The organism is Flavobacterium ginsenosidimutans (genome assembly GCF_003254625.1).
Lineage (GTDB): Bacteria > Bacteroidota > Bacteroidia > Flavobacteriales > Flavobacteriaceae > Flavobacterium > Flavobacterium ginsenosidimutans.
The window spans coordinates 1-57,671 of the sequence record NZ_QJRJ01000068.1; the positions used below are offsets into that span (position 1 = coordinate 1).

The window sequence follows — 57,671 nt, forward strand, 5'->3', positions numbered from 1 at the left end:
GCCTTTCTTTTAAGAATCCTCATCATGTATTTGATGGGGATTTTTTGGTTTTAATAGTCTGCTGAAATTTGGACTATTCCAATCATACTTGAATCTCTAAAATATCATTTAAAGAATAAAATCTATACTTCTTTTCTATTCTCTATTTGTTTAGCTACTTTTTTAAAATGTTATATTAAAACTGGATTATTTTGCAGTCTTGCAAAAAATATTTTTGTAAGATTCTGACTTGTAAAATTTACATCTTATTTGTAGCTCGACGATGTCTATCATTATTGATAACCCACTTTGATTATTGTTTTTTTAGTTAACGTAAAATTTATGTTTGAATAAACTCAGGATAGTATACTTGCGTGTTAAATAACATACAATGAACAGAATATTTATAATGTTTTTACTTTTGACAGTAAATTCATTCGCGCAACAGATAAAATTTGAAAATTTTACAACGAATCAAGGATTATCTAACAATTCTGTAGTGGATATAGAAAGCGATAGAGATGGAGGCTTATGGATCGCTACTTGGGACGGTCTAAATTATTTTGATGGGTATAATTTTAAGGTTTTTAAAAACGATTTTAATAACCCAAAAACAATTTCCAGTAATTATATTACTAAACTTAAAAAAGATATATCTGGGAAAATCTGGGTCATGACAAAAGAAGGTAATGTAAACAGCTATCTTGGAAATAATGAATTTGAAGAATTTAAGTTTAAAACTACTCCAAAAAACCTTTATTTATCTCAAAAAGGAAATATTGTAATAGAAACAAATACCGCATATTACGAATACAAAAACAAATATTTTGTTGAAATAGCCCCAAATAATGTAAAGAAAACGGATATCAGTAATCTAAAAAGGATTTTACTTCAAAAGTATCCTAAACTTATTATTAATGATGTTCTAAAAGATAAATTGGGAAATATATGGTTTGCTACTCGCGAAAACGGATTGTTTATTATTACAAACGAAAATAAAATAGAACATCTTACAGCAGATTTATATGCGCCATATTCTTTTAAAAATAACGAAATAGAAACACTCCACAATGACGACTTTGGGAATATTTGGTTGGGTCAGAAAGACGGAGGTTTGAGTATGGCATTTACTGGTTCAGAGAAAATAAACTCAATTGTACCGCATCCTTTAAAACAACCGAATCTTCCAGACGAAACAATTAGGGCAATTACCAAAGATACTAAAGGAAAAATCTGGCTGGGTTATTATACACGAGGGCTTTACTGTTATAACGACAGAAATCATTTTTTTGAGAAATTTAAAATAGATAAAGCAAGTTCTAATCCAGACTGGGAACGAATTCGAAGCTTATTTACTTCGAGCGATGGAAGTATTTGGGCGGGAACTTATAAAGGAATTCTCCGTATTTCAGACAATAAAGTTATTAGCTATGAAACTTCCAATATAGAAGAAGTTTCTATCAATAGATGCTATTCTATAATTGAGGATCAAAATAAACAGCTTTGGATGGGATGCTGGGGAGGTTTGGCCAAATTTAATCTGATAACTGGAAAGTTTGAAAATTTTAAAGGACAGGAGTCATTAAGTAAGTATCATATCAGAAACGTTAAAAAAGAGAATCAAAATCTTATTATTTCTACTGAGAATAATGGTGTTATTGTGTTTAATTTATCTACTCATTCTTTAAAAAGAATTACTACAAAAGAAGGAATTTTAGGAAATAGTATTTATTCTGTTTTTGTAGACAATGAATCTGATAATTATTGGATTGCTTCTTTGGGAGGCGTGAGCATTTTTAATAAAAAAACAGGAATAGTAAAAAACATTACTGAATTAGAAGGGTTGCCAAGTCACATGGTTTATGGACTTATTGATACCGGCGATAAGGTTTGGATTAGTACAACAAAGGGAATTGCTTCTATTGATAAAAAAAAGTTTACTGTTACGGCTTATAATCCAGATCACGGATGGCAGGCAACTGAATTTTCTGAAGGAGCATATTATCAAGATTCTAAAGGAAATTTGTTTTTTGGAGGAGTAGAAGGACTTAATTATTTTAATCCAAGTACGATTCATACCAATAATTCGAAAGCAAAAATTAAATTGAAAATCGATGGCGTTGAAAATTCGATGGCTTCAATTGAAAAAAGTTTTAGTAATAATGCATTAGATATTGAAGTTATACCAATAATTTTCCCAAGAAACAGCAAATATGAGATCTATTATAAAATGGAAGGGAAAGATGAAAATTGGATTCTTTTACCTGCCAACAATAAAATAGAATATTCTAATCTTTCTTCTGGCGATTACAATTTTGTGATTAAGCAAGGACGAAAAGGAAAACCGGAACCGGTATTTTTTTCACTTCATATAGGAAAAGCATTTTACGAATCGATAATGTTTTATATGCTCTTGTCAGGGTTTATACTGCTTATGTCTATTATTGTGGTTTACGTCAAAAACAAAGCGGCTCTTGCTCAGCAAAAGTATCTCGAAGAACTTGTTGCCGCTAGAACAGCTGTGATTGAAAACCAGAAAAAAGAAATGGAGCAGGTAAATGAAGAATTGGATGAAAAAAATAGAAAGATTTTAGAACAGAAAGAAAAACTTCTTATTCTTCACAGCAATTTAAAAAAAGAAAATTTTGAAATAGAAAAGTTTAAAACTTTTATGCTGGCAGAATTCCAGGAACCAATATCAAAAATTATCAAAATATCGAGCGCATTTAAAAAAGATACAGAAACGCATCGGGATTTAATAGTACAATCGGGGAAATTGGTGAAACTAATCTCGGAATGGAATTATTTAGAACATGTAAAAGATCTTGGCCCAATAAAAAAATCGCCTGTAGGTTTGTTTCCTGTTTTTAAGAACAATGTCGAAAAATTAAAGAAAGACTTGCAGCTAAATGAAGTCAATTTTAATTGCGAAATAGATAATTCGAATTGTTTTGCTTCAGTAGATGTTTTGCGTTTAAAACTTTCTATGCAATATTTTTTTAATGATTTAAGTAAATATTCAGACAGAGACAGTACTTTAAATATTTCAATTACTCACAAAAATAATTTTGTAGAGATTAAAGCATTTTCAGATAGTGTAATTCTAAAAGAGAACTGGTATAATATTTCACATTACAGTCCATATTTTAAAGCCTTACAGGTTTTACTGCAAGATTTGGAAGGAGAATTAATTTCATCTGAAGAAGAAGATTTTGAAATCACTTTGCAAATTCCAATAGAAGTTATTGATCCGGATGTTAATTTTAAGGAAACTATTTCTTGGAAAAATTTTAATTCGACAGATCAATTTTCTGATGATAAAAAATGTCTTCTAGTTTTTGGAGATTCTTATAACAATCAAGCTGCGAGTCAGGTTTTGGAAAGTGAAAATTTCAATTTGATTTTTGAAAATTCTATTTTCAATCTGAATTCAATAATGAAACAAATTGATATTTCAGCTTTGGTTTTATATCAAACAGAATTCTCTAAAAAGCTAATTGATTTTTTAAAATTGAATAAAGAAAGTTCGAATATTAAAATTCCGATGATTTATATCTCAGAAGACATTAATTACGAACTGAACGAACAATTATTAGAAATTGGCATCGAAACCCACATTCAGCTTCCTGCCAGTGCATCATTCGTCAGAAAAAAAATTGACAGTTTGATTAATCAAAGTACAGAACCTCTTCGAGAGCATAAAATTCAGGAGAAAATTTTTGAAATTCTCACAGGAGATAACGAACACGTTACTGCCAATGACAGACTTTTAAGAAGAGCCTTAGAAATAATAAAAGGACAATTGCATAATCCGTCATTTAATGTAGAAGTGCTTGTAGAAGAATTGGGAATTTCTAGAGTAAAATGCTATCGCGTATTCAAGGAAACTTTAAATCAATCTCCTTCAGATATTTTAATGTCACTTCGATTACAAAAGGCAGAAGTTTTATTAAAAACAAAGAGATTGAACATATCTGAAATAAGTTTTGAATGCGGTTATAATGATCCAAAATACTTTGGACGTTCTTTTAAAAAGTATTTTGGGAAAACTCCTAAAGAATTTAAAGAGTTTAAAGAGTACTCGGTTTAGAATTTTTGTTAGCCCTGTATTTGCGCAAAGTTAGGTCAATGTTAATGTGCAAAATTCACCTTTTTTGCTGTTAATTCTATCCTAATTTGAATTAAAAGTCCTCTTTTGAATAACAAAAATCCTCTCTTTGGAGGTGTCGTTAAGATACTTTTGGCAAAACAAAAAAAGTATTTTAAATGAAAAAAAATTATGCATTATTACTTCTTGCCTTTGGATGTATGTCGTACTCCTATGGGCAGATAAATGTATCAGGAGTCGTGGTTTCTGATGTTGAAAAAGTGCCTGTACCAGGAGTTTCTGTTTATATTAAAGGAGAACCTAAAGGCGCAGTAACAACTGATTTTGATGGGAATTTTAAAATTAAATCTCAACAAAATGACGGTATTTTAGTTTTTTCTTATGTAGGATTTAAAACTAAAGAGGTTTCTTTCTCAGGTACTCAAAAATTAACTGTTTCTCTAGCAGAAGAAGTTAGTACTTTGAATGAAGTAGTAGTTGTTGGTTACGGTTCTCAAAAGAGATCTGATGTAACTGGAGCAATTTCTTCTGTAAAAAGTGAAAGTTTTAACAAAGGAGTAGTGGCCAATGCAGGACAATTGATTCAAGGTAAAGTTGCCGGGGTTAATGTTGTCGCTTCTAGCGGTGAGCCTGGAGCTACTCAAGATATTATTATTCGTGGAGTTGGAAGTTTACGTTCTGGAACAACACCTCTTTATGTAGTAGATGGATTTGCTTTAGATAACAGTAATACTGGTGTTGCTTCAAATCCTTTAAACTTTATCAACCCACAAGACATTGAAAGTATTGATGTACTTAAAGATGCATCTGCTTCTGCAATTTACGGTTCTAGAGCTGCAAATGGAGTTGTGGTAATTACAACTAAAAAAGGTTCAAAAGGAAGAAGTCAAATCAATCTTTCTATGTCAACTGGTTTTTCTTCATTAGCGAACAAAGTTGATGTTTTTAGTGCTGACGAATTTAGAAAAGCAGTTGCGTCGGTAAATGGAAATTTACAAGATGGAGGAGCAAATACAGATTGGCAAGATGAATTAACAAGAACTGGAGTTTCTCAAAACGTTAATTTATCGATGAGTGGAGGAACAGAAAAATCTACTTATTCTGCATCTGTTGGTATGGATGATCAAGAAGGAGTTCTAAAAAATAGTGATTTAAAGCGTTATTCTGGACGTTTGAATTTAACTCAAAAAGCATTAAATGATAAATTTAATGTGGCTTTCAATTTGACTGGAACAAAATTAGAAAACTCTAGACCAGACGCTAGAACGGTAGTTGGAAATATGCTGACAATGAACCCAACTGATGCTGTGTACGTTAATGGGCAACCAAATACCAATTTGAGCAACGATGTTTTGAATCCATTGATCAGTCAAAACATTTACTCAGATATTACGAACAACAATCGTATTTTAGCGAATATCGCACCATCTTATGAATTTATCAAAGGATTAACTTATAAGTTTAATCTTGGTGTAGATTATTCTATGTCTGAAAGAGATATTCAGGTATTACCTTATTCATCGGCAACAAATACAACTTTGGGTTCTTTGAATAATATCATTACTACAAACAACAATACTTTATACGAGAATACTTTAACGTATAATTTTAATGTAAAAGCACATAGTTTTACGGTTCTAGCTGGTCAATCTTACCAAAAAATTCAAGTAAATCAAAAAAGCTATAATTTATCTGGATTCCCTGATAATGGTGTAGAACCAAAAAATCAGATCGAAACAGCAAGTGAGCGTACAACGCAATCTTCTTCTGCAGTAGAAAATGAACTTCAGTCTTTCTTTGGAAGATTAAATTATGCTTTCGACAACAAATATTTAGTAACAGCAGCAATGCGTGCTGACGGTTCTTCTAAATTTGGTAAAAACAATAGATACGGATATTTCCCATCTGTAGCATTAGGTTGGAATATTACAAAAGAAGATTTTTTAAAGGAATCAGAAACACTTAATAATCTTAAATTAAGAGCAAGCTGGGGACAAACTGGTTCTCAAGAGATTCCTTCAAAAATTACAAAAGCAAGTTATACTGAAAGTAACACAGGAAACGATACTTACCCATTAGATCCTTCTGCTACAGATTTGAGCGGATATCCTTATGGTTCAATCTATACACGTTTGGCTAACCCAAATATTCAATGGGAAGTTTCAACACAAGCAAATATTGGATTAGATTTTAGTTTATTCAATAATAGATTATCAGGTACTGTTGATTACTTTAACAAAGTTTCAGAAAATATTTTATTAGAAGTTGCGCCTACAGATCCAATTCAGCCAACATCAAAATATTGGACAAATATTCCTAATATGCAGATCAAAAACAATGGTATTGAGGTGGCTTTAGATTACAGCAGTGATAAAAGCAAAGATTTCTCATATAACATTGGTGGAAATATTTCTTTCACAAACAATAAAGTAGAAAATTCTCCATATAAAATTTTAACTACAGGTGGTGCACAAGGAGGAGGACAATCTGGAGCTACTATCAACGGTGTACTTAACGGACAGCCTATTGGTTCTTTCTACATGCTTGATTTTATAGGAATTGGTCCTGATGGTTTAAACCAATTTGCTGATACAAATGGAGATGGACAAATTCTTGATGATGACCGTATCGTTGCAGGAAGCGCTTTACCAGATTACATCTATGCTTTCTATTTAAACTTTAAATACAAGAATTTAGATTTAGGATTTAATTTCAATGGTGCTGGTGGAAACAAAATCTACAACCACGTTGCAATGACTTCATTCAACAGAGGAAGTTTAGCAAACTCTTTTAATACTACTGATAGAGCTACTCAATATTTAAATGAATCATCGACTAACTCGAATACAGTTTCTACAAGATATTTAGAAGATGGTAGTTTCTTAAGATTAAACAATGCTACTCTAGGATATAATTTAAGCCCAAAATTAGTTGGACTTGGTGATGTGATGGATAATATTCGTCTTTCAGTTACAGGACAAAACTTATTTGTAATTACAAAATACAGCGGTTATGATCCTGAAATTAATACAGGAACATCTGTTGGTGATATTCAATCTTTCGGAATTGATTATTTCAGTTACCCAAGAAGCAGAACGATTGTATTTGGCTTAAACGTAGCATTCTAACAAAAAAAACATAACATGAAAAATAAAATAATAGTAGCAGCTCTTGCAATTGGTTTATTATTTACTTGGAGCTGTACAGATTTAGAAGAAAAAGTCCTGGACGAATCCTTGAATGGAGGAGGACAGGCAGACGCGATAAGTGGTGCAATTGCTCCAGCTTACGGTCAGTTAAAAGCAACTTGGATCCATACTAACAATTTTGGTTTACAGTTAATTGCGAGTGATGAAGGAATTTTACCTTACAGAGGAGGAACAGACTGGTACGATGGAGGTAAATATTTAGCAGTTCACGCACATACTACTACACCTACAAATGACTTGGTTACAAGTACTTGGAATGAGCTTACTAAAAATATTTCAAGAACATTATCTGCTATTGAAGTTTTAACTCCGCTTGCAGAAGATGGAAATACTGAAGCACAAGGAGCGCTTTATGAAATGAAAGCTTTAAGAGCATATTTAAATATGATGACTTTAGACAGCTGGGGACTTGTATTCAAAAAAGAATCATCGGCTGCAACTTCAGAAATCCTAAGAGGACAAGACGCTGTTACATACATTGAGAATGAATTATTGTCTGTTGCTGATGTAATTAACACAGATAAAGGACCAGGTAGAATGACTCAATCTGCTGTTTGGGGACTTCTTGCAAGATTGAATCTAAATGCTGCTGTTTACCGTGATCCTTACGGAACACCAAATTTCACATCAGCTGATATGGATAAAGTTATTAAGTACACAGATAACATTATAAACTCAGGAAAATTTACTTTATCTCCTGAATATTTTGACTTATTTGATGATGATAATAACTCTAACAAAGAGTTGATTTTTGCAATTGATCAGCGTGGAGTTTTAAAAGACGAAAACAACCGTTGGGCTTATTGGTCTATTCCAGGATCAATGTTTCCAAGACCTGAATCTATTAATGCTGACGGAACTGACGGACCAGCTATTACTTCAGATTTCTATCAAACTTGGGTTGACGCTTACGGATCTGTAGATCCTGCTGATGCTGATTCAAGATTTTATAAAAACAATGCAAAAGTGCCAGATAACTTAAAAGATCTTACTGGACTTTCTCCTTTAAATGATGAGAATCACTACTACTGTGTAAAAGCAGAAGAGTTTGAAATTGATAGAGGAATTTTGAGAGGTATTCCGTGGGCTGCTAGAAAAGATGCTAATGGAGCATTTTATAAATGTGATACTGGATACAGAATTTACCCAGTTAAACAAATTAAAGGAAACGGACCAGACAAAAATGTGGGTTATGTTAACCTTACTTTGAAAGTTGATTTTACAAACGAAGGAAGTACACACGCTTCTGGATATAGAGTTTCTAAATACCAATTTAGCCATACTTCACCTGACGGAAATTACTACAGTAGTGTAGACATGGTTTTATTGAGATATGCTGAAATTTTCATGATGCGTGCTGAAGCTAAGTTGAGAAAAGGAGATAACGCTGGTGCACTTGCTGATATGAATACAGTAAGAACTTCAAGAACGGCACGAGCTCCAATTCCTGCTGCGCTTGCATCTATCAACTTGAATATTTTATACAGAGAATATGGATTCGAATTTTACTGGGAAGGTTTAAGAAGAAACACTCAAATTCGTTTCAGTCACTTCGAAGATAAATGGACTGAAAAATCAGATACAGATGTAAACAAAAGACTGTTCCCAATTCCTCAAGTAGCAATTGATGGAGCGTCTAACACACCAGGATATTTAGTTCAAAATAAAGGATATTAAGTAGTTGTTTTGTGTTTTATAGGAAGGCTGCCTATTGCTTAAGGCAGTCTCCTTTCGCTTAGTTGTTAAAACAGGGAGATTTTAAAGCTTATAAAACCCCCTGTTTTTAATTTTTTTCTTCAAAAATCCCAAATTCGTTTATAAAAATTTTAAGTTTTAATCTGATTGCCCTTCAGGGAAACGAATTCTTTTTATAATAAATCACCTTTTTTGCCCCTCAAACCTACCGCATTTTTTTACCCAATATTCATTAATTTATTTCAAAATGAAAACATCATTTTTATTCATAAGTTTATTTCTTTCTCTTTTTGGAGCAGGAAATCGACTATATTCTCAGGAGCAAGTTAAAATACATTCGCATAATGATTATAACCAAACCGTTCCTTTTTGGAATGCTTATGCAAATGGGGCATCATCTATCGAAGCTGATATTTTTCTAAAGGACAACAATTTATATGTATCACATGATGAGAAGGGAATTACCTCTTCTAGAACTTTAGAGGATTTGTATTTAAAGCCTTTAGAATCTGCTTTAAAAATGAATTTCAAAAAAGAGAATAAATTAACTCTACTAATAGACATTAAAACAGATGCTGAACCTACTTTGAACAAATTAGTTTCTGTTTTAAGCAAATATGAATCAATTATTACTAATAAGGATATTAAAATAATTGTATCAGGAAACAGACCTGATGCAGAAACGTATGTAAAGTATCCAAATTTTATCTACTTTGATTTTCAAGAATTAGGAAAATCAATTTCAAAAGAAAACTGGTCAAAAGTTGCCATGGTTAGTGCAGATTTTAAAAAGTATTCTGTTTGGAACGGATTAGGAAGACTAACTCATGACGATTATAACCGCATAAGCTCAGTTATTGCTAAAGCTAAAGAAACGAATAAACCATTCCGTTTTTGGGGCGCACCAGATTCAAAAAGTGCATGGAAAGCATTTTTAGAATTAGGAGTAGATATCATCAACACTGATTCTCCATACAATTGTGTTCAATATATTCAAACGCTTCCTAAAAGATTGGTTACAGTAACTAATTCTTCAAAAGTTTATAAACCTACTTATAAAACAGATAAAAAAGAAGAGCCAGTTAAAAACGTAATCCTTTTAATTGGAGATGGAAATGGTTTGTCACAAATATCATCGGCTGTTTTGGCTAATAATGGAGTATTATCTGTTACACAATTGAAAAGTATTGGTTTTATAAAAACACAATCTGCAGATGATTTCACAACAGATTCAGCGGCTGCTGGAACTGCATTGGCAACAGGCCAAAAAACAAATAATAGAGCAATTGGAACAGATAGTTTAAGAAAACCAATTGCAAATATTATGGAAGTTTTGCAAAAAAGAAAATACAGTACAGGTGTTATTACAACTGATGAAATTACTGGCGCAACTCCAGCAGCTTTTTACGCACACACAGAAGAGAGATCTAATACAGAGCAAATTGCTAAAGATTTATTAAAAAGTAAATTGAACTTGTTTATTGGAGGAGGAGCTTCTACTTTTAATAATACTTCTTTGAGTTCTAAATTTAAATTATTGAATTCTGTTAAAGAATTAGAAACAGTAATAAACGATACAGTTGGTGTTTTTATTGCTAACGGAAGAGTTCCATCGGTTATGGAAGGAAGAGGAGAATTACTGGCAGATGCTACAAAATATAGCCTTGATTTTTTAAACAAAAAGAAAAAGCCTTTTTTCTTAATGATTGAAGGAGCACAGATTGATAGTTTTGGGCATGTTAATAATGCTAGCGGAATTGTATCTGAAACCATTGATTTCGATACAGCGATAACTCAAGCATTAATTTTTGCAGATAATAATAAAGGAACTTTAGTAATTATTACGGCAGATCATGAAACTTCTGGATTTGCTATTCCGCAAGGAAATGTAAAAAAACATAAAATCGAAGGAGACTTTATAACAAACGATCATACTGCAACGATGGTTCCTATCTTTTCTTATGGACCTCATTCGCAAGATTTTCAAGGAGTTTACGAAAATAATGAAGTGTTCAATAAAATACTTTCATTATTGAAATAAAATCGAATCATCTCAAATTGAATAAATAACAAAAGGCCGTCTCAACGCTTGGAGACGGTCTTTTTTGTTTAACTTTTTAGACTAATATATTGTTTTGGGACATTAAACTTAATTGTTGATCGTTTAGCGTAAGTAGTTAAACTCTAAGTTATTTCTTTTTTATACTAAATGTAGATACCCAATATTTAGTGTTGGCTTTGAGAAATAAAAATCTCAGTTAAAACCAGCGCGAAACTCCAAAGGCGAAAGATCTGTTTTAATTTTAAACAATTTACTGAAGGATTGGGGATGTTCAAATCCCATTTCATAAGCAATTTCACTTACCGATAAATTTGTTGTAGATAATTTTTCTTTAGCTACAGCTATTAGCTTGGCGTGTATATGCTGCTGCGTGTTCAGCCCTGTAAGCACTTTTAGTAGAGTGCTCAAATATTTTTTAGAAACATTTAGTTCTTCTGCTAGAAATTGGACAGAAGGTAATCCGTGTTGAGAAATTCGGTGTTCAAAATAGTCATCAAGCAAATCTTCCAGCCGTTCCAGAATTTGATGATTGGCTTTTTCCCTTGTGAGAAACTGACGGTTGTAAAATCGGTCTGAATAGCTTAGCAGGCTTTCTATCTGCGAAATGATAATCTGTTTGCTGAACCGGTCAATATTAGTATGGTATTCCTGTATAATGTTCTCAATAATACCGCTGATTGTTCTCTGTTCTTTTTCGGAAAGAAATAGCGCTTCGTTTACTGAGTAATCGAAAAAATCATATCGTTTAATAGTTTTGACAAGTGATGTATTCCACAGAAAATCGGGATGTATTAATAGCATCCAACCAGAACGTTTTTCGGCTGGGTCATGAGCTGGCTGGATTCTGAAAACCTGATTTGGTTCCATAAACGCCATAACTCCTTCGTCAAAATCAAATTCTTGCTGTCCATAATGCATTTTTCCAATCATTCCCTTTTTAAGTGAAATCATGTAGAAATCAAGAATCCAGTTTATTTCGCCAATGTCAACAGCCTGTTTAATACTGCTGTAATCCACTACGCTAATAAGCGGATGCTCGGGTTTAGGCAGACCGCGAAGCTTGTGAAATTCGCTGATTGTTTTGATTCTCTGTGTCTGCCTCTGTTCCATAAATGCAAATTTAGTGATGTTTTTACTGTTCCTGTCTCTTTAGAAATAGTTTTGTTTCATATCGTCCAGTAATCCAATATGTTCAGGTTTCCAGTTTAGAAGTTCCTGCGTTTTTAAGTTTTCTGCTGGACTGTCAAAAGAAATAAAACGGCTCATCCATTCAAAATGCGAAGCAAGATCATCGCCCGAGAGAGAAGCAGACGGCAGATTTAACTGTTCGCTGATTAAGGTTGCAATACTTTTTATTTCGATGCTGTATTCGCCCACAACATTATACAGTGCGCCTTTTATACCTTTTTCTGCTGCAAGACGGAAAGCTTTTGCCGCATCTAAACGGTGTACTGCAGTCCAGCGGTTTGAGCCATTTTCAGGATAAGCTGAAATGCCATTTTTGCGCGCCTGTGCAATAATAAACGGAACAAAGCCCTTGTCGCCTTTGTCATGAACCGAAGGTGCAAGACGGATTACAGAAGCATTAATACCTTTTTCTGCCAGTGCGAGAGCAGTAGTTTCAGAAGAACGAGGAATACCCGATGATCTGCTTTCTTCCGTAATGATTCCATTGATGAGCGGTAACCCCAAAGTGCCTGCTGTTACTACCAACGGTTTGTCTGTACCAAGTAATGCTTCACCCATTGCGTTAATAGCCTCTTTGTCCATTTCTGCGGCTTTTGCAAATTGTGTAAAATCATGAAAAAAAGCAGCATGGATGATAGCATCAGCCTGCAGAGCTCCATGTTTTAATATTTCCAAATCTTCAAGATCTCCTATTAATGCTTCTGCGCCTAAATCTCTTATGATCTGTGCAGATTTTTCTGAACGCGCCAGACCAATTACTTGATGTCCAGCACTGATTAATTCTCTTACTACCGCAGAGCCAATGAAGCCCGAAGCTCCAGTTACAAATATTTTCATTTTAATACTTTTTTTATTTAGGCAAAGATCGGCACAACATGAAGAGTAAATGTTTCCAAAAGTCAGATTCTTGTAGCCAGAATGGAAATGGTATTTTAGTAAGATGAAGTTATTAGGAATGTATTGAACGATTTAAAGTAACAGAATAAATCTACAATGCATGCTATGAAGGAATCGTATAAAACGTGCAATAGCAAAAAACTTTTAGCTTATTAGCTATTTTTAAGAAGTCTTAGTTTGGTATTCAATCAATTATTTACCATCCGCCTTTTAATCCTTCTTTTAGAGCACTGTTATATTTCTCCAAATCAAAACTATACAAATCTGGTGCTTTATGCGCGCCGCCTTTTCGTGATTCATCTAATTTCGTGAGAATATCATAGCGAAGAATTTTGCGGTAAAAATTTCCTCTATTTAATTTTTTTCCTAAAATACCTTCATATAGTTTTTGAAGTTCTGGCATTGTAAATTTCTCAGGAAGAAGATTATAGCCAATCGGATGATTGTTTAATTGTTCACGAAGTGTTAGCAAGGCTTTATCATAAATACTTCTGTGATCCATCATAAACTCGGGAAGATTTTCTATTAAATGCCATTCAACAGCACTAGAAAATTCATCAATAACCAAATTTACCTGCGAATATTCAGCCAAAGCATAATATCCAATTGAGATAAAACGCTGTTTGTACCAAATGTCATCATCATAGTCAGCAAAAGCATCTTCAGAACGATTGCGGTCTCCAAAAGTATGAAACTGATGCAGATAAATATTTTCAGTTCCAGTCCTGTCTTTTAAGATGCGAACCGCAGCTTCATCAACATTTTCAGTCTTTTTTACATATCCGCCAGGCAGTCCCCAAGATTCCATGTCTTTCATTTTTAAAAGTAAAACATGAAGAGAATTTTGATGAAAACTAAAGATCACACTATCAATAGAAAGTGTCGGAATATATTTTTTCCAAGCCTCTTTAGACTCGATTTCGAGAAACTTTTTGAAATCCATGACGGTATAATTAGCTTCAAATTTAAACTTTTTAATAGTTACAAGTCAAATTAGCGCAATTTTTTCTGACAACTTTTTAAACGTCACAAAAAGATGACAAAAGGTGATAATCTATTTTCTAATGCTCATTTTCGAATTTGATAAATCAATTATAAATCAAGTCTTTTTTTCAATAATTACAGGACTTTACGCAAACGAGATAGTAAAATTTAAGTGTGAGTTTGACAATTCAGACATATCTTCTTGTTTGTTGTTTTTATGCAATTTAAGGATAGGTTTTAATGCGATATTAAAAATTATAACATCAATTATTTGTTGATATGAAAAATAGTATTTAATATTGCTTCATTATGAAGCAATGAAAAGTTCATAATGAAAAACCTAACTTAACTACTCATGAAAAGATTAATTATTGCCACGATTTGTCTAGCATTTTATCCTGCTTCCGAAGCTTTTTCGCAAGAAGATAAAAAACAGCAAGCAACAGATTCGATTAAGAAAAACACCAAAATCGTAGAGACAGATACGAAAGAAGAAAAGAATAGAAACGTAATGCTTAATGCGGCCAACAATACGGGACCACGTGAAGTAAATATTGGTCTTCCTTCATCAGTTGGAGGAATTACGATTCAAGAAAATGATTTGCCAGTGGTTTATTATTTCTGGCCAGAACTTCCAAATCGTACTTGGAGACAAAGTACAAGCTTAGGAAGAACAGGATTATTAAAAGTTGGTGAAGCAGCGATTACTACTGGAGATCTTGGTTTTGCTGTAAACTCATACACAAAACTGGGAACAGATAAATTAGAAATAGTTGGAAATCTTTCTGGTTCAAGTTTCGGATGGATGAAAGGAGACTTAAATGTTTCAGGTCCGTTGGCAAAAGGCTGGTCTTACACAATGGGAGCTTATGCCAATTTTGATCCGAATTCTTTTGATTTGAAATTTGCTAAATATTCAGACCGAACTCAAATTTATAGAGCAGGTTTGACTAAGAAGTTCAATAACGGAAAAGGTCAGATTAGCTTTTTATATAAATATGCAAACTCAGCTTCCTTAACCAATTACGCAGTTTTTAAATATAAAGAAGGCGGAAAAGTTGAAGAATATAACGATTTTAAAATCGGACGTGATTCGTACATCGTAAATGATGGAATCATGAAATTCAAAGACATCTTGACAGGCGAAACTAAATTTGCTGATATGGGCGGAAGTGATGCTGCATCAACTTCACACACTTTTGATATCTTAGGAAATTACGATTTGGCAAATGACTGGAAATTTAATTTTTCTACGCGTTTTCGTTATGCTGAAGCTTCTCAGTTAATAGCCATTCCGCTTGGGATTTTTGAAGCAACTGCTGCAGATAATTTCACTTACAAATCGACTGGAAATGCATATGTTGGAAATGTAAACTCGATGTTGGGATTATACACTGACGGAACTCCGACAAAAACGGCTATGTCAAGATTTGAGCTTACAAAAAATATAGAAAAACACAAATGGAGATTTGGTTTAACCGAATACTACTATCAAGTTGATGACTTTACTTCAAGTAGATCTTTCTTTAATCAAACAGTTAGCGCAAATCCAGATAAATTGGTTCGTAACACGCCTGGAGGAACTTCAAATACAGACTCAGACGGATTTTACAATTACAATGTTGGAGGTGAATATCACAACGGTTTTGAAAACAAATTATCAGGTTATTTCTCAGATAACTGGACGATTTCAGATCGTTTCAGTTTAGCTTATGGTGTGAATTTGAGATACCACAAACTAAAAGGAGATTATTACCTGACGCCAAGAACTCCAGATTTGGTGTTTGATCCTAGCCAGAAAACATATTTTGATAACAACTGGTTTCATTTAGGAGGTTCTGTAAATGCTGTTTATAAAGTAACAAGAAGTGCAGGAATACTTGCGGATTTTACTTATACAGAAAAAAATGGACAGTTAGAAAGCTACTCTGGAGCTGTAGCGCCAAATAATGCCAAATCAAAAAGTCCAATGGCAGCATTTGGATTGTATTTCAATCAGAAAAATTTCAGCATTGTTTCTCAAGCGACTTATTTAACTCGAAATAATTATCTGGCGAGATTAAATTTAGTGAATCCTTCAGATGCAACGCAGTCAGAAGTAGCAACTGTTTTCTATGATATTCAAACTTTAGGATGGACAACAGATATTGTGGCTTCTCCATTCAAAGGATTTGATCTTCATTATTTAATTACGTTCCAAGATCCAGTTTATAAGAATTATGATTTTACTGCTTTTGGAAATAATTATTCATATAACGACAAAAACGTTTTGGAAATCTCTAAAGTATTGATGGAAATTGATCCAAGCTACACATACAAAGATTTCAAGGTTTGGGCAAGTTTCCGTTATTTCAGTAAGCAGTATGCTAACCAGACAAACGCTTTATATTTTGCACCAAGATGGGAAACTTTCGGAGGGGTAAATTACAAAATCAACGATCATTTTGATATTGGTTTAACTGCTGTAAACTTCTTAAACCAAACGGGAGCAAAAGGAACAATCAACGGAGCAGAATTAATTACAGATGCTTCAGCATATTACGATCAGCTTTTGGTTGGGTCTTACATTCGTCCATTTACTTTGGAAGCTTCTCTTAATTTCAGATTCTAAATTTTATTTCGATGAAAAAAATAATTATAACTGCTGGTTTCGCTTTTTTTCTGAGCGCGACAATGCAGGCACAACAAGCCAATTTTACAATTGTTAAAAATAATAAAGGTGCAGATTTGGGATATTCTCCTGAATCTGGCATCAAAATTTTGACTGTAAATGGTAAAAAGTTTAAAGATTTAAACAAAAACGGAAAGCTTGATAAATATGAAGATTGGCGACTTTCGGCAGATGAACGAGCGAAAGACTTGGCTTCAAAAATGTCTGTTGAACAAATTGCTGGTTTAATGCTTTACAGCCGTCATCAAGCTTTGCCAGCAGGAGTTTCAGGATATAATGCTGGAACTTACAACGGAAAAGTATTTCCAGAAAGTAATGCTAAAGCATATAATTTAACAGACCAGCAGAAAGCATTTTTAAAAGAAGATAATCTGCGTCATGTTTTAATTACAAGTGTTCAATCACCAGAAGTTGCCGCTTTATGGAACAATGAAATGCAAGCTTTTGTAGAAGGAATTGGATTGGGAATTCCAAGTAACACGAGTACAGATCCACGTCATACAGCAAATGTAACGTCTGAGTTTAACGCAGGAGCAGGAGGAACAATCTCGATGTGGCCTGATGGTTTAGGAATGGCCTCGACTTTTGACCCAAAAATTGTTGAGCAATTCGGGCAGATTGCCGCAAAAGAATATCGAGCGTTAGGAATTGCAACGGCTTTATCTCCGCAAATCGATTTAGGTTCTGAGCCAAGATGGTATAGAATTTCGATGACTTTTGGCGAAAGCCCAGCTTTAACCAGAGATATGGGAAGAGCTTATATTGATGGTTTTCAAACTTCATACGGAAAAGACGAAATCAAAGATGGCTGGGGTTACAAAAGTGTCAATGCAATGGTGAAACACTGGCCAAGTGGTGGTGCTGAAGAAGGCGGACGCGACGGTCACTGGGCTTACGGAAAATTTGCGGTTTACCCTGGAAATAATTTACAGCAGCACATTGATCCGTTTATTAATGGTGCTTTCAAATTAAAAGGAAAAACGAGTAAAGCTTCGGCGGTAATGCCTTATTACACGATCACTTTTGATCAAGATAAAAAATACAACGAAAATGTAGCCAACGGTTACAGCAAATATATTATTACCGATTTATTAAGAGACAAATACGGTTACGATGGAGTTGTATGTACAGATTGGCTGGTAACTGCAGAGGAAGGAAAAACACCAAATGTTTTTGCTGGAAAACCTTGGGGAGTTGAGAATCTTTCTATCGATCAAAGACATTACAAAGCAATTATTGCTGGTGTAGATCAATTTGGCGGAAATAATGACAAGAAACCAGTTTTGGCAGCTTACGAAATGGGAGTTAAAGAATTTGGAGAATCTTTTATGAGAGCCAGATTTGAAAGATCAGCAGTTCGTTTATTGAAAAACATTTTCAGAGTCGGACTTTTTGAAAATCCATATTTGAATGTGGAAGAAACGAAAGCTGTAGTTGGGAATCCAGAGTTTATGAAAGCGGGTTATGATGCACAATTGAAGTCGGTTGTGTTGTTGAAAAACAAAGCGGCAGTTCTTCCTGTAAAAGAAAAGAAAACCGTTTTTATTCCGAAGATTTATACAGCTTCAACCAAAGATTGGTGGGGCATTGCAAGTCAGCCAAAATTAGAATATCCAGTTAATTTAGAATTGGTTAAGAAATATTACAATGTTACCGAAGATCCTTCAAAAGCAGATTTTGCAATTGTTTTTGTGACAAGTCCACAAAGTTTAGAAGGCGGTTACGATTTAAAAGATCGAACAAACGGAAGCAACGGTTATGTGCCAATTTCACTTCAGTACGGAACTTACACAGCAACTGAAGCGAGAACAAAAAGTATTGCAGCAGGAGATCAGGTTATTGATCCAACAATCAAAGACAGAACATACAAAAATAAAACAGTTACCGCTGCCAATACAATGGATTTGAGAACGATTCTCGATACCAAAGATATGATGAACGGGAAACCAGTTATTGTCTCAGTTACGGCAAATAAACCAATGATTTTTAATGAGTTTGAAAAAGAAGTAGACGGAATTGTTTTGAATTTCGGAGTTTCTTCTCAAGCTGTTTTGGATATCATTTCAGGAAAAACAGAACCTTCAGGATTGCTTCCAGTGCAGATGCCTGCGAATATGGAAACGGTTGAAAAACAATTTGAAGATGTTCCGTATGATATGATTCCGCATAAAGATACAGAAGGAAATATTTATGATTTTGCTTTTGGATTGAATTGGAAAGGGGTTATTAAAGATGCCAGAACAGAAACATATAAAAAGAAGTAATTCTTTATAAGATTTTAAACCTGACAGTTTTTTAAAACCTGTTAGGTTTCGACAAAGTAAACACAATCTTGTCATCCTGAGGAACGAAGGATCACACTAGAAACTCGGTAATCTTTGTCGAATATTGGATGTGATCCTTCGTTCCTCAGGATGACAAAACAGGAAAGATTAAAAAAACAGAAAAACCATAAGTAATATGAAAATTAAATATCCAATATTATTAGTGTTTTGTTTGCTTTTAAGCATTTGTTCACAAGCACAGTCAACTGCTAAAAACTCTCTTTCGAAAGATTTGGTAAAGCCCAGAATGCGTGTTATTGTCGACAATGATTTTAGTGGAGATCCAGATGGATTATTTCAATTGGTGCATCAGATTTTATCGCCATCGGCAGAAATTAAAGGCATTATTGGATCGCATTTAAAACTGGGAGATGGTTTTGATTCTTCTTCAGAAACTGCTACAAATGCGGTTAAAAAAGTGAAAGAACTTCTGGAAGTCATGAAACTTCAAAATTCTTTTCCAGTTTATGAAGGTTCCAATTTACAGTTGAAAGATTCTAAAACGCCAAATATTTCTGAAGGAGCAAAAGCCATTGTAAAAGAAGCAATGCGTACCGATGTCAAAACTCCGCTTTATGTAGTGTGCGGTGCGGGTCTGACAGAAATTGCAAGTGCTTATTTAATGGAACCTAAAATTGCCGATCGTTTGATTTTGGTTTGGATTGGCGGTCCAGAATATACTGATTTGGCTTCTCCGCCACCAGGATATACTTCATTAGAATATAATCTTGGAATTGATATAAAAGCTGGACAAGTTGTTTTTAATGATTCAAAAATTCCAATCTGGCAAGTGCCGAGAAATGCTTACAGACAAACGCTTTTATCGTATTCTGAATTGCTTTTGAAAGTGAAATCAACTGGAATAACAGGAGAATATCTATCAGAAAAAATAGAAAGTTTAATGAAGAGAGTACAGCAATTCGATCTTCATATTGGTGAAACTTACATTATGGGAGACAGTCCGCTGGTTTTGCTGACTGCCTTACAATCTTCTTTTGAGTCAGATCCGAGTTCGAGTTTTTATGTTCTGAAACCATCGCCTTTAATTAATGCGCAAGGTCTTTACGAAACCAATCCTAACGGAAGAAATATTCGAGTTTACAATCAATTGGATACTCGATTGATGTTTGAAGACTTTTTTGCAAAGCTTCAATTATCAAAAATCTAACTTTTAAAAACTATATATTATGAAACATAAAGTTACAAAAACAGTGAGAGTAACGCTTTTAACGGCGCTTGTACTTTCGAGCTTGTCTTTTAACAAGTTACCTGATAACGAAAAAGATCCTGTAATTACGATCAACGGATTTAGTTTTGTTGATTCGAATAAAAACGGAAAATTAGATTCGTGGGAAGATACACGTCTTTCTGTAAATCAGAGAATTGATGCTATCATCAAAGAAATGACCAATGCAGAAAAAGTAGAATTGTTAATTGGAACAGGAATGCCAGGAATTGAAGTACTGACAGGTCCAGTCGGAGATTCGAAACAAGGTTTGGTACCAGGAGCAGCGGGAGGAACAGCAGCTTTTGAAAGATTCGGAATTCCTGCAACAGTTGTAGCCGATGGTCCTGCGGGATTAAGAATCGCGCCAACAAGAGAAAACGATTCTAAAACCTATTATGCAACAGCATTTCCTGTTGGAACGGCTTTGGCTTCGACTTGGAATAAAGCGCTTTTGGAAGAAGTGGGAAAAGCAATAGGAAATGAAGTTAAAGAATATGGTGTTGATGTTTTATTAGCGCCAGCATTAAACATTCAAAGAAATCCATTAAACGGAAGAAATTTCGAATATTATTCTGAAGATCCTTTAGTTTCTGGAAAAACTGCTGCAGCAATCGTAAACGGAATCCAGTCGCAAGGTGTTGGAACTTCGATCAAACACTTTGCTGTAAATAACGAAGAAACCAATCGTTTGACTGTAAATGCTCATGTTTCTGAAAGAGCAATTAGAGAATTATATTTGAAAGGTTTTGAAATTACCGTTAAAGAATCTGATCCTTGGACGATTATGTCTTCTTACAATAAATTGAACGGGATTTATACTTCAGCAAATAAAGATTTATTGACAGAAGTTTTAAGAAATGAATGGGGTTATAAAGGAATTGTAATGACAGATTGGTTTGGTGGTTTCCCAGGTTTTGAATCGATCCAAAAAGGTTCAAATTCTGATGTTGTACAACAAATGATTGCGGGAAATGATCTTTTGATGCCTGGAATTCCAGTTCAGAAAAAAGCGATGTTAGAAGCTTTAAATTCGGGAAAATTATCTCAGGAAGTTGCGAATACAAATGTGAGAAGAATTTTAGAATATATTTTCCGCACGCCGACTTTCGCAAAATACAAATATAGCGACAAACCAAACTTAGCTCAAAATGCTGCAGTAACTAGAAAAGCGGCGGCTGAAGGAATGGTTTTGCTTAAAAATGAAAAAAACGCATTGCCTTTCGCTGATAAGCAAAAAGAAGTTTCTTTATTTGGTGTGACTTCATACGCTTGGATTACAGGCGGAACAGGATCTGGAAGTGTAAATAACAAACACACAGTTTCTCTTTTAGAAGGTTTGAATGCTGCGGGGTATAAACTAGATAAAGAATTGGTTGATTTGTACACGCCTCACGCTGAGAGAGAAGTTGTTTTTGAAAAAGAAAGAAGAAAAGCAAGAGGTATTTTGGCTTTGCCAGAAAGACTTCCAGAATTAAAAATGGATGATGCATTCATTGCTAAAAAAGCAGAAAGTTCTGAAATTGCTTTTGTAACTTTAGGAAGAAATTCTGGAGAAGGCGGAGACAGAGTAGTAGACAACGATTTTAACATGGCAAATGAAGAAATCGAAATGCTGGATAAAATTTCAAAAGCTTTTCATGCAAAAGGTAAAAAAGTAGTCGTAATTTTAAATATTGGAGGTGTAATTGAAACAGCTTCTTGGAAAGATAAAGTAGATGCCATTTTATTAGCTTGGCAGCCAGGTCAGGAGGGAGGACATTCTGTTGCGGATGTAGTTTCAGGAAAAATCAATCCATCTGGAAAATTGACTATGACTTTCCCAACGAAATATGCTGATACGCCTTCAGCTAAAAACTTTCCAGGATTTCCAATTGATAATCCGACAGAAGTAACTTATGAAGAAGGAGTTTATGTTGGATACCGTTATTTCAATACTTTCAACATTAAACCATCTTACGAATTCGGTTTTGGAAGTTCTTACACCACATTTGAATATTCGGGTATAAAATTAAGCTCTCCAACTTTCAAAGATAAATTGACGGTTTTTGTAACAGTTAAAAATATAGGGAAAGTGGCTGGAAAAGAAGTAGTTCAATTATATCTTTCGGCACCTTCAAAATCAATAGATAAACCGAAAGAAGAATTAAAAGCTTTCGCTAAAACAAAAGAGTTGAAACCAGGTGAGAGCCAGACATTGACGTTGACTTTAGCTCCGAAAGATTTGGCTTCTTTCTTAGAAAATAAAAGTGCATGGGTTGCCGAAGCAGGGGATTATAAAGTACTTGTTGGGGCTTCTTCTTTAAATATTAAACAAACTGCTTCCTTTTCAGTTTCAAAGGAAATTACAGTTGAAAAAGTGAAGAAATCTTTTGAATTAGATTCAAAGTTTACTGAACTTAAACCTTAAAATTTAGTTAGTTATTCCTGAAAACCGTCTTGATTTTTTTCGAGGCGGTTTTCTCGATTTATATATTTTGTTAGTTATGAATACCAAAAACACCTCTAATCAAGCGGTTCCAAATTATACTTTACCGCTTATTACAATAACATTACTATTTTTCATGTGGGGATTTATTACCTGTATGAACGATATTTTGATTCCTTATTTAAAGAAATTATTTGATCTTACTTTTGTAGAATCAATGCTGGTTCAATTCTGTTTTTTCGGCGCTTATTTTCTGGGATCGTTGACTTATTTTATATTTTCTTACTATAAAGGTGATCCAATTAATAAAGTGGGATATAAAAAAGGAATTCTTTCTGGAATTCTTCTTTCTGCTTTAGGCTGTATTTTATTTTATCCAGCGGCTACTTTTTCGGCATATGGTTTATTTCTGGGTGCTTTATTCGTTCTCGGATTAGGATTTACTATTTTACAGATTACTGCAAATGCTTATGTTTCTTTGCTTGGATCAGAAGAAAGCGCTTCAGGACGATTAAATATGACACAGGCTTTTAATGCTTTTGGAACTACTATTGCTCCCGTACTTGGCGGTTTTCTGATATTTGGCTCAGGAAATGATCATAATATTACAGCTGAGGCGACACGTATTCCATATCTGGTTTTCGCAGGAATTTTAATTTTGGTAGCAGTTTTAATTTATAATGTTAAATTACCATCTTTTCAAACCGAAGAAACAGAACATGGAGGATTAGGAGCTTTGAAATTTCTGCATCTGAGATTAGGAATTTTAGGAATCTTCTGTTACGTTGGAGGAGAAGTTGCAGTAGGAAGTTTTATTATCAGTTTTCTAGAATTGGATAACATTGGAGGTTTAACTGAAGCTGTGAGTAAAAATTATCTTGCGATGTATTGGGGCGGCGCCATGATTGGACGTTTTTTAGGAGCTATTTCATTAAATCAGAGTATAAATGCTTCTAAAAAAGCCTTATATATGATAATTACTGCTGGATCGGTTTTCGCACTGATTTATTCTATTGTAAATCTTACTTTTGGTCAGATGAGTTTTTTTATTGTCTTTTTGGTTTTGAACTTTTTTGCTTTTATGATTGGAAAATCAGCACCAGCAAGAACGTTGGCAATATTTGCTTCTATAAATATTGTTTTGTTGCTTTTAAGCATTTTCACTTCTGGGAAGATTGCGATGTACAGTATATTAGGAATCGGTATTTTCAATTCGATTATGTTTTCTAATATCTATACTTTGAGTATTGCAGGACTGGGAAAATACACAAGTCAAGGTTCGTCTCTTTTAGTTATGGCAATTTTAGGAGGAGCTTTGATACCTTTAATTCAAGGTGTACTTGCTGATTCTGCTTTTGGAGTGCAGAAATCATTTATTGTTCCTGTATTCTGCTATTTATATATTCTTTGTTTCGGAGTGTATTGTGCAAAAAATATGAAGTTTGTTGTACATACCAAAAATGTTTCTGGGCACTAATTTTTTTGATTCTCATTCTTCAATTAAGAAATCTCAATTAGTAAACTTTTTATCTTATTTGAAAAACTTATATCCACTTTGCGCCTTGAACTTCAGGTGCAAGTGGATATACTTTTAAAAAATGGAAAGATCCTTTATTTATAAGTTTGTCAAATGCCGTTTTAAAATGATCTTCTGGAAATACATTCTTATACAATATTTACTAAGAAGCTTTTTAAAAAATTAGTTACACACTATTTCTTTTCTGAATAATACTCAATTCCTTATTAAAAGAATTTCTATATTTTTTTATATACTCTGAAGGTTTCATTCCAAACAGTTTTACGAACTGCTGACGGAAATAACGCTGATCCTCTATGCCAACCTGAGGACCAACTTGTGCAATGTTGATGTTTTCAGTAAGCATAATTACTGCAGCCCTACGGATTCTGATAGATCTAATAAATACATTTACAGTTTGTCCTGAAATTGCTTTAATCTTTTTGTAAAGGCTTGAATGGCTCATTCCCATTGCAGCAGAAAAACTCTTTAGGTTAAATTCGCTGTTTTCAAGATTGGCTTCGACAATTTCGATACACTTATCAAGAAATTCTTTGTATTCAAGAGGTACTTTATTCACATTTTCACGAAGTGTAATACTATCCAAGAAATACTTGCGCAATTGCCCTCTGTTTCTAAGAACAGAATCAACTCGCGCCAGAAGTATATCACTATCAAAAGGTTTGGTAACATAATCATCGGCGCCCTCTATAATACTTTGTAAGTGAATGTTATTACTAGTTGTAGCCGTGAGAAGTATTACCGTTATATGACTCAAATCATCATTTTGTTTGATTTTTTTGCATAAATCTAAACCATTCATGCCTTCCATAGAAATGTCACTAAGAATAACATCAGGCATATGTTTTTCTACAAGCTTTAATCCATCGAGACCATTGAAAGCGGAATAAACGATATAGTTTTTAGAAAAAAGCTGCACAAGGTAATGATTCATTTCAGGATTGTCTTCAACAATCAGCAATACTTTTTTCGAGCTAATTAGTTCTTCCTGTAGAGTTTCTGGATGTGATGGCTGGATACTTTTTTCATTTGTAGTTTGATTTGCTACAGGCATTCCTTCAAGAAGTTCACCCACAATTGGAGACATTTGCTGATGATTTTCGTTTATGCTCATTTCTGCAAAATGACTATTTCCTTTTAAAAGTGTTACAATAAACGAAGTTCCCTCTCCAACTTTACTTTTACAAATTAATTCACCATGATGTTTATTCGTAAAATATTTAGCAATATAAAGACCTATTCCAAATCCGTTACTGGTTTTAGTTTGAATTTGCTTGAATTTTTCAAAAATCGTATCAATATCATTTTCATCAATACCGCTTCCAGTATCAGATATAATTATTGAAACATCAGTAATATTCTCAATTATCTCAATAGTTATTGATCCTCCATTTGGAGTAAATTTAAAAGCATTTGAGATTAAATTGAAAAGAGTAATTTCTATTTTTTCATAATCGCCATATATTTCTGTCGGCGCTTTTTCTTCAATAAACTGATATTTCAGACTTTTAGCTACTGCCATTTGTGTAAAACTTTCGTAGATTTCTCTGCAAAGAACATTTAAATTGATCTTTGAAATTTTGAGTTCATCAAGGTCAGTTTCTGCTTTTCTAAACAATAGTAATTGATCTGTAAGACTCAATAATCGTTTAGCATTTTTGTAGGCGAGATTTAGATCAAGATCATCTTCGGAATGTTTTTTTCTTTCAATTACACTTTTTAGAGGATTTATAATTAAGGATAGCGGAGTACGCAATTCATGAGCCATATAAGTAAACATAGAAAACTGCTTCTCGGCATGTTCCTTGTCTTTTGTATGTTCCATTCGGGCAAGTTTTATTTCATAGCGGAGCCTTTCTTTGTTTTTATGATAACCTACGTATGCATAAATAGCACTAATCGCGCCCATTAAATAAAAGATATAGGCCCACCATGTTCTGTACCACGGCGGAAGAATTTTTACAGTTGCCAGCGCCACTTCATTATTCCAATTTCCGAAAATATCGGTTGTCTTAACTTTAAAAACATAAGTTCCTTCGGTCAGTCTAGAATAATTTGCTCTATTATTTTTTGAAGTATAATTCCAGTTTTTGTCCCAACCATCAAGAAAGTATGCAGTGTTGATTTTTTCAGAATTGACATAATCAAGATACACAAAATCAAAACTTAAAGCCGATTTTTCGTAAGGAAGTTCAGCACTGCTGATCATTTCTAGCTTTTTTTCTGTTATGTAAGGGCTGTCTAACTTTAAAGATTGATTGTTCACAAGCAAATCATTCAATAAAAATTTGCCTGTATTTTTTTTATCTTTAATACTGTCAGGATGAAAAACATTGAATCCGTTTATACCTCCAAAAATAAATTCTCCTGTAGACAGTTTCGTACCTGCATTCCAGCTAAACTGATTGCTTTGGACACCATCGGTGACGCCAAAATTTCTAAATCTATTATTTCTGGGACTAAATCTTGAGATTCCATGATAAGTACTCATCCATAAATTTCCTTCTTTGTCTTCTAATAAACGAAGTATTGTATTGCTAGGAAGTCCGTTTTGAGTGGTGTATTTTTTATAAGTTCCTGTTTTTCTATCAAATAAAAGAAGACCGCCTTCGACTGTACCAATCCAAAGATTCTTATTTTGATCTTCAGTGATGCATCTAACAGTATATTCAGAATGATATTTTTTTATCTTTTTTGTTTTTGGTTCTATCTCAAAAAAAGAATTGAATGTTCCTCCCCAGATTTTTCCGTCTTTGGTCTCATATAGGCAGGTAACATCTCGTAAAGTATTACTGTAGCAGGTAAATTTATTTTGTTTTCTATCAAATTGATATAGAGCGCCAGAGTTTGTTATGGCAAGCCACAGCGTATTTTTTGAATCTAAAAAAAGAAGCCATGATTCCTGTTCCGCTTTTTTAGTAAATTGATTGTAAATTGAAAAATTTTGAATTGCCTTTGATTTTGGATCGATGCGGCACACTCCGCCTTTCCACATAGCGACCCAAATGGCATTATCAGAATCTCTGACAATACTTGTAACAAAATCACTTTGAATTTTTCTGCCAGCAGCCGATGTTGTTGAGTAAACATCATAAGTGTTTTGTTTTCTATTCCAATAGCGCATTCCAGCACCATCTGTGCCTATCCAGATATTTTTCTTTTCATCTTCACAAAAAGAAAGCATAAAGTTTGCCGCAGGATCTTCGTCTTCTTTATGAGTTAGTGGGTTCTTACTTTTAAAATGATTAAAATAGAGCGGTTTTTCCCCCATCATACTTACGCCTCCACGAAGGGTTCCAAACCACATTTCTCCAGTTTTGCTTTCAAATATATCGTATAAGGATTTACTATTAAGCAATGGAAGTGGGCCACTTGCTCGATATAAAACAGGAACAATTTGATTTTTTGTTATGGTGAAAATACCAGCTCCATCAGTGGCAATCCAGAGTCTGTTTTTTTGCTGAAAGAAATCGCGCACAACTGTTTTTTCAAGAAAGTAATTTTTAGAATAAGTATTTAAACTTTCATTATATAAATAAGCACCTTCGTCAGAACCAATCCAAAGTCCTTCATTTGTAAATTTAATGCAATTTGCACCCGTAATTGTATTGTTGAGAAGCGTCAGTTTTTTTGATTTAATATCGTATCTACAAAGCCCAATATCAGTTATAAAAACATAGAAGATTTGTTTTTTCTCATTGTAAGCTATTGATCTTGCGATGTAATTTAATTTTCCTTTGAATGGTATTGCAGTTCCAATTTTTTCGCCCTCTTTATAAAGTACAATTGCTTCTTTTGTGGCAACAAGAATAATATGAAGAGAATGTACAGCAATTATTTCGTAAGCAGTAACATTTAAAGTTTTGACTTTGTTGTTGGTATCATAATATTTTAGCGGACTGAAAGAAGACCGTTCAGCATTAAAAATGACTGGTCCTGCAGTTGTTCCTATCCATAAATTATTTTCAAAATCACCTTCAATACAGCTTATAGCATTTCCTTGAATAGAATTTGGATCGGTATGGATATGGCGATAAATTTTAAAATCATTTCCATCATATCGATTAAGTCCGTCAAAAGTTCCAAACCACATATATCCGTTTTGATCCTGATATATTGATGCAACAGAATTATTAGAAAGTCCTGAAGAAATATCAAGATGCTTTATTGGGTAATTCTGCCCAAACACACTTATAGAAAGAAGACTAATAAAAAGAAAAGACTTTAGCTTATTCATTGATTTTTTTTAAAAGCTTGTTACTGTTTGGTACAAGACACCGCGATCATAAAATCGGATTTGATTTTTATATTGATATATGTTAAATCAGTATAATTTACGAAAATAATGATTTATTGTAAAGCGTGTAAAAATAACATTTGTTTTTTGGATTAATTGTTACTGTGATTTAATGTTTTTTGTTAAACATTTAGAATACTGCAATTTTTTGAAGTATATGTTTCTAAAATTTATCAGTTAAAAACTACAGTCTAGTTGATTGTTAAAAACATTGTTATAGAAGGGAAATATTTCTTTTATCGTTTTTTTTAGAGTGAAAAAATGAATAATATGTTTTTATTGGGTGTTATATGCATGCTTTTACGAAATTGTCCCCTTTTATAAATGAATTTTTCCCTGTCTTAAAAACTTCCTGTAGCCTTAATTTGCAGTATGAGTTGATAAGCTATATCGTTTGAACAAAGTTGCTTTGTTTTTTTCTTTAAAGCATATCAATGAATGTAACCTAACTAATTATCTTAACCAAAAAAAACTAACATGACCAACACTCCAATTAAAATTTACGGTAGTAAACCTTCCTTCATTCTAGAAAAATAGAATAGCTTATTTGACAAGCAGATTGTAATCTTTTAGAGATATTTCTATAAAAACATTATTTAAATGCAAATGGAGAATATTTCCTTAAAGGTTATATTTCTGCAATGATTTCGTAATCAAACAAATTAACCAAACTAACTTAAAACCAAACTAATTAAAAGTATGAAAAGAATTAAAACCAAATTTTTACTTTTATTACTCTTACTTCCTTTTTGTGTCTTTGCTCAGAGCACAATAAGTGGTATTGTCTTGGAAAAGGATTCCAAGCAGCCCATACCAGGAGTAAACATTAAAGTGGTAGGTGCAAATATTAGCGCCTCTACTGATTTTGACGGAAAATTTCAATTAACTGGAGTAAAATCAAATAGTCAAATTGCATTTTCCTATACGGGTTATACCAGCCAGACGATTCCAGTTGGCACACAAAAAAACATTACTGTATATCTTGAAGAAGATACCAACCAGCTGAAAGAAGTAGTCGTTCAAGTAGGATACGGAATCGTTAAAAAGAAAGATGCTACAGGATCTGTTACAGCACTTTCTACAAAAGACTTTAACAAAGGAAATAATGTTACGACAGAAAGTCTGTTTAACGGAAGAGTAGCTGGTTTAACAGTAAATTCAACTGGCGCTCCAGGTTCTAGTTCTCAAATTAGAATTAGAGGAGGAAGTTCGCTTTTCGCAAGTAACGACCCTCTTATTGTCATTGACGGATTACCTCTTGATAATACTACAAATACAGGATCTTCTTCTTTTTTAGCGTCGTTAAATCCTGCGACTGTTGAGTCGATAACGGTTTTAAAAGATGCTTCAGCCTCTGCGATATATGGTTCTAGAGCTTCAAATGGTGTAATTATTATAACTACTAAAAAAGGGAGTAAAACATTATCAGTAGATTATAATGTGCAATATGCCGCAGGTTCGCTGACTAAAACGGTTGATGTTTTTAGTGCAGATGAATTTAGAAGTGTTATTGCAGACAGAAGAAGCGATGATCTAAATAAACTTGGAACTGCAAATACAGACTGGCAAAAAGCAATTTACAGAAACACTGGTACGATAGATCAAAGTTTAGCTGTGAGAGGAAATCTATTCAATATTATTCCAACAAGTTTAACTCTTGGAAATACAGATCAGCAGGGATTGCGCTTGACCAATACTTTTAAAAGAAATACGGTTGGTTTAGTAATGAATCCAACGTTTCTTGACAATCATTTAAAACTTAGACTTTCTGCTAATTATACAAACGAAAAAAACAGATTTACAGATGCTGTTGAAGGAGCAGCTATAGGTTTTGATCCGACGCAACCAATAAAAGTTGAAGGTGCACCTTATGGAGGTTATTTTGAATATACTACAGGGATTGATGCCAACGGAAATTATCCGTTAGTTTCAACGGCTGCAAGAAACCCTGTTTCGCAATTAGTAAATACAAATGATAGAGGTACGAATGATCGAATTTTTGGAAATTTTGAAATAGATTATAAATTTCATTTTTTACCTGCTTTAAGAGCTGTTGTAAATGTTGGTTTTGATGAATCGGATGGAGATAGAAGAAGATTAGTTGGTGCCGATGCTGGTTCTGCGCCATCAAACAACAACATTCCGTATGGAACAGATGAATACACAGAAGCAACTAGAAAAAATAAATTATTAGATACTTATTTAGTTTATAACAAAACTTTTAATGCATTAAATTTTGAATTGACTGGTGGTTATTCGTATCAAAAATTTCAAAGTTCAAGATTTGAGACTGGTAATATTCTAAACCCAGATTTGCCATCAACATTTCCTGAAACGACTCTAGATACAGATGTTGTTTTGATAGGATTCTTTGCCAGAACAAATTTGAACTTTAGAGACAAATATTTATTAACGCTATCTTACAGAAGAGATGGTTCTTCAAGATTTGAAGAAGATAATCGTTGGGGGAATTTCCCTTCTGTAGCTTTTGGATGGAAAATCAAAGAAGATTTCTTTAAAGAAAGCACTGTCTTATCAGACTTAAAATTAAGATTAAGTTATGGAATTACAGGACAGCAGGATATTCCTGAGCCAAACGGATACTTGCAAAAATATCAAGTGGGTGGTGGAAACTCTGAGTATTATTTTGGAGATAGTCCAATTCCAGTTGCACTTCCTTCAAAAAGAACAAACGATTTGAAATGGGAAGAAACTACTTCATACAATGCAGGTCTTGATTTCGGATTTTTAGATAATCGCTTAACTGCTGGACTTGATGTTTATTATAAAGAATCTAAAGATTTGTTAGTAAATGCAGCAATATCTGATGGAAGTAATTTTTCGAACCGTGTTTATCAAAATGTGGGAAGCTTTACCACAAAAGGGATCGAGTTTACGATTAATGCGAATGCAATTAAAACAGAAAATTTTAATTGGAATATGAATTTTAATATATCCAAGTTCGAAAGAAGAATCAAAAATCTAGTTGGAGGAACTGATATCTATTTAGGAGACAATATTGCAGGAACAGGAACTCCTGGACAAATTTTTAGAGAAGGCTATACTCCTTATTCTTTCTATGTATACAAACAGTTATATAATAGTGAAGGAAAAACAATCGAAGGAGCTTTTGCAGATTTAAATGGTGATAATATTAAAAATGATTCAGATAAATACATTTATAATAATCCAGATCCAGATTTTACATTAGGGTTTGCTTCTAATATGAATTATAAAAAGTTTGACTTTTCATTTAATTTAAGAGCAAGTATTGGCAACCGAATTTTTAATGCCGTAGACGCAAGTAGAGCGCAATATGATGCTATGGAAAATGGTGGAGTTTTAAGTAATATTCCATCTCAGGTATTAGATACTAATTTCCAGACTACTTCAAATGTTGTATTATCAGATCTTTATATTGAAAATGCTTCGTTTTTAAAATTAGACAACATTACGCTAGGATATACTTTAAATAATTGGGTAAACAGTAAAGCCTCGTTAAGAGTATCAACTGGAGTTCAGAATGTTTTTGTACTTACAAAATACAGTGGTTTAGATCCTGAAATCACAAATAACGGTGTAGACAAAACGATTTATCCAAGACAGCGATCAATCTTATTTGGTCTTAATCTTAAATTTTAATAGCGAAATCATGAAAAAATATATAGTAACAGCAATAGTTGCATTGACTTTGGTTTTTCAGTCGTGTACAGATGATTTAAATGTAGTTTCGGAAGATGATGACGTTCTTTCTTCGGATGTATTATTTTCTACACCTGAAGGATACCAGAAAGCATTTGCCGGAGTGTACGGAAACTTAACTTTAACAGGAGTGCTTGGTCCAGATAATTCTTCGCTTGAAGGTGTAGATGCTGGTACAAGCCAGTTTACAAGATGTTTGTTATACATGCAGGAATTAACTACCGACGAATTGGTTTGGAGTTATGAAAATGACGCAGGGACAGCAGAATTACAGCGTAATATCTGGACTGCTGCAAATCCTATTATTTTAGGAATGTTTAGTAGAACAATGGTTTCTGTTGCTTATGCAAATGAGTTTTTGCGTCAGAGCACACCAGAAAAATTAAGTTCAAGAGGTATTACAGACGCAGCATTTTTGACAGATATCGCTCTTTACCGTCAAGAAGTTCGTGTTTTAAGAGCGTATGCTTATTATAATATGATGGATTTATTTGGAAAAGCGCCAATGTATACGGAGAACGATCCTTTAAATTTTGCGGGACCTGAGTTTAACAGAAAGCAGCTATTTGATTATGTGGAATCAGAATTAAAGGCAGTTTTACCTGATTTAAAAGCACCAAGAACAAATGAATACGGAAGAGTAGATCAATCTATGGCGCGTATGATTTTGGCTAAAATATATTTGAATGCACAAGTTTATATTCAGGAAGATCGTTTTGATGACTGTGTTGCAATGTGTAACGAAATCATTGCTGGCGGTTATACTTTGAAACCGAAATATCTTGACAATTTTAAGGCTGATAATAATACTTCTGAAGAAATCATATTTGGAATCCAATCGGATGGAGCAGTTTCTCAAAACTGGGGAGCAACAACTGTTTTAACAAACGGACAGATTGGTGCTTGGGAAAATAATGGTGCTGATTTTGGAATTGGAGGTTGGACAGGAGCACTTAGAATTAGAAAAGAATTTGTTCAAAAGTTTGATGGAACAAAATTCAGCCAAGACACTAGAAATACGATAGGCAAAGGTGTTCAGGGCGATCCGTCAAAACAAAGATCTATTGATATCGATGATATTGGTGTAAAAACACAAGGTTATATTTTATCTAAATTTTCTAATAAAACTTCAACAGGAGTTAACGGCAGCAGTTCGACTTATGCAGATACTGATTTCCCATTATTCAGATTGGCAGATGTATATTTGATGTATGCAGAAGCTACTTTAAGAGGCGGAAACGGAACAACAGCTCAAGCTTTAGATTATGTAAATGCATTAAGACAAAGAGCCAATTCTAATTCAACTGTTGGAAACATAGCTTTAAGTGAATTAACGCTTGATTTTCTTATTGATGAAAGAGCCCGCGAATTACACTGGGAAGCACACCGAAGACAAGATTTAATCCGTTTTGGTAAATATACTGGAGGATCTTATAACTGGGCATGGAAAGGAAATTCTTCAAAAGGAATTGCTATTCCTACTTACATGAGTATTTTTCCAATTCCAGAAGGATCATTGGGAGCAAATAGAAATTTAACTCAAAACACGGGTTACTAATTTTTTTAACTTAAACGATATACAAAATGAAACTTATATATAAAATATTTATAGCTGTAGTATTGCTTACAGGATTCTGGTCTTGTGAAAACGAAGAAAATTTAATGATTTTAGAACCTCAGGAAGCTGCTTTTACTCTTATAACTCCAGAGAATGGTTCTTCAGTTATTTTAAATAAAGAAATACCAAACAATACAGCTCTGACTTTAACTTGGGAAAAAGTTAGTTACGGGACTCCAACAATTGTTACCTATACAGTACAATTTGCAGCTAGCAATACTGAATTTGCTGCACCGGTAGATATTACAACTGCCACAACCACGCATGCAACTATTTCGGTAGCAGAACTTAATGCAAAAGCTTTGTCTCTTGGACTTGCGCCTGATGTTGAAGGAACAATTGATATCAGAATTAAATCGACGGTTGGAACAACGCTTTCAGAACCAAAATTATCTACGCCAATTACCATTACAGTAACTCCGTTTAGAGGTGAATTCCCTAAAGTTGATTTGTTTTTAGTAGGACCTGGTACATCTGCAGGATGGAGTGTAGATAACAACAATATGCCAATTTTTAGAGATACTAAAGAAAATGCAAAACAATATTATACAGGATATTTTAATGCAGATGGATTTAAACTAATCGAGCAAATTGGTTTTTGGGCTCCAATGTACGGAACAAATGGTGCCGCAGTACAATACAGAGCAACAGAAAGCGATTCTGATCCAGGTGTTTTCCCAACGACAGCTGCAGGTTATTATAGTTTTGAAATAAATCTTGAAGAATTAACCTATAAAATTACACCATATACAGGACCAATGACAACGTATGCTACGATTGGTTTGACTGGATCTGTATTAACAGGTGATGATACTGGTTGGAATACTGAAGTTCCTTTAGTAAAATCTGATTTTGATGGACATATCTGGAAAGTTACTCAAACTTTAAAAGCTGGAAAAATGAAATTCAAAGCAAACAATAGTTGGGATGTTAACTGGGGCGATAATGGTGGAGATATTATTGTTGAGGCTGGAAAATATGATATCTGGTTCAATGACTTAGATGGCCGTTACATGTTCATAACAGTTCCGTAATTGAATTAAAAAATAAGAAGAAGCCTCTCTAAGCTTTTTGAGGCTTCTTCTTTACATTAAAAAGAACTTACTTTTTAAATTCAAAATTTCTTAATTACAATTCATATCATGAAAAAATATATAAAAATTCTTGGGTTATTAGCTATAACTGCAATTCAGTTTTCGTGCTCAAGCAATGATTCAACAGATACAGAAACGGTTGCTCCACCAGATGCGAGTGATACTTTTATCAGAGCCTCAGATGTTTCTTTTCTTCCTCAAATGGAGTCTTTGGGAACTAAATTTTACAGCAACGGCAAAGCCGAAGGAATGCTTACAACGCTAAAAAATGCTGGCTGTAATACAGTTAGAATTCGTTTATGGAAAAATCCTGTAAATGGACGTTCTGGTTTAAGTGAAGTAAAACAGTTAGCTCAAAAAGTAAGACAAGCGGGTTTAAGAGTTTGGCTTACCGTTCATTATTCTGATGATTGGGCTGATCCAGGAATACAGACTACTCCAGAAGAATGGAAAAATTTATCTTTTTCGGAGTTAAAAAAAGCAGTTTCAGATTATACAGCAACAATAATTTCAGAAATCAATCCAGATATTATTCAAATTGGAAATGAAATCAATAGCGGATTATTGTGGCCACAAGGGCATTTAATTAATAACGAAGAACAATGTTTAGCTTTATTAAGTGCCGCAAGTGCAACAGTTCGAAGTAAAGCTCCAAATGCAAAAATAATGATTCATTATGCAGGTGTTGATGGTGGCGCGACAGATTGGTTCTTCAACAAAATGAAAAATGTTGATTACGATTATATCGGACTGTCTTATTATCCGGTTTGGCATGGTAAAGATTTAGAAGTAGTAAAAAATACTATTAATGCTTTAGGAAGTAAATTCAGTAAAAAAGTCTTGATCGCAGAAACGGCTTATCCATTTACTTTATTACATAATGACCAAACGAATAATATTGTAGGGACAAATGATCAGCTAGTGCCTGGATATCCGGCAACTCCAGCGGGACAGAGAACTTTTGTAATGGATATTAAAAATATAGTAAAAACATCAGAATTCGGACAAGGATTTGCGTATTGGGGAGGTGAATGGGTTGCTTTCAAAGGGCCACAATCAACAAGCGGTTCTACATTCGAAAATCAAGCTTTATACAGTTTTGATAACAATGCGTTATCAGTAATGCAAGCCTTCAGTAAAGACTAAAACATGAAAAAATTACTTAAAAATGTTTCCTTATTAATGCTAATTGCCATTTTTTTTGCTTCATGTAAATCTCAAATGGCAACTGAAAAATATTCATTTTCTAAAGGAGCAGATGTAGGCTGGTTACCGCAAATGGAGGCGACTGGCTATAAATTTTACGATACAGACGGTTCTGAGAAAGACTGTCTTCAATTACTAAAAGATCGTGGAATAAATACCATCAGATTACGTGTTTGGGTAAATCCAAATGATGATAAAGCCAGCGGACATTGCAGTCCCGAAGAAACTGTTGTTATGGCAGTTCGAGCACAAAAAATGGGAATGCGAATCATGATCAATTTTCATTACAGCGATTCTTGGGCAGATCCTGCAAAGCAGAATAAACCTGCAGCATGGGCAAAACACTCTTTTCCAGAATTGTTAACTGATGTTTACAACCATACTTATGATGTTCTGAAGCTGTTAAAAAAAGCAGGAGTAACTCCAGAATGGGTTCAAGTTGGAAATGAAATTCCGGGCGGAATGCTTTGGCCAGAAGGAAGCACAGACAACTTTAATCAACTGGCTCAATTGCTTAATAAAGGATATGAGGCGACAAAAGCTATAGATTCAAAAATCAAAGTTATTGTTCATTTGGATGAAGGAAATAAAAACGAAAAATTCAGATGGTTTTTTGATAAAGCAACTGAAAATAAAGTGAAGTATGATATAATTGGTCTTTCGTATTATCCTTTTTGGTTAAAAACAGATTATAAAGAAAACATTTCAGATTTAGAAAATAATCTGAAAGATATGGCTTCTCGATACAACAAAGAAGTTATGGTCGTTGAAGTTGGTGGTGATTATACGTTAGAGCAAAACACAAAAGAAATGCTTGAAGCTACTATAAAAGCAGTAAAAAGTGTGCCTAACAATAAAGGTTTGGGAGTTATTTATTGGGAACCAGAAGGCGAGAAAAGCTGGAGCGGTTATCAGTTAAATGCTTGGCTTCCTGACGGAAAACCGTCACCAGCATTAGATGCTTTCAAAAATTAAATAATCAATTAAATTCTACCATTTAAGAAATCAAGAAAGTTCAGTTTAGACACTTGATTTCTTAATGGCAAGAAAACAAAGAGTAAAATGAAACTAATTTTTAAATCGATATCATTCTTATTTCTAGTGATTTTTTCGTCTGGAAAAGTTATGTCACAATCAAAAACGGTTATTTTAAAAGATAACTGGCTCTTTTCTAAAGAAGTGAAAGGAGATGCTTTTTCAGTAGATTTTGATGCTTCAAAATGGGAAAAAGTTAGTGTTCCTCATGATTGGGCTATTTATGGACCTTTTGATAAAGAATGGGATAAACAGGTTTCCGCAATTGAACAAAACGGAGAAACAGTTCCAACTGAAAAAACAGGACGTACTGGAGCACTTCCACATATTGGCACAGGATGGTATCGAAATATATTTACAATCCCAGAGTTTAAAAAAGGGAAAAAAGCACTTCTTATTTTTGAAGGTGCAATGAGTGAACCTCAGGTTTTTTTAAATGGAAAAAAAATAGGAGAATGGGGGTATGGATACAGCTATTTTTATATTGATATTACAAATGATCTTTTGGTTGGAAAAGAAAATGTATTGGCAGTAAAATTGACCAATAAGCCATTTTCTTCAAGATGGTATCCAGGAGCAGGTCTTTATAGAAAAGTAAGCATTGTGTTGAATGAAGAAGAAAATTTTGCACAATGGGGTACTTTTATTACTACGCCTGAAATGAAAGGCAATAATGCTAATGTTGACATTAAAGCGGAGTTTAATGGAAACAACGTATCAATGGTAACTGAAATAAAGGATGCTAGTAATAATATAGTAGCGACACAAAAAAGTACAGAAGGAACACAGGGAAAATTTCATCAAATAATTGAAGTTGCTAATTCTCATTTATGGAGTCCAGAAACACCTTATCTCTATACAGCAGTAACCAAATTATATGCAGCTGATGGAACTTTAAAAGACGAACAAAATATAAAGTTTGGTATCCGATTTATTAAATACGAACCCAAAACAGGATTTAGTCTTAATGGAAAAGTAACCAAATTCAAAGGAGTTTGCCTTCATCATGATTTGGGACCACTTGGTGCGGCTGTAAATAAAGCAGCTCTTCGCAGACAGCTAACAATTTTAAAAGATTTGGGCTGTAATGCGATTAGAAGTTCTCATAATATGCCCTCTTTTGAACAGCTTGAATTGGCTGACGAAATGGGATTTATGTTTCTTGCAGAAAGTTTTGATGAATGGGCAAAGCCAAAAGTACAAAACGGTTATCATCGCTTTTTTGAAGAATATGCAGAAAAAGACATTGTGAATTTAGTAAGAGCCACACGCAATCATCCTTGTATTGTAATGTGGAGTTCCGGAAATGAAGTTCCGGATCAATGGGGAGCTGAAGGGGTAAAACGTGCCAGATGGCTGCAGGACATTTTTCACCGTGAAGATCCTACAAGACCCGTGACTGTTGGTATGGATCAGGTAAAAGCAACTATGGAATCTGGCTTTGGAGCTTTGCTCGATATTCCGGGATTAAATTATAGAGTGCATCTTTATGAAGAAGCGTATAAAACATTTCCACAAGGATTTATATTAGGTTCAGAAACAGCTTCAACAGTGAGTTCAAGAGGGATTTATAAATTTCCTGTTGTGCAGGCAAAGAATAAACAATATGATGATTTTCAGAGTTCGTCGTACGATCTTGAAGCATGCGACTGGTCCAATGTTCCTGACGAAGATTTTGTACTTCAAGACGATAAACCGTGGGTTATTGGAGAATTTGTATGGACTGGTTTTGATTATTTAGGAGAACCTACGCCTTATGATGAAAAGTGGCCATCTAGAAGTTCTTACTTTGGAATTTCAGATTTAGCAGGACTTCCTAAAGACCGATTTTATCTTTATAGAAGCAGATGGAATACTAAGGACAAAACGCTTCATATACTGCCACATTGGAATTGGAAGGGAAGAGAAGGGGAAATTACTCCTGTTTTCGTTTACACGAATTATGACAGCGCAGAGCTTTTCGTAAATGGAAAAAGTATGGGAGTTCAGAAAAAAAATAATTCAACTCCACAAAATCGCTATCGTTTAATGTGGAATGATGTAAAGTATGAGCCAGGAACTGTAAAAGTTGTTGCATTTGATTCAAATGGAAAAATAGCTGCTGAAAATGAAGTTAAAACAGCCGGAGATCCTTATAAAATTGTTCTAGAAGCAGATCGAAAAACCATTAAAGCGGATGGTGAAGATATCTCTTTTGTAACGGTTTCAGTAGTTGATAAAAATGGAATTCCGTGTCCTATGGCAGATAATGAACTTCAATTTAAAGTAACTGGAGCAGGAACTTACAGAGCAGCATGTAATGGCGATGCGACATCATTAGTAATATTTCACCAAAATAAAATGAAGCTTTTTAGTGGTAAACTTGTGGTTCTAGTTAAAGCAATTCAAACTGCAGGCGCAATTCAACTGGAAGTAACAGGTAAAGGACTTCAAAAAGGTAAAATAAATTTAAAAGCAGAACATTGATGATTAGGCAACTATAAATTTTGAGTTTTTAGAATGTTAGTAATTTCGATGTTGAGGGAGAGTTTAAATAAAAAAACTCTCCCTTACTTTTTACTCGAACCATCAAAAGAGAATACGAGATATTTATCAAATAGAGAAATTGCCTTTTTTTTGATATTAAAAAGGGAATAACTCAGATATTACTTAAACCTTATTTTGTTTTCTTTTTTTAATTATTTTTTTGCCAATAATATAAAGCCCAATGATGGCTAGAAAATGAAATAAATAGGATTTTGGTTCGCTGTTTCCAACTACAGAAAAAATACGATTCCATCTCAGTTTATTTAATCCTTTGCCATCTTTTTCCCAGCTGAACCATATAAATACTGGTTTCCCAATTACATGATCAAAAGGAACATATCCCCAAAATCTAGCATCTAATGAGTTCTGGCGATTGTCACCCATCATCCAGTAATAATCCTGTTTAAAAGTGTATGAATTGCTGATTTTGCCATTGATCATAATTTTGTCTCCATTCACGATTAAGGTATTTTTCTCATATTCTTGAATGATTCTCTTATAAAAAGGCAGTGTTTTTAAATCCAATTTTACAGTTGCACCTTTTTTCGGAATGTAAATAGGTCCAAAATTGTCAATATTCCAGCCTAAAGAAGAAACATGAGGAAAAACATCACCGTCTACTCCCTTTGGAGTTAAATATTTTGTGACGCTTTTTAACATTGGATTCTTTGCGATCAAGGCAGCTTCTTTATCAGTCAGGGTTAAAAAATATTGTCCTTTATCAGTTTGGGCAAAAAAGCCGTTGTCGTACTTCATTCCTTCTCTGGCACCGTACATATTTACAAGAGCTTCTTGACCAATTGTTTGACCTTTTGTATCAACAAAAAAGTTATACTGTGGCTTCGCGCTTTCAGGCATTACGCTTAATTTTCCATTAATATAAATATCGCCATTACGAATTTCTAAAGAATCACCAGCTATACCAACACATCTCTTTACTAAATTTGTTTTCTTATCGATAGGCTTATAATAATTTCGATCAGGATGAAAATTATCCATATCACGTAATGTATCTGCTGGCTGATTAAATACAACAATATCGTTGCGTTCTATTTTTTCTATTGCAGGAAACCTAAAGTAAGGTAGCTGAAACTTGTTTAATAATGATGTTTCTTTTTTTGTCTCATCGTCATTAAATAAATACGATTTTCTATTTAAAACAGGAATTGTGTCATGAACCATTGGCAACGCAATGGTGGTCATGGGAGTTCTTGGACCATAATTAATTTTACTTACAAATAAAAAATCTCCAATATATAAGGTCTTTTCTAATGATGAAGACGGAATAGTAAAAGGCTGAATAATATAAGTATGAACTAGAGTAGCGACAATAATAGCAAATAAAAGAGAACTTACTGTATCAGCCCCTTTTGATTTAGAATTAAGATCTCTATTTTCAATGTATACAAGATTTTCTGAGGTATAATTTAAAAAAGTGATGTAGAGTCCTAATGTCAGAACAACTAGTATAGTATCAACTATCGAGTTTTTTCCAAAACTTCTAATTGTTTCTACCCAGACCACAGGAATCATTATAAGATTAATAATAGGTAAAAACAATAGAAAACACCACCATTGTGGGCGGTTGATAATTTTCATTAAAACAATTAAATTATAAATTGGAATAAATGATTCTATAGCCTTTCTGCCAGCTTTTAAATAGAGCTTCCAAGTAGATAGTCCATGAATAATTTGCATAATTAAAATGAAAATAAGCCATTCTGATAAATTCATATTTTGCGTTTTTTGATGTTTAAATGGAATAAGGATAAAAAATAAACAGGATCTTCAATTGAAATAATTAGTTATATGTAGTCTTTTTCTAAATATGTTACAAAGTAGTTAGGGAATAAATTATTTGGTTGAGTTAAGGTTAGAGGTGTTTAGAAGAATTTTATAATCGCGGGATTTTATGGTTTCACCTCATTAATTTGATTCTAACCAAGAGGATCGCTAAATTTGGAATAAATCCGTAAGATTTATGAAAAGGAAAATTTCGTTTTATGCGCTTCATCTGTGTTTGTGTTTGGCTTTTTTATTTCTGCCTTATGCATTTACATCATCAAAAACCATTTTTACATGGCCAGATTTGTACTCAAATGTACACGACCGAATCTATTTTTTTATTTATTTCAGTTTATTGTGTTTCTTCTATTTTAACTACTATTATTTAATTCCCAAATATTATTTTAAAAACAAGCGCTTACTTTATTTTATAATGATTGCTTGTTTTCTTTTATTTTTTCTTTGGATATCAAGATTTCTAGATCATCCGGATCATAATTTTTTAGATTTTAGACCTCATCCCAAAAGTTTTTCTGGTGATCCAAAACCATTTGAAGGAATAAAACCACCGCCAGATTTTCGAGGAATGCCTCCGCATCCAATGCCTCTTGATACAATGGGCGGGCCGCCAACACAATACGGACATACAGCGCTTGTGTATTTACTTGGGGTGATTTCAAGTTTGTTATTTGCAATTTCTGGAAGGCTGCAAAATGTAGAAAAAGAAAAAATGAAATCTGAACTTGCTTTTTTGAAAGCGCAGATTAATCCGCATTTTTTGTTTAACACACTTAACAGCATTTATGCGCTGGCTTTAAAGAAAGACGATAGAACTCCAGATGCTGTTATACAGCTTTCTGAACTTATGCGCTATATAATTTCAGAAGCTAATGAGGAAGTAATCGATTTAAGCAAAGAAATCAATTATATAAACAGTTTTATCTCACTCCAAAAAACGCGCTTGGGTAATACTGTCAAGGTTGATTATCAAGTTAGCGGAAAGCCATTTGGTAAATCCATAACTCCGCTTATTTTAATTTCATTTATTGAAAATGCTTTTAAGCACGGTGTAAATCCAGATCAAACTTCTGAGATTTGTATCCATATTGATATTTTAGAAGATATGCTTATGATGGAAGTATCTAATAAAAAAACATTTTCTGTCAAATCTGAAACTGGCATTGGTCTACAAAATACAATTGAAAGACTAACGTTATTATATCCAAACAGACACCAGCTGGAAATTGAAAATAGCGCTGATAAGTATATTGTAAAATTAAGTATCAAAGTATGATAAAAGCAATTGCATTAGATGATGAACCTCTCGCATTAGAAATTCTACAGAGTCTATGCGCAGAAATTGATTATATCGATTTGCAGAAAACATTTTCAAAATCTGAAGAGGCTTTTAAATACCTTAAAAAATACCCAGTTGACCTGTTATTTTTAGATATAAATATGCCTGCCATTTCAGGATTGGATTTTTATAAAAAAATGCCACATAAAACAATGGTGATTTTTACAACGGCGTATTCACAATATGCTGTTGAGGGATTTACATTAAGTGCTACAGATTATCTTTTAAAACCGATTTCTTTTTCTCGATTTCAGCAGGCTGCCGAGAAAGCTTTGCAGCAGTGGAAATATCAGAATCAGAATTTAGAACAGCAGCATCTTTTTATTCGTGCTGATTATAGTTTGGTTAAGATTCTTTTTTCGGATATTCTATACATCGAAGGTTTAGATGATTATCTTAAAATTCATATCCAAAATCAAAAAACGGTTGTGACGCGAATGACTTTGAAAACTATACTTCAAAAATTACCAGAAACCGAATTCGTTCGTGTGCACCGTTCCTTCATTGTTCCTGTTTCTAAAATAGAGAGAATAAGGAATAAAATCATTTATATAGATCAGGCAGAAATACCAATAAGCGCTAGTTTTGAAACTGCTTTTTTTGCTTTTTTAAGCAAAAAACAATAAATTTTTATTGAGCTAATTTTACTACAAAATATTTTTTCTTCTCGGTTTACCTCATAATTATTGCTGATTACCTCAAACTTTTTTCGCGATTATAATTTCAGATAATTTTACTTAAAAAATACTGTTCATCATTTAAATGATTCTAACAAAAAAACAAGTGAATATGAAAAGAAAAGATTTTTTAAGAGGTTTAGGTTTAGTAGGAATAGGTTCATTTGCTATTCCAATCCTAAATGCATGCAGTAAAGATGATGATTCTGAAAGCACATCAACAGACACCGATACTGATAGCGGTACAGCTAATGATACAGGATCTAATTCTGGTTCTACAGACTGCTCTGTAACTTCTTCTGAAACGGCTGGTCCATTTCCGACTATTACGCCGTCTTCTTTAGTAAAATCAGATATTATCATGGACAGAACGGGAGTTGCTTTTAAGATCAATATTACAATACAGAATACAAAAGCAAGTTGTGCCGCTTTAAAAGACGCTATTGTAGACATTTGGCACTGCGATAAAGATGGTTATTATTCTGAATATGGAGGAACTTCTATGCAGTCAGTTAACTACACTTCGTCGCATTTTTTAAGAGGAAGGCAAACTACAGATGAAAACGGATTAGTGACTTTCACCTCTATATTTCCAGGCTGGTATACAGGTCGTGCAACACATATTCATGTTCATATTTATAATTCTAGCGGAACTTCATTATTAGTAACTCAAATTGCATTTCCTGAAGGTTCTGGGAGTGCAGTTGCTCTGGTAAATGCATCAACAGCAAATGGATATACAAAAGGATTATCAGGTTACACATATAATGCTTCTGATAATGTTTTTTCTGATTCGGTTGCCAATGAATTAGCTGAAGTTACAGGAAGTGTTTCAGAAGGATTTGTTTTAAAACATACGATTAAAGTTGCGGCTTAAAAACGTTTAAGTTAATTAAGATGATTAAGCAGATTCCAACACAAATATATAAGTCAGAAGCGAGAGGAGTTTTTAAAACAGAAAACCATAATTGCTTCGCCACTTTTAATTTTGCAGATTATCAGGATTTGTCCAGAAAACCATTCGGAACATTACAAATTTTGAATGAAGAAATACTTGGTCCAAATCAGCGTATTAATGTAACTGTTAAGGAGAATACAAATGTTGTTATTTTGCCATTATTTGGAGGAGTAGAATATTCAGATAATCATCTTAAATCGGAATTTTTAAGGGTAGATCAGATTAAGTTAGTGAAAGTTTCAAGTGAAATGTCTTTTGAAATATTTAACCCTTATGAAAATGAAATCGTAAGTTATCTACAGATTGATTTTCTGCAAGATTTGCAATTTTATCAAAATCACTCTGAGCTTTCTGAAATCGATTTTACTTCTAGAAATAAAATGTTGCCTTTATTCGAAATCGGAAAAAATGCTGGTTTTATAGGTGTTTATGATGGGAGAAAGCATGGTTCTTATACTTTGAGAGATACTAAAAACGGTGTTTTTGTATTTGTGATTAACGGCGCTTTCGAAGTAGAAGACAGACTTTTAGAAGCTAAAGATGGTTTAAGTCTTAAAAAAGTAAGTGCAATAGAATGGGAAGCTCTTTCTGAAAATGCTGTTTTGCTGGTTTTTGAAGTTATTTTAAAACAAATTGGAATATAACACATGGAAATATCAAAAATAAGACTTGCATATCGTGTAATTATTGATAGTTCTTCTACAATATTATGGGATAAATATGTTTTTGAAGATACTTTTAAAGAATATAAAATGCAGAGCCAGCAGTTCAATTCTTCTGAAAATCCTAAAAATACTTTCAGGGAATTATTGTCTGAGAATGAAAAAGCTTCACAACTGCATTTTCTTGTCGGAATTGCTGCCGATGGATACGTTCAACAGTTAAAAGGTAATTTTCATAGAGTTTCGGATGTGTTAGGAAATCAGTATTTTCCGTTTATTAATTATAAACTGGACATCATTAACAGTGATATTACTGATCCTTTAAAGCACAAAATAGGAATTACATTTTATTCTCCGCTATTAACTTATTTTGGAATTATTGATGGAAATTATGTAGTATCTAAAAATACGGATAATACAAACGAATATGAGGTAATTATGTTTCCAACAAGGCAAAATCTGTCCATTTGTTTTATCCAAAAAGAATAGTATTTCTTCTTTTTTTCTGGAACAATTTTAGAATAAAATATAAACAAAGAATCTGTTGCGAAGAATAAACTGCAACAGATTCTTTTGTGTTTTTTAAGAACTTTAAAAGTTAATTAAAGTTTTTTTGAAGATCAATAATTGTCTGATTAGGAACATCAAGATTTACAAAACCTCTTCTAGGTCTGTCCAGATCGAGAGTAAAGAGAATTACAAGAGATACAAGAAGACAAAATCCGGTTTCAACTAACCAATCTACTTTTCCTTTTCTAGCGCTTGAATATCCGTTATAGAAAGCGGTAATAGCAGAAAGGAAAAATAACATTATCAGAATGCTTTGCGGAACTTTTGCTTTTTCTCCAGCAAGACGTGACGATGTAACATCGATCATCGTATTCAGAGCGGGAATCATCTGTTGTGTGGCTGCCAAGTTTTTAGGATCTTTAGACAGTTCCGCAGAACGCTTCCATAATCTGGATGAAATTACTTGAGAAAGACTGTCGGCTGCAAGTATCTTTTTTATATTTGGTCCTGCAGCATAATAGTCTATTCTTGCATCTACATATTCTTTAAAATCCTTACGAAGTAAAGTCCGAACAGAATCTGGGTAAAGGTCGCAGCGAAGTAGTGCGGTACCTATGTCATTGGCTTCTTCAACTACTATTTTTCTTCTCGAATCGTATCGCTCGCTACTCATTCCAAATGTAAAGGCAAGCAGAAAGAAGAGCAGGGCAGTTAGTGCAGAAGTTTCTGAAGTTTTTTCCTCAGAAGCTTTTTCGTTGCGTTTACGGCTTCCAATTGTCTTCCCAATAAAAATAGAAAAAAGCATTACGATAAAAAGCAGAAGAGCAATGAGCCAAGCTTCAGTTTGAAGTAGCATATTAGGTTCCATTATTATACTGTTTTAGTTAAACCAATTTTTATATAAAGATGGAAAAAAAATATGTACAGTATATCAAAATTCCGTTTCAGATTATAATCTGAAACAAGCTTTAGCTATTTTACTTAAGAACGCGGCTTAGATAAATTTCTATCGTACATAACAATAGTTCCAGCCACTGCTACATTTAAACTTTTTTCTGATTTGAATTTTACTAAATGATGGCATTTTTCCATTACTTTTTTGGGCAAACCATGATCTTCTGCTCCTAATATATAGACACAGCGTCTTGGATGTTCAAAGGTTTCTAAGTCGGAAGCTTTATCAGATAATTCAACCCCAACTAATCTTGCTCCTTTTGGTAAATTTTCAAAAAAAGCTTCAAAAGTTTCGTAGTGAAAATAAGGAATTGCTTTTACTGCATCATGAGTATCACAAGCTTGTTTGGCATATCGATTACCAATAGTAAATATAAAAGTAGCGCCTAAATTTTGAGCCGATCGCCATAAAACACCTAAGTTTTCTGGCGTTTTACCGTTTTGTATTCCTATGCCGAAGTATTCATTTATAAAGTTGTCATTCATAAAAGCAAAAGTACAAACTGAATACACATAAATCAATATTTTATTGAGACGAAAAAATGATGTATTGATTAGATATTTTCTACAAAAGTTGTAGGTTAACGAATCAATTTTTAAATGTTATAAGATTATTAAAAGAAATACTGCTCGAATTTTCCTAGAAATAAGAGAAATCTTTTTATTAAATTTATATAATTAAAAATGTTTTTTTCTTTTCTAAAAGCCTTTTGTAAATACCATTTGACCTTATAAGTAAATGTAATTATGAAATAACGCGTAAATAGATTTTGTCTATTTTAGAAGTGTTATTTATGATTCGTCCTCATATCTTTCTGTTTCATTAGTTAGTAATTTAGTAAAAAATAAAAAATTTAAAACTATGGATAATCAATCGAATGACATCAGCAAATGCCCTTTTCATAATGGGAGCATGGATAAGCAAGCTGCAGCAGGAACAAAGAATCTTGACTGGTGGCCTAAACAGTTAAAGGTAAACATCCTGAGACAAAATTCATTATTGTCAAATCCGCTGGATAAGGATTTCAATTATGCAGAAGCTTTTAAAAGCTTGGATATTGAGGCTTTAAAGAAAGATCTACATGCTCTTATGACTGATTCGCAAGATTGGTGGCCTGCTGATTTTGGTCACTACGGAGGTCTTTTCATAAGAATGGCTTGGCATAGTGCTGGTACTTATAGAGTTCATGACGGACGAGGCGGTGCCGGAGCAGGACAGCAGCGATTTGCACCTCTTAACAGCTGGCCTGATAATGTGAGTCTTGATAAAGCGAGAAGGCTGCTTTGGCCAATCAAACAAAAATATGGCCAAAAGATTTCATGGGCCGATTTGTTGATCTTAACAGGAAATGTTGCTCTTGAATCAATGGGTTTCAAAACATTTGGTTTTGCAGGAGGACGTGCCGATGTATGGGAAGCCGATGAATCTGTATATTGGGGATCTGAAACCACATGGTTAGGCGGTGATGAACGTTATAAAGATGGCTCAGAAGGTGTTCCAAAAGATCATGGTGTAGTATCAGCTGATGATGATGCAGATGGTAATATCCATAGTAGAAATCTTGAAAAACCCCTTGCAGCAGTGCAAATGGGACTTATATATGTAAACCCTGAAGGTCCTGATGGAAATCCTGATCCTATCGCGGCAGCAAAAGACATAAGAGATACCTTTGGGCGTATGGCGATGGATGATGAAGAAACGGTAGCATTAATAGCGGGAGGACATACTTTTGGTAAAACGCATGGTGCTGCTTCTTCTGATAATGTGGGTAATGAACCTGAAGCAGCTGGTTTAGAATTGCAAGGACTAGGTTGGCAGAATAGTTTTGGTTCAGGTAAAGGAGGCGATGCGATAACAAGCGGACTTGAAGTTACATGGACAACAACACCAACTCAATGGAGCAATAACTTTTTCGAAAATTTATTTGGTTTTGAATGGGAGCTCTCTAAAAGCCCAGCAGGTGCGCATCAATGGGTAGCAAAAAACGCTGAAGCAATTATTCCAGATGCTTTTGATTCTAATAAAAAACACCTTCCAACAATGCTTACTACAGATTTATCTTTAAGACTGGATCCAGCTTATGAGAAAATATCACGTAGATTTTTAGAAAATCCTGATGAGTTTGCTGATGCTTTTGCTAGAGCATGGTTTAAATTAACGCATCGTGATATGGGACCAAAAGCCCTTTATCTTGGATCTGAAGTACCTTCAGAAGAATTGTTATGGCAAGATCCAATTCCAGAAGTAAATCATACATTAATAAATGATCAGGATGTAGCGCAACTGAAAGAAAAAATACTAAACGCAGGTTTAAGTACATCTCAGTTGGTTTCAACAGCATGGGCTTCGGCTTCTACTTTTAGAGGATCAGATAAGCGAGGCGGTGCAAATGGTGGTCGCATTAGACTTGCTCCTCAGAAAGATTGGGAAGTAAATAATCCAGCAGCATTAAAAGTGGTTTTGGATAAATTAGAAACTATTCAAAAAGAATTTAATGGTGCGCAAAATGATGGTAAAAAAGTTTCATTGGCTGACTTAATTGTTTTAGCTGGTTCGGCAGCTGTTGAGAAAGCGGCTAGAAACGCTGGAACATCAGTAACAGTACCTTTTTCTCCTGGGCGTATGGATGCATCTGCAGAACAGACTGATGTTGAGTCATTTGGATATCTTGAACCAAAATCGGATGGTTTTAGAAATTATAGAAAAACAAAATCAACTGTTTTAACAGAAGAACTTCTTATAGATAAAGCACATTTATTAACTCTTACAGCACCAGAATTAACAGTACTTTTAGGAGGACTTCGCGTTCTGGATATTAATGCTGACGGAAGTAAAAATGGTGTCTTTACAACTCGACCAGGTCATTTGACAAATGATTTTTTTGTAAATCTTTTGGATATGAATACACAATGGCAGTCAGTTTCTAATGATAAAGAACTTTATACAGGAAACGACCGAAGCACTGGACAGCCAAAATGGATTGGAACTCGTGCTGATCTTGTTTTTGGTTCAAATTCAGAACTAAGAGCAATAGCTGAAGTATATGCTGCTTCTGATGCACAGGAAAAATTTATAACTGATTTTGTTGCTGTATGGACTAAAGTAATGAATCTGGACAGATTTGATTTAAGATAATCTAACTGGAAACAGTAACCTTATAAAAGACGCCTTAATTGGCGTCTTTTTGTTTTATGATACTTACAGAAAGCGATCGTTTAAATATTTCCTTTTTTAACTCTTTATTAAAAATTGCTAAGCAATAAATAAATTAACTTTGATTTGTCCAATAAAAATGAATAAATGAAAGTAAAATCTATTCCTGTAAATACAATTCCTTCGGAATTTAAAGAAGGGATTATAATCGGAAAGGGAATATTTAATGGTGTACCTGATTCTAAAGAAGTAGAAAGATCCCATCGAGACGGAGGATACACCTTTATTCTACAGGAAAAAGGCACTACCAATATTGAAATTGATTTTCAAAAACAAGAGATAAAAGAATCATCAGTTATTTTTATTCATCCCGATCAAGTACATCGTCTCATTTCATTTGAAGAAGCGACAGTAACCAGCTGGATAATAACTGTCGAAAATCTCCGTCCTGAATATTTAAAACTGCTTGAAGAACTTTCTCCAGTGAATACATTATCATTAACAGAAGATGCTTTTTCTATTCTAAAAGAAAGTGCCTCATTATGTTTGAAACTTTCAGAAAGGAAACATGAAAAATTGTATGGTTCCATTTTGAAAGAAAGCGTTAATACATTAGTAGCATTAATAATTTCTCAATATGCTGTACAATCAAAATCAACCGATAACTATTCAAGATTTGAAGTTGTTGCTAAGACTTTCAAAGCGGCATTAGAATTAAATTTCGTCAAAATAAAAAGACCAGGTTCGTATGCTGATAAACTGAATATTTCTACTCCTTATCTCAATGAATGTGTGAAAACAGTAACAGGTTATCCACCTTCTTATCATATTCAGCAACGTGTTATTTTGGAAGCAAAACGCCTGCTTCATCATTCGGATAAATCCATCAAGGAAATTGCATCTGAATTAGGCTACGATGACTATTCTTATTTCGCACGTTTGTTTTCTAAAATAGCTTCCATGTCTCCAATAGCATTTCGAAACAAAAACCTCGATTAGTTCTATATCTGCTTCGTTTTGATATTGCTTATGCTTTTGAGACGCGTTTCCTTTGTACCTGAAAAGAATAAGAAGTAAAATGGAAACAATCAAAGGAATAAATCTTTTAGAAAATAAAAAAATAGCAATATTAGGTGCGGGTCCAGGCGGATTGACGCTAGCACGTTTGTTGCAGATGAAGGGTGCAGAAGTTAAAGTTTATGAACGAGACTTTAACCAAAATAGTAGAGTTCAAGGCGCAATAGTTGATCTGCATTTTGATTCGGGTTTAAAAGTGATGAAAGAAGCGGGCTTAATAGAAGCATTCAAAGCCAATTATATGAAAGGCGCTGATCGATATCGAATAGTTGATAAAGAGGCCAATCTTTTTGTCGAGGAAAATACAGGTGAAGATGATTTTGAAAATGAAAATTTTAGACCAGAAATTGACAGAGGCGCATTAAGAGATATGCTAATTGAGAATTTGCTGCCAGATACCGTTGTTTGGAACAGTCAATTTTTGAGTATGAATAAAATTGGAAGTTCATGGGAATTGAAATTTCAAAATGGAAGTACAGCTTTTGCAGATATTGTAATTGGAGCAGATGGTTATCGTTCGAAAGTTAGAAGTTATGTAACCGATATAAAAGCATTGTATTCTGGAGCATCAATTATTCAGGGAGAAATTGAAAATCCTAAAATAGATTGTCCTGATATTTATGAATTGGTCGATAATGCAAATCTTATTGCAATGGACATTGGAAAAACTATTGCTGTACAGCCAATGGGCAATGGAGGATTGACTTTTTATGCCGCTTCTTTATATCCTGAAAATTGGTTAGAATCAAACGGAATTGATTTCAATAATGCTGATGAGGTTTATAATTACTTAATAAAGTATTATGAAGACTGGAATCCTTTATTTTTCGAATTATTCAAATCATGTCGCAATTTTGTGATGCGTCAGTTAAATTATTTTCCAACTGATCAAAAATGGGAACCAAATGAAAATGTTACTCTTATTGGCGATGCGGCTCATTTAATGCCACCTTCTGGAGAAGGAGTAAATACTGCGATGCTTGATGCTTTAGATTTAAGCGAATGTCTCAGCAACGGTCAATTTAGTGATTTGAGAGCTGCAATAGGAGCTTATGAATTAAAGATGAGATCGAGAGCAGAAATTCTTGGCAAAGATGCCATTGATGGTATTCAGGATTTCGCTTCTCCGTCACAGCAATCCATTGATGAATTGGTTGAAATGTTTAAATCTAAATAAAGCACGATAAAACTAGTTTAAACGATGATGAAGGATAGTATCGATAAGTTCCACAATATTATCTATGCTATCTTCATTAGTTTCGATTGCAGAGCTGTAATTGTTGTAAGGAGCATATCTTTCCGGATTTGTAATGAACAAACCTAAAACAGGCACTTTTGTTGCACTTGCCAATTGCATAATTCCATTATCGGCACCAATAAATATAGAAGTATTGGCTATAATTGAAGCTGTTTTTCGAATGTCGCTGCTGTAAAATGATTTGGCTTTAAAGCCAATTTGAGAAACTTTTTCTGTGGGAAGAATTTCTATAAGGGTATACGAAGGAAAACTTCCTCGCACTTTTTGGTAAAATTCCTCCCACCATTCTGCAGAATGACGTTTTTCACCTTCCTCATAGGTAAAAATGCAGATTGATTTTTTTGCGGCTGGAGCTATTTTGCGAAAAATTCTATTTCCTTCAGACATCTCAGATGAATCTAGTTTCAAATCAAGATTAGGAACTTTATCATTCCATTCAAAAATGCCATCTTTCGATACCGAAAATCGGAAATCATATACAGAAGTTTTGGCCGCATGCTTGTAATCTGAAAAGATTAAAGCTGCAGATTCGCTTAAGGTATCACCGTAAAGTTTAAATCGGGCTCTTGTAAATTTGACAGCAATTCTTCCAAGCCATGATGATTTATCGGCATTAATTACCAGATCGTATTTTGTTCTTCTAAGTTTCCCCCAGCATTTTAAATATTCCAAAGGCTGTTGGAACGATTTTTCAGGAAGTTCAATTACAGTGTCAATATTGTTGTAATTTTTGAATATTTCTGCCGCCTTAGAGCCTTTCACAAATAAATCAATGTTTGCAGTAGGATAGGTGTTTGACAGTTCTTTTAAAAGCGGACTCATTAATAAAAGATCTTCAAGTTTAGAACTTGTTCGGCAGATTGCGATTTGTCCAATATTCTTAACAGGACCAATCTTTTTTAAAGAATTGGTGCAACCTGTAAATTGCGTTAAGGTATGCATTGCAAAACTACGCACGTTATTAGTTTTTATTTTAAAATCCATTTTTAAAGTATCTTTTCGAATCTGTTATATATGGCTTTCGCCGAATTCCTAATTTCGATTTAAAAGTAATTATCTATAATTGGATCAGCACATTAAATATACTGGCTAAGGAATTTCATAGACGAATAGTTTAATTTTACAGAATTTTGTTTTCGAGAAAATCTTAAAACTGAACATTTGAAATCAATTTCCAAAAGTGTATCGAATGGTAAGTCCTGAACTAATTGTAGTTAAAGGATATGTAGTTGAAATAACAGGTTTAGAAAAAGAATGGTTATAATAGAATATCATAGTCAGGTTTTTGCTTAACGAATAATCTGCAGTTGTCTTTAAAGTCCAAATATTTTGCCCTGCCACTAACTGATTGTTATCGTAATCCAGATAACGCACAATGGTCTGATTGTTTCTGAGCGTCAAATCTGCTTTTATAATGATATCGCTTTTTACTGTATTTGTGGGATTATCAGCTAATCTAGAAGTGAAAACCACATCTTTAATACGATAGCCAACTCCTACAACATATTCTATTCCGTTTACTTCGGTCAAATTATTATTGTCAAAGCTCATTGATAAAGACCTGTCTTTGTTGATTTGCGTGAGAAGTCTAAATGAATTCTTCATTTCAAAATCGACTTTTAAAAAGGGGTTAAATTGTTCTGTCAAAGTAACATTAGACATAATTGTCTGATTATAATAATTGCCATTATCATCCATTCCGTTCGGATCTTTAGCATAATTATAATTTGAATTAAAGGCATTTACAGTATAAGTTGCCTGATAACTGTGCTGGAGTGAAAATCGCTTAAATGTGTTTTTGAAAAAATTATACCTCATCAAACCATTATATTTTAATGACCAGTTTGGGATAGGGAAGTTTCTAAATATTCCCAAAGCTGCATCGTTAGGATTAGTTCCTGTATACGCAGCAAGAAAAGAAGCCAATAAAACAGATTGATTAGTGCTTCCATATCCTAAAGGGAATCCGTCAGTGCCAATATTAGTTCCGTTATTTACGTTTATTCCTCTTCTTTCAGCAAGTCGGTAGGCAATTGTTATTCGGTTTTTCCTAAAATTTTCAAATGCTTCAGAACCATTTTCGTCACTGGCAGAAAATGCTGTTTTTATCAATGCTGTAGAAATGGAGAAAGTTCCCGAAGTATAAGGAGATCTCGAATTGTATTGTCCGTTGCTTATATCATATTGTTCTGAGAAATTTTGGGAATACGATCTATTCGCTTGCAAATCAATTTTTAAATCTGGAATTAATTCGATATTGGCTGTTCCTTTAAAAATCTTGCTCTGAGAAGTAGAATACATTTGATTGAATTCTTGATAATTGGTCAGCCAGCCTTTTTTTGCCGCTTCATCGCGAATGTCATGCTGACTTCCAAAAATAAATCCTAACGTAGGTTTAGAAAATCCCATAAACCCAGAAGTCGGAAGATAGCCGGGCAAAATGGTTCCATTATTTTCGCTAAAATTTAAAGTAATGTTTTTTACACTTGTTAATACACCATAGAGACTTTTTACAAATGTGTTTTTGTTTGTATTTTCAACAGTATTTGCTTTTACAATTTTTTCTCCAGGTTTTACAGCAGTGGTTTTCTGTATATTGTTTTTATTATTTGCAGTTTTCGAAATGCCTAAATACTTGTATAAAGTTTCCATATTGAAAGTAGCATTCAAATTACTTGTATTTGCATTTTGAACAGTATTTCCTAGATTATAAGTAACGCCATCGACTTCAATTTTTGTTAGTGCTTCAGATGATCGCTGCCAATTATAATCGCCAGTATAAGTTAAATTAGCTTTTACGAAACTGAAAAGAGGAATTTTACTGATAGGAATTTCATAGTTTACAACCAGTTTTTGAACATGTTTATTTGGTTCTCCAATGTCAAAATAATGATCCGAAATTTTAAAACCATCTATAGGTTGATTGTTATTGTCCAAATAGTTTTTTACAATATTACTGGTCGAAGAGGTAAAGTTTAATTTTAAAGATTTAGTCAAATTAAAAGTAAAACCATACTGTATATTAAACTCAAAATTTCTGCTGTATGAAGGATCTAAAGCGATTCCCTCAACATCAGTCTGTCTAAATTGCTGTTGGTTAAATTGCCTTAAAATATTGGTATTGAAAGTAATATTTGAAGGCATATAATTGAAATTAAAATCGCTCAAAAGTTTCCAATAATTGCTCTTTTTCATGAATTCTGTTTTCTTGAAAGGTTCAACAGTTTTTGTTTCTGTGCTATAATCATAATTCAAAGCTGTATTGCTTCTTTGGTCAACATAGCTTTCTCTTTCGTAATCATGACTTGAAGTTTCATTAAAAGACTGCGAAAATGTGAAGTTTTCTATATCATAAATATGAGCTTTTTGCTCCGGCTTTCTTTCTTTTCTAACGCCAATAAAATTGATACTTGTGGTTTTTGTATAATCAATCGCTCTGTTTTTAATGTTTTGTCTTTCTGCTTCACTTTCTGCCGTATTCAGCATAGTTTGAAGCGTAATGTCAGGATTTTCAGGATCGTACTTTGGCGTAATTGTAGCTTCAGATACAGCATAGTTAAATGGCAGAGCAATTCCCCAGTTTTTTGGCATCAATTTTCCAAAATTAACATTCGTCAGCAAGTTATATTGCTGTACATCTTCCTGACTTCTTTCTAAAGAAGTTTGTTCCAAAGATCCAAAACCAATTGTGCTCATTTTTCCTGTTGCCGAAACAGTCGCAAAATCGGCAAGGTTAGAATCGATGTTTACAACCGCAGCCATTCCGCCAGTATTGTCCATTTCTGCCAAACGAAGTTCATTAAACCAAACTTCTCCTTTTATATCCTGATGCTGATCGTTATTTTTAATTCCGATCATTAAGGTTCGCACATAACCCAAATTTGGATTTCCTTTTACTCCCAATCGCAGCTTATTTACTTTGCTGCTTAAAGATGGATCTAGTTTCTCATTATCTTCGTCTAAATAATAAATTCCGTCAGCGGGAAGATCGGCAGTTGCTATTTTTTTGTATAGCATTTTCAGTTGAGATAATAAGGATAAAGACAAATCGATTTCATTGCTTTCTGGCCAAACTACTTCTGGACTCAAATACGAACAGCCTGATGAAAGTGTAACTTTTAATGGAATTTCAATCTGATAAAAATTCTCGGTATAATCATTTCCTAACCGAATGAAAGCACTCATCTGATTATCTGCAAGTGGCGTCTGACCAGTTAATGATTCTGCATGCAAAAACATTTTAAGTTTTTTATACTGTCTCATGTCCATGCTTATGCTTTTGTAAACCGCACGTGAATCGTTTGCTTCTAATCCTTTTCCAGAAACTTTCAGACCAAGCGACTGTTCATTTTGATAGATAACGGTATTGCCGCTGTAAGTTTGTTCTCTTTCTACGCCTGGAGGAAGTACATAGTTTACAGGACATTTTCCGTCGTTTTCTTCAATATTAACAGCTAAAACATCCAGCTCTGTATTATCATCTTCTGTATTGGTATCATTGATGTCTAAAGTTTCAGTATAGTTTCTCCAATCGCCTTTTTGAAGATCTAATGATCCAAAACGAAGCGTGACAGGCTCGCTGAAACCTGTCATAAACATACGCATAAAGCGAATTGAAGTAAAATCTGAAATACTTCCAATGGTATTTTCTGGCTGTGAAATAGGAATTTTAAACTGAATCCATCTTGCTTGTGTCGTATTTCCATTTGCCAACGTAACCTGAGTATTTCGAATATCAGTAATATAATTTTGCCCAATTTCCATATTTGGTTTTATATCAATACTATATTCATAATAAGCATTGATCGTATTCATGGTAAAATCACTGTTTATGTCTTCTACATCAGGTAAAGTTGTAGATCCTCGATTGGCATCGTCTGTACTTACAGCTGAATTTCCCTCGGTTCCGTTATACTTTTTGTATCGTTCTAAAACATCTCCTGTACTGTTAAGATAGTAAGTGTAATCGTCAGCTGCGGGATCCGATTCTGAGGCATAATTAGTATAAATCTGTGCTTCTTCACTATTTTTTAAACCATCTAAACCTATATCCTGATTGGAACGATTTGCAGTATCAGTGTCAAAAGCATAAGTCAACGATTGTGATGCTGGAACATCACCCCAAACTCCGCGAGGCGTTACCATTAATTGATCTGTTCCGAGTCCGTTCTCATATTGTTTTCTTCCATCTTTAAGAACATCTTCGGAGATTTCACCTAAGTTAAAATAGACTTTTCCTGAATTAACATCATTGGTTTTTCCGTTTCCAACATAAGGATCTAAAACCCAAAACTGAATGTATTGTACATTTCCCTGTTCGAAATTGGTCGAATTTAAAGATCGCATAATTCCTCCAAAGTTTTCTTTTGGAGAAGCAGAATAATTGAGTGCATTGTTATATGGTCCTCTTTCTGAAGGATAATAGCTTAAATCTAAAGTACTGACAACAAGAGTTTGTCCCGTTTCGGTTTCTGTGTTTGGATATAACTCTTCT

Annotated in this window: 32 protein-coding genes (1 of these 32 running past the window's edge); 23 read left to right on the forward strand and 9 right to left on the reverse strand. The window is 33.7% G+C overall.

Features of this window, described 5'->3' with window-relative positions:
- Window positions 1-370 precede the first annotated feature (370 nt).
- The 4 genes from DM444_RS03640 (at window position 371) to DM444_RS03655 (ending at window position 11,032) form a co-directional block, all read left to right on the forward strand.
- On the forward strand, window positions 371-4,069 hold the full coding sequence (locus tag DM444_RS03640; protein ID WP_111284082.1) for a two-component regulator propeller domain-containing protein: 3,699 nt from the start codon (window positions 371-373) through the stop codon (window positions 4,067-4,069).
- Between the two features lie 176 nt (window positions 4,070-4,245).
- Entirely contained in the window at window positions 4,246-7,215 is a 2,970-nt protein-coding gene (locus DM444_RS03645) for a SusC/RagA family TonB-linked outer membrane protein (protein WP_111284084.1), read from the forward strand.
- 15 nt (window positions 7,216-7,230) lie between these two features.
- Window positions 7,231-8,973, forward strand: coding sequence for a RagB/SusD family nutrient uptake outer membrane protein (locus DM444_RS03650; RefSeq protein WP_111284086.1), 1,743 nt, complete (start codon window positions 7,231-7,233; stop codon window positions 8,971-8,973).
- A 265-nt stretch (window positions 8,974-9,238) separates the two neighbouring features.
- Window positions 9,239-11,032 carry an alkaline phosphatase gene (locus DM444_RS03655; protein WP_111284088.1) on the forward strand — a complete coding sequence of 598 codons (1,794 nt, stop codon included), beginning with the start codon at window positions 9,239-9,241 and terminating at the stop codon, window positions 11,030-11,032.
- Window positions 11,033-11,245: 213 nt separating this feature from the next.
- Here DM444_RS03655 and DM444_RS03660 read toward each other — a convergent pair whose 3' ends face one another.
- The 3 genes from DM444_RS03660 to DM444_RS03670 form a co-directional block, all read right to left on the reverse strand.
- Window positions 11,246-12,163 (reverse strand): helix-turn-helix domain-containing protein, encoded by a 918-nt coding sequence (locus DM444_RS03660; RefSeq protein ID WP_111284090.1) that lies wholly within the window; start codon window positions 12,161-12,163, stop codon window positions 11,246-11,248.
- A 39-nt stretch (window positions 12,164-12,202) separates the two neighbouring features.
- On the reverse strand, window positions 12,203-13,078 hold the full coding sequence (locus tag DM444_RS03665) for an SDR family oxidoreductase (RefSeq protein WP_111284092.1): 876 nt from the start codon (window positions 13,076-13,078) through the stop codon (window positions 12,203-12,205).
- A 256-nt stretch (window positions 13,079-13,334) separates the two neighbouring features.
- Window positions 13,335-14,081, reverse strand: a complete 747-nt coding sequence (locus DM444_RS03670) for an NUDIX hydrolase (RefSeq protein ID WP_111284094.1) — start codon at window positions 14,079-14,081, stop codon at window positions 13,335-13,337.
- Between the two features lie 396 nt (window positions 14,082-14,477).
- Here DM444_RS03670 and DM444_RS03675 point away from each other — a divergent pair, with 396 nt between their 5' ends.
- The 5 genes from DM444_RS03675 (at window position 14,478) to DM444_RS03695 (ending at window position 24,247) form a co-directional block, all read left to right on the forward strand.
- Window positions 14,478-16,733, forward strand: coding sequence for a TonB-dependent receptor (locus DM444_RS03675; protein WP_111284096.1), 2,256 nt, complete (start codon window positions 14,478-14,480; stop codon window positions 16,731-16,733).
- An 11-nt stretch (window positions 16,734-16,744) separates the two neighbouring features.
- The gene (locus DM444_RS03680; protein WP_111284098.1) at window positions 16,745-19,057 is read left to right on the forward strand and encodes a glycoside hydrolase family 3 protein; all 2,313 of its coding nucleotides are present in this window, start codon (window positions 16,745-16,747) and stop codon (window positions 19,055-19,057) included.
- Between the two features lie 196 nt (window positions 19,058-19,253).
- Window positions 19,254-20,285, forward strand: a complete 1,032-nt coding sequence (locus DM444_RS03685; protein ID WP_111284100.1) for a nucleoside hydrolase — start codon at window positions 19,254-19,256, stop codon at window positions 20,283-20,285.
- Window positions 20,286-20,304: 19 nt separating this feature from the next.
- Complete coding sequence (locus tag DM444_RS03690) at window positions 20,305-22,752, forward strand: beta-glucosidase (RefSeq protein ID WP_111284102.1); 2,448 nt, start codon at window positions 20,305-20,307, stop codon at window positions 22,750-22,752.
- A 76-nt stretch (window positions 22,753-22,828) separates the two neighbouring features.
- Window positions 22,829-24,247: a sugar MFS transporter gene (locus DM444_RS03695; protein ID WP_111284104.1), complete on the forward strand. Its 1,419-nt coding sequence runs from the start codon at window positions 22,829-22,831 to the stop codon at window positions 24,245-24,247.
- 226 nt (window positions 24,248-24,473) lie between these two features.
- Here the strand turns inward: DM444_RS03695 and DM444_RS03700 are convergent, their stop codons facing one another.
- Window positions 24,474-28,544 (reverse strand): hybrid sensor histidine kinase/response regulator transcription factor, encoded by a 4,071-nt coding sequence (locus DM444_RS03700; protein WP_111284106.1) that lies wholly within the window; start codon window positions 28,542-28,544, stop codon window positions 24,474-24,476.
- A gap of 759 nt (window positions 28,545-29,303) precedes the next feature.
- On the opposite strand from DM444_RS03700, the gene DM444_RS03705 reads away from it, so the two are divergent.
- The 6 genes from DM444_RS03705 (at window position 29,304) to DM444_RS03730 (ending at window position 39,725) form a co-directional block, all read left to right on the forward strand.
- Window positions 29,304-32,246 (forward strand): SusC/RagA family TonB-linked outer membrane protein, encoded by a 2,943-nt coding sequence (locus DM444_RS03705; protein WP_111284108.1) that lies wholly within the window; start codon window positions 29,304-29,306, stop codon window positions 32,244-32,246.
- Window positions 32,247-32,256: 10 nt separating this feature from the next.
- On the forward strand, window positions 32,257-33,864 hold the full coding sequence (locus DM444_RS03710; RefSeq protein ID WP_111284224.1) for a RagB/SusD family nutrient uptake outer membrane protein: 1,608 nt from the start codon (window positions 32,257-32,259) through the stop codon (window positions 33,862-33,864).
- A gap of 26 nt (window positions 33,865-33,890) precedes the next feature.
- Entirely contained in the window at window positions 33,891-34,958 is a 1,068-nt protein-coding gene (locus DM444_RS03715; RefSeq protein ID WP_111284110.1) for a SusE domain-containing protein, read from the forward strand.
- Between the two features lie 108 nt (window positions 34,959-35,066).
- Complete coding sequence (locus tag DM444_RS03720) at window positions 35,067-36,164, forward strand: glycoside hydrolase family 53 protein (RefSeq protein ID WP_111284112.1); 1,098 nt, start codon at window positions 35,067-35,069, stop codon at window positions 36,162-36,164.
- 3 nt (window positions 36,165-36,167) lie between these two features.
- A complete protein-coding gene (locus DM444_RS03725; protein WP_239455573.1) occupies window positions 36,168-37,199 on the forward strand; it encodes a glycoside hydrolase family 53 protein in 1,032 nt (343 codons plus the stop codon).
- An 87-nt stretch (window positions 37,200-37,286) separates the two neighbouring features.
- Entirely contained in the window at window positions 37,287-39,725 is a 2,439-nt protein-coding gene (locus DM444_RS03730) for a DUF4982 domain-containing protein (protein WP_111284114.1), read from the forward strand.
- Between the two features lie 183 nt (window positions 39,726-39,908).
- Here the strand turns inward: DM444_RS03730 and lepB are convergent, their stop codons facing one another.
- Window positions 39,909-41,519 (reverse strand): signal peptidase I, encoded by a 1,611-nt coding sequence (lepB, locus tag DM444_RS03735; protein WP_111284116.1) that lies wholly within the window; start codon window positions 41,517-41,519, stop codon window positions 39,909-39,911.
- A gap of 247 nt (window positions 41,520-41,766) precedes the next feature.
- Between lepB and DM444_RS03740 the strand changes: the two genes are divergently transcribed.
- The 5 genes from DM444_RS03740 to DM444_RS03760 all read left to right on the forward strand — a co-directional run bounded on the left by DM444_RS03740 (window position 41,767) and on the right by DM444_RS03760 (window position 45,713).
- Window positions 41,767-42,864, forward strand: coding sequence for a sensor histidine kinase (locus tag DM444_RS03740; protein WP_111284118.1), 1,098 nt, complete (start codon window positions 41,767-41,769; stop codon window positions 42,862-42,864).
- A complete protein-coding gene (locus DM444_RS03745; RefSeq protein WP_111284120.1) occupies window positions 42,861-43,553 on the forward strand; it encodes a LytR/AlgR family response regulator transcription factor in 693 nt (230 codons plus the stop codon). The genes DM444_RS03740 and DM444_RS03745 overlap by 4 nt, the downstream gene beginning before the upstream one ends.
- 163 nt (window positions 43,554-43,716) lie before the next feature.
- Entirely contained in the window at window positions 43,717-44,481 is a 765-nt protein-coding gene (locus DM444_RS03750) for a dioxygenase family protein (RefSeq protein WP_111284228.1), read from the forward strand.
- Window positions 44,482-44,501: 20 nt separating this feature from the next.
- The gene (locus tag DM444_RS03755; RefSeq protein WP_111284122.1) at window positions 44,502-45,206 is read left to right on the forward strand and encodes a pirin family protein; all 705 of its coding nucleotides are present in this window, start codon (window positions 44,502-44,504) and stop codon (window positions 45,204-45,206) included.
- 3 nt (window positions 45,207-45,209) lie between these two features.
- Window positions 45,210-45,713 carry a hypothetical protein gene (locus DM444_RS03760; protein ID WP_111284124.1) on the forward strand — a complete coding sequence of 168 codons (504 nt, stop codon included), beginning with the start codon at window positions 45,210-45,212 and terminating at the stop codon, window positions 45,711-45,713.
- 109 nt (window positions 45,714-45,822) lie between these two features.
- Here the strand turns inward: DM444_RS03760 and DM444_RS03765 are convergent, their stop codons facing one another.
- Window positions 45,823-46,602: a bestrophin-like domain gene (locus DM444_RS03765; protein WP_111284126.1), complete on the reverse strand. Its 780-nt coding sequence runs from the start codon at window positions 46,600-46,602 to the stop codon at window positions 45,823-45,825.
- 113 nt (window positions 46,603-46,715) lie between these two features.
- A complete protein-coding gene (locus DM444_RS03770) occupies window positions 46,716-47,174 on the reverse strand; it encodes an RNA methyltransferase (protein WP_111284129.1) in 459 nt (152 codons plus the stop codon).
- Window positions 47,175-47,550: 376 nt separating this feature from the next.
- On the opposite strand from DM444_RS03770, the gene katG reads away from it, so the two are divergent.
- From katG to DM444_RS03785, 3 genes are all read left to right on the forward strand, one after another.
- The gene (katG, locus tag DM444_RS03775; protein WP_111284131.1) at window positions 47,551-49,824 is read left to right on the forward strand and encodes a catalase/peroxidase HPI; all 2,274 of its coding nucleotides are present in this window, start codon (window positions 47,551-47,553) and stop codon (window positions 49,822-49,824) included.
- Between the two features lie 165 nt (window positions 49,825-49,989).
- Window positions 49,990-50,841 (forward strand): AraC family transcriptional regulator, encoded by an 852-nt coding sequence (locus DM444_RS03780; RefSeq protein WP_111284133.1) that lies wholly within the window; start codon window positions 49,990-49,992, stop codon window positions 50,839-50,841.
- A gap of 79 nt (window positions 50,842-50,920) precedes the next feature.
- Complete coding sequence (locus tag DM444_RS03785; RefSeq protein ID WP_111284135.1) at window positions 50,921-52,096, forward strand: FAD-dependent oxidoreductase; 1,176 nt, start codon at window positions 50,921-50,923, stop codon at window positions 52,094-52,096.
- Window positions 52,097-52,108: 12 nt separating this feature from the next.
- Here DM444_RS03785 and DM444_RS03790 read toward each other — a convergent pair whose 3' ends face one another.
- Both DM444_RS03790 and sov read right to left on the reverse strand, forming a co-directional pair.
- Window positions 52,109-53,161: a glycosyltransferase family 9 protein gene (locus DM444_RS03790; protein ID WP_111284137.1), complete on the reverse strand. Its 1,053-nt coding sequence runs from the start codon at window positions 53,159-53,161 to the stop codon at window positions 52,109-52,111.
- Between the two features lie 183 nt (window positions 53,162-53,344).
- Window positions 53,345-57,671: the 3' portion of a T9SS outer membrane translocon Sov/SprA gene (sov, locus tag DM444_RS03795; RefSeq protein WP_111284139.1), read on the reverse strand. It continues 2,783 nt past the right edge of the window; 4,327 of the gene's 7,110 nt are visible here — the last part of the coding sequence; the start codon falls outside the window, past its right edge — the gene reads right to left on this strand; it ends in the stop codon at window positions 53,345-53,347.

Excerpts from the sequence above, each read along its gene's own strand:
- DM444_RS03640 (WP_111284082.1), top strand. The coding sequence starts at position 371 with ATGAACAGAATATTTATAATGTTTTTACTTTTGACAGTAAATTCATTC.
- DM444_RS03645 (WP_111284084.1), top strand. The coding sequence starts at position 4,246 with ATGAAAAAAAATTATGCATTATTACTTCTTGCCTTTGGATGTATGTCG.
- DM444_RS03650 (WP_111284086.1), top strand. The coding sequence starts at position 7,231 with ATGAAAAATAAAATAATAGTAGCAGCTCTTGCAATTGGTTTATTATTT.
- DM444_RS03655 (WP_111284088.1), top strand. The coding sequence starts at position 9,239 with ATGAAAACATCATTTTTATTCATAAGTTTATTTCTTTCTCTTTTTGGA.
- DM444_RS03660 (WP_111284090.1), bottom strand. The coding sequence starts at position 12,163 with ATGGAACAGAGGCAGACACAGAGAATCAAAACAATCAGCGAATTTCAC.
- DM444_RS03665 (WP_111284092.1), bottom strand. The coding sequence starts at position 13,078 with ATGAAAATATTTGTAACTGGAGCTTCGGGCTTCATTGGCTCTGCGGTA.
- DM444_RS03670 (WP_111284094.1), bottom strand. The coding sequence starts at position 14,081 with ATGGATTTCAAAAAGTTTCTCGAAATCGAGTCTAAAGAGGCTTGGAAA.
- DM444_RS03675 (WP_111284096.1), top strand. The coding sequence starts at position 14,478 with ATGAAAAGATTAATTATTGCCACGATTTGTCTAGCATTTTATCCTGCT.
- DM444_RS03680 (WP_111284098.1), top strand. The coding sequence starts at position 16,745 with ATGAAAAAAATAATTATAACTGCTGGTTTCGCTTTTTTTCTGAGCGCG.
- DM444_RS03685 (WP_111284100.1), top strand. The coding sequence starts at position 19,254 with ATGAAAATTAAATATCCAATATTATTAGTGTTTTGTTTGCTTTTAAGC.
- DM444_RS03690 (WP_111284102.1), top strand. The coding sequence starts at position 20,305 with ATGAAACATAAAGTTACAAAAACAGTGAGAGTAACGCTTTTAACGGCG.
- DM444_RS03695 (WP_111284104.1), top strand. The coding sequence starts at position 22,829 with ATGAATACCAAAAACACCTCTAATCAAGCGGTTCCAAATTATACTTTA.
- DM444_RS03700 (WP_111284106.1), bottom strand. The coding sequence starts at position 28,544 with ATGAATAAGCTAAAGTCTTTTCTTTTTATTAGTCTTCTTTCTATAAGT.
- DM444_RS03705 (WP_111284108.1), top strand. The coding sequence starts at position 29,304 with ATGAAAAGAATTAAAACCAAATTTTTACTTTTATTACTCTTACTTCCT.
- DM444_RS03710 (WP_111284224.1), top strand. The coding sequence starts at position 32,257 with ATGAAAAAATATATAGTAACAGCAATAGTTGCATTGACTTTGGTTTTT.
- DM444_RS03715 (WP_111284110.1), top strand. The coding sequence starts at position 33,891 with ATGAAACTTATATATAAAATATTTATAGCTGTAGTATTGCTTACAGGA.
- DM444_RS03720 (WP_111284112.1), top strand. The coding sequence starts at position 35,067 with ATGAAAAAATATATAAAAATTCTTGGGTTATTAGCTATAACTGCAATT.
- DM444_RS03725 (WP_239455573.1), top strand. The coding sequence starts at position 36,168 with ATGAAAAAATTACTTAAAAATGTTTCCTTATTAATGCTAATTGCCATT.
- DM444_RS03730 (WP_111284114.1), top strand. The coding sequence starts at position 37,287 with ATGAAACTAATTTTTAAATCGATATCATTCTTATTTCTAGTGATTTTT.
- lepB (WP_111284116.1), bottom strand. The coding sequence starts at position 41,519 with ATGAATTTATCAGAATGGCTTATTTTCATTTTAATTATGCAAATTATT.
- DM444_RS03740 (WP_111284118.1), top strand. The coding sequence starts at position 41,767 with ATGAAAAGGAAAATTTCGTTTTATGCGCTTCATCTGTGTTTGTGTTTG.
- DM444_RS03745 (WP_111284120.1), top strand. The coding sequence starts at position 42,861 with ATGATAAAAGCAATTGCATTAGATGATGAACCTCTCGCATTAGAAATT.
- DM444_RS03750 (WP_111284228.1), top strand. The coding sequence starts at position 43,717 with ATGAAAAGAAAAGATTTTTTAAGAGGTTTAGGTTTAGTAGGAATAGGT.
- DM444_RS03755 (WP_111284122.1), top strand. The coding sequence starts at position 44,502 with ATGATTAAGCAGATTCCAACACAAATATATAAGTCAGAAGCGAGAGGA.
- DM444_RS03760 (WP_111284124.1), top strand. The coding sequence starts at position 45,210 with ATGGAAATATCAAAAATAAGACTTGCATATCGTGTAATTATTGATAGT.
- DM444_RS03765 (WP_111284126.1), bottom strand. The coding sequence starts at position 46,602 with ATGGAACCTAATATGCTACTTCAAACTGAAGCTTGGCTCATTGCTCTT.
- DM444_RS03770 (WP_111284129.1), bottom strand. The coding sequence starts at position 47,174 with ATGAATGACAACTTTATAAATGAATACTTCGGCATAGGAATACAAAAC.
- katG (WP_111284131.1), top strand. The coding sequence starts at position 47,551 with ATGGATAATCAATCGAATGACATCAGCAAATGCCCTTTTCATAATGGG.
- DM444_RS03780 (WP_111284133.1), top strand. The coding sequence starts at position 49,990 with ATGAAAGTAAAATCTATTCCTGTAAATACAATTCCTTCGGAATTTAAA.
- DM444_RS03785 (WP_111284135.1), top strand. The coding sequence starts at position 50,921 with ATGGAAACAATCAAAGGAATAAATCTTTTAGAAAATAAAAAAATAGCA.
- DM444_RS03790 (WP_111284137.1), bottom strand. The coding sequence starts at position 53,161 with ATGGATTTTAAAATAAAAACTAATAACGTGCGTAGTTTTGCAATGCAT.